The organism is Bacteroides sp. HPS0048, from assembly GCF_964240755.1.
Taxonomy (GTDB): domain Bacteria; phylum Bacteroidota; class Bacteroidia; order Bacteroidales; family Bacteroidaceae; genus Bacteroides; species Bacteroides nordii.
The window spans coordinates 173,014-230,684 of sequence record NZ_CAXSVC010000006.1 but is presented as its reverse complement, the minus strand read 5'-3'; the positions used below and the strand labels follow the sequence as shown (position 1 = coordinate 230,684).

Below are 57,671 nucleotides of genomic sequence, written 5' to 3'. Positions count from 1 at the left end.
GAGACAAGGTGCATACTTTTTAGTGGTTCTTTCTTTATATCCTGCTATCATTAACTTCTGAAGTTTACTATCAAAACACCCGGATGTTCTTGCTGAAAACATCCCCATGTTATTGTATAAAACATCCGGATGTTTTGCTTTCTTACTACAAGAGTTATGCCTCTAACAAATTGGTATATAGTTGCTGATAGAGTATGTTGTTGGGTGTAGTTTAAACCTGTACTTAATTGACCTCTTTATTGTTACTGAATTTGAATTAAATATTTCTATAAATTAATTTATTAAATAATTTGGTTTATAAAATAAACTACTTATATTTGCATCGGATTTAAATCTTTGATGCAATGTATTTAATTCGTTTATTAAATCAGAAAATACAATGGAAGACATTATTTTGAAAATATTGGGAGTTTGGTGTGCTATGGTTATCGTAGCCTTATATTATAGTTTTGAGTACAACAGGTAGTCGAATAATTTAAAGGACATAAGATATATGGAAAACGAGAAACTGAATGAGAAAGAAAGTTTAGAACTTATTTCTCAAATGATTCAAAACACGCGGACAAGAGTTGAAAAGGACGGTGGTACTCCTTTTTTGATATGGGGGTATGGAACAGTGATTATTTCATTACTGGTATGGTATATGGTTGCGTCGACCGGAAAGTATGAGTGGCAATATTTATGGTTTCTTTTGCCGGCTATCGGATTTCCTGGCACTCTTTGGGTGACCAGAAAGAATGAATCGCCTGTAAAGACTTATATAGATCGGGTTGTAAACTATATCTGGATTGTATTTGGGAGTGCTGGTTTTTTGGTATCATGTGTTTCTATTGCCTATCCTCTTCCTATTTTGTTTATTATTCTTTTGCTTATGGGAATGGGAGTGATATTGACTGGAATGGTGATACACTCTAAAATAGCACTGATAGGTGGTTTGCTGGGAGTGCTATCTTCTTTGGGATGTATTTGGGTAACCGGTGTAAATCAGATACTTGCTTTTGCTCCTGCTTTCATCTTTATGATGATTATTCCCGGACATATGATAAATTACAGTGCAAATATAAAGAAATAAGAAGGGGAAATGATTATGAAAGATACTTCGACACGTTTCGAGCGTTTTTGTACTTCTTGGAAATTCTTCCTGGTGCTGATAGTTTTACAGTTTGTATTAATGCCGGTGGCTACTAAAGGTTTTCGCTTTGAAGAGATGGGGCAGATTATCTTCACTACACTGGGACATGCTTTGATAAACCGCTTTTATCCTTATTCCTTTATATTTCAGTGGATGGCACTTGCATTGATTGTAGCCTTACTGTTTTTTAGAAATAGAATCGGGCGTTTTTTCTCGGCTTATGTGGGAGCCTGTTATTTGTTGTATGCAGTTATTCAGAGCATAGCCATTACTAATAAATATGGAGTCAGCGTGGTAACGGTCAATCTGGTAATGATGTCATTTGTTGCTTTTGTCTGGTTTCGGGATTGCTGGAAGGGAGAGAATGAGTATGACTTCTCCAATCTCAATTGGAGAACAGCATGGCTGATTCCTGTAGCTTTTTTCTGTTTATGGTTTCCTATGGATTTGTTGAATGTGAAACCGGATTTTAATCCGGCCTATCTCTTTTCGGGCTATGCATCGCTGGCTTTTTGTCCAATGACTCCTGTGTTTCTGACATTGCTTACGTTATGTCGTCCTCGAATTAATATGACTACTTACAGGGTGACAGCAATGGTAGGGCTTATTATCGGAGTTTATAATATGGGACAATTTGCTTCCCCTGCGGGTTTTTATTTAGGAATGTATCATTTACCTTTGTTGCTTGTTTCTTTATATGCATTGTTGAGTAGCAAACGGTTGAAATAAATAGTTAAGAAAAATGGAAGATAAGAAATTGAATGAACAAGAGAGCCTGGCGCTGATAGCACAGATGATTCAAAATAGTAAAAAAGGTTTGGTGGTAGGAAGTGGTAACTCCTTTTTGTTCTGGGGGTATTTAACGCTTGCCGTTTCTATTGCAATTTTTGTATTACTTTATTTCACAGGAAGTCAGAGTTGGTTCTGGCTTGGAAGTGTCATTCCGGTAATAGGATGTTTGTATATCTGGTGGATGTCCCGGAGAGATGGGAAAAGAACTATGAGTTATGTTGATAAAGTGATTTCTAATGTATGGCAAATAGTGGGGGGAACTTGTGCCATTATTGCTCTGTTGGCTTTGAATTATGGAAACAACATTGCTATATTACCTCTGCTGTTACTTGTGTTATCCGTTGGGGCAGGTATAACAGGCTCTGTTATTCAGGAAAAGTCATTCTATAACTGTGCCGCTTTTGGTATCGCTATTTCTTTAGGTATGCTTTTTAATATCAACACCATCGTAGAAGGGCCTTTACCTCAGGTTTTTGCTTTTGCCCTTGCTATTGTAGTGGTGATGATCATTCCGGGACATATTGTCAATCATAAAGCAAAGAGAAACAATGTTTAAAGAACTGAATCCGTTACTCCATTCCGAACTTCGCCTGGCGGTGATGTCGTTGCTTATTTCTGTAGAGGAAGCGGACTTTGTCTATATCCGTCAGCAGACAGGAGCTACGGCAGGGAATCTGAGTGTGCAGATTGATAAACTGAACAAAGCGGGTTATGTGGAAGTGACAAAGACTTTTAAGGGAAAGATGCCGTGTACTATCTGTAAAATTACGCCGCAAGGGGTCGATGCTTTTGAAGAGTATGTGGAGGCGTTGAAGAGCTATATTATAAAATAAGTTCAGATATAGTTGATTGAAATGCAGATTTGATCACCTTTGAATTTGTTTCACCACACAGAGTTTCATAGAGCTTTATATCTGGATAAAACGCAGATTAACGCGAATGGCGCAGATTAAAATCCTGTCATTCTTTATTTATACTTGTTTTTCTTTGCGAAAATCTGTGCTAATTTGTGTCTCAATCAGGTAATAAAAGTTCATGAAACTCAGTGTTACTCTGTGGTGAATTGATTTCTTTTTTATCTGTTCTTCATAAATAGACGAATACGTTCAAGTATTAGTTCCAGAAATTTTTCTGTAATATTATTTTTTGCATTTGTTAGAATAGATATTTTATTCCTATTATATTTGGGTCTGTCAGATTCTGCAAGCTTAGTAGCGAATTGTAACAGACAATATGCACATTCTAAATCTGCAAGGCCGAATCTGTCCCAGTCAAAAGTATCTAATCCTTCATAGAAATTTTCTAAAAAGATATAGACGTCCTCAGAAGTTTCCATGTCTTTTTTTACAGAGCAGGGGCATGGGTATTCATCATCAAAAATTCTTTTTTTCATGGCTTTGTTTGTTTCTGAGAGTTGTCTATTCTTTCGAATAATTCTTTCCAACACATGGTACGAACTGCGTCTTTGTCTGTTAATCTGGAACGTTCCATTTTTGATATTTTTATGTGTAGGTTTGAAATAATTTCCTTTTGTTGCTCTATGCGTATCCACATGAAGGCAATAATGGTGAGTAGTAGGGTGAACAATAGTGTAGCAATTGTACCAACAACGTAGAATCTTTCTTCGGATAAATAAAAAGTGTGCCCCATATATATTTCTTTTTAAATTTTAATTGGGGCATAAAAAACGCACCCAATCCAATATAGTCCACCTAGGGTGCTGCAAACAACCCGAATACACTTATACTGAACGGGTGCGCATATCGTTGTAAAACAACATACGTATCCCTGTTCAGTTCAGGTGTATTCATTTAAAAATTGCAGCTTTTAGGTGAACACTAAACTGAATAAAAATGATACTCTATTTAAGTATCACTGCAAATATAGCGAAAAGAAAATACATTGCAATAAGATGGAGTATTTATTCCGGGATTTCAATAAAAAGAATGATCATATCAGCTATCCGATGTACTCTAAATTATTTTTGCTTATAGTGTTTGTTTTGGGTTGATAAAATTATTATTATCAAAATAAGAAATTTATTTTCACTATCTTTGTGAAAATAACGAGCTGTTTTCTTTCATTGAATACGATAGTAAACGAGAACAAATATGAAACGTTGTAAGATAACAATTTTAAAAACAACTCTTAATGAAGAACTGGCTAAAGAATATGCCGGTCCGGATTTCACAAAATGCCCGATGATGAGAGAAGGGCAAGTGTTTTATGCGGATTATGCTAAGCTCGAAGGTTTTTGTGATGAGGCGTGGAAAGCTATTTATCAGTATGTATTTGCTTTAGCACATGGTTCCGGTATCTTTTATGTGACAAAATAGAGAAAATAAATATAGTATATGTTGAAAATATTAGTAACCTACGCCGTACAAGGCGAATTTGCAGAGATTAAATGGCCCGATGTGGAAGTGTATTATGTGCGTACCGGTATTGGTAAAGTAAAAGCAGCTTTTCATCTGGCCGAAGCAATTCGTCAGGTAGAGCCGGATATTGTGATAAATATGGGTACAGCAGGGACAATCAATCATCGGGTAGGAGATGTATTTGTTTGCCGTCATTTCATCGACAGGGATATGCATAAACTTGCAGGATTGGGATTAAGTTATGAGTTGGATACCTCTGCATTGCTTGAACAGAAAGGTTTCTGTCGTCATTGGACTGAATCGGCTACCTGTAATACCGGTGATAGTTTCCTTACCGAATTGACCGATATTGAAGGAGATGTGGTTGATATGGAAGCCTATGCGCAGGCGTTTGTTTGTACTTCCAAAGAGATTCCTTTTATTTCAGTGAAATTTGTATCGGACGTGATTGGGCAGAACTCTGTAAAACATTGGGAAGACAAACTGGCTGATGCCCGTACCGGATTATCTCATTTCTTCAATGTTTTGAAAGAAAGTATATGATAGGTAACTCCTGAAGCAATCAGAAATAGTAGTATCTTAACCCATACCAATGGGATGAGGAAAAAGATGCAATAAAGCATAGTGCCCCACATTAGTAGTAATGAGATGATTTTTGCCCGTAACGGTATTGCTTTGTTTTCGCGAAAATTACGAATATAAGGGCCGAGGTGTTTCTGATTCAGTAACCATTGATACAAGCGTGGCGACCCTTTGAAATAGAGTGCGGCAGTAAGTAACAGGAAAGGGGTTGTAGGGAGTAGTGGTAGAAAGATACCCAGAACGCCCAGTGCCAATGATACAGTTCCTAAAATGATACAGATAGTTTTCATTCTGCAAATGTAGAAAAAATAACGATGTTTGCAGAATGGAAATATGATTTTGTATTACCTTTGCCCTTGCATCGAGGTGACATTAGATGCAGGACTTTTTAAATATATATGACGATGTATACAGTAATTAAACGCCTGGAAGTGTCGGCTGCACATAGCCTGAACCTTTCATATAGTAGTAAATGTGAAAATCTTCATGGTCACAATTGGGTTATCACAGTCTACTGCCGCTCTGCGGAACTCAATGCCGATGGGATGGTAGTGGATTTTAGCCATATCAAGAAGGCTGTAAAAGAAAAGCTGGATCACCAGAATCTGAATGAAGTGCTTCCTTTTAATACTACTGCTGAGAATATAGCCCGTTGGGTTTGTGAACAAGTCCCGCATTGTTTCAAAGTAGAAGTACAGGAGTCTGAATCAAACACGGCTATCTATGAGAAAGATTAACGAAATTTTTTATAGTCTGCAAGGTGAGGGGTATCATACAGGTACCCCTGCTGTTTTTGTCCGTTTCTCGGGATGCAATTTGAAGTGTAGCTTTTGTGACACCCGTCATGAAGAAGGTACGATGATGACGGATGAAGAAATTATAGCTGAAGTGAAAAAATATCCAGCTGTTATGGTGATACTTACCGGAGGTGAACCCTCTCTGTGGATTGATGATAATTTTATTGATCTTTTACATCAGGCAGGGAAGTACGTTTGTATTGAAACGAATGGTACTCGTCCGTTGCCGGCTTCTATCGACTGGATAACCTGTTCGCCCAAGCAGGGTGTAAAATTAAGCTTAAACAAGATAGATGAAGTGAAAGTTGTCTATGAAGGACAAAATATTGACGTTTATGAGTTGCTTCCCGCCGAACATTTTTTCCTCCAACCTTGTTCTTGTAGTAACACCGCATTGACGGTGGACTGCGTGATGCGACATCCCAAATGGAGACTAAGCCTGCAAACGCACAAACTGATAGATATTCAGTAGCCATGAGTTACAAGTTACTGACTCGTAACTCATAGCTCATAACTAATAACTAACTAATTATGAAAGTAGGTTTATTTATTCCTTGCTACATCAATGCTATTTATCCTGATGTGGGGGTAGCATCGTATAAACTTCTGAAGAGTTTAGGGGTAGATGTTGATTATCCGTTAGATCAGACATGCTGTGGGCAACCGATGGCAAATGCGGGGTTTGAGGACGAAGCCTCTAAACTGGCGCTTCGTTTCGATGACTTGTTTAAACAGTACGATTACATTGTGGGCCCTTCCGGGAGTTGTGTGGCTTTTGTCAAATTGAATCATCCGGGTATCTTGGCTAAGGAAGGGCATCAATGCGAAAGTGCTGGCAAGATTTATGATCTTTGTGCTTTTATTCATGATGTGATTAAGCCCGAAAAACTGAAAGCCCGTTTTCCGCATAAAGTGAGTATCCATAATAGTTGTCACGGTGTGCGCGAACTCATGTTATCTGCTCCGAGCGAGCTGAATATTCCTTACTTTAATAAACTGCGCGACCTCCTTCAGCTGGTTGAAGGAATAGAAATCTTTGAGCCCAGTCATGTAGATGAATGCTGTGGTTTCGGTGGTATGTTTGCTGTCGAAGAACAGGCCGTATCTGTCTGTATGGGTCGTGATAAGATAAGGCACCATATGGAAACCGGAGCGGAATACATCACCGGAGCCGATAGTTCTTGTCTGATGCATATGCAAGGCGTTATCGAACGTGATAAACTGCCTGTCAAAATCATTCACATAGTAGAAATCTTAGCGTCGCAATTATGAGTACCAAACATGCAAAGGCTGCCGAGAAATTCTTAGAGAATCCTGTAATGGCAGCATGGCACAATGAAACCCTTTGGATGGTTCGTGCCAAACGAGATAAAATGAGCAAAGAGGTCCCTGAGTGGGAAGATTTGCGGGAAAAGGCATGTGAGCTGAAACTTTATTCTAACAGCCACCTTGACGAGCTTCTGGTAGAGTTTGAGAAGAATGCGACTGCCAATGGTGCTATCGTTCATTGGGCGAAAGATGCCGATGAATACTGTGCTATTGTTTATGAGATTCTTAATAGTCATGGGGTACACCGTTTTGTGAAAAGTAAATCCATGCTTGCCGAAGAGTGCGAACTCAACCCTTTCCTTATAGAGAGAGGTATTGATGTTGTGGAATCCGATCTTGGTGAACGTATTCTGCAATTGATGCATTTGCCACCGAGTCATATCGTGTTGCCTGCCATTCATATTAAACGTGAACAGGTAGGTGAGCTCTTTGAGAAGGAGATGGGGACGGAGAAAGGCAATTTTGACCCTACTTATCTGACACATGCTGCTCGTAAGAATCTGCGGAATATATTTCTGAATGCAGAGGCTGCCATGACAGGAGCCAACTTTGCCGTAGCTTCTACCGGAGACATTGTGGTGTGTACTAACGAGGGGAATGCCGATATGGGAACCTCTTGTCCTACACTGAATATTGCTGCATTCGGTCTTGAAAAGATAGTTCCTGATATGGAGTCATTGGGAGTATTTACCCGGTTATTGGCTCGTTCGGCTACCGGACAGCCTGTGACTACTTATACTTCGCATTATCGTAAACCACGTGAAGGGGGTGAATATCATATTATCATTGTGGATAATGGACGTAGTGAGATTCTTGCTCATCCCGATCATATCAAGACACTGAACTGTATTCGTTGTGGTGCTTGTATGAATACCTGTCCGGTATACCGTCGTAGCGGTGGTTATTCGTATACGTATTTTATTCCCGGTCCTATCGGTATCAATTTGGGGATGGCACACAATCCGGAGAAGTATTATGATAATCTTTCGGCCTGTTCACTCTGTATGTCTTGTTCTGATGTTTGTCCGGTAAAGGTAGACCTTGCCGAGCAAATTTACAAATGGCGTCAGATACTCGATAAAATTGGAAAGGCAGATACCGGAAAGAAGATCATGTCTGGCGGAATGAAGGCATTGATGGATCGGCCTGTGTTGTTTAATGCAGCTTTGTGGGCAGCTCCGATGGTCAATCATTTACCACGTTTCATCAAGTATAATGATCTCGATGCATGGGGGAAAGGGCGAGAACTTCCGAAATTTGCCGGTGAGTCATTCAATGAGATGTGGAAGAAGAATAAAGTACAAGGAAAGGAGGATACGAAATGAGTAGTAGAGAAGAAATATTAGCCAATATTCGCAAGAATACGCAAAAGCGTTTTGACTATCCGGAGTGGCAAATAAAGACAACGGTCTATCCTGATGTGATAACTGAATTTTGTGAAATGACTCGCGCAGTAGGTGGTGAGGCGATGCTTCTGGGAAAGGAAGAAGAGGTCAATGCTGTCATCCGCCGGACCTATCCTGAGGCTACACGTATTGCTTCGGATTTAGATGAAGTGACTTGTGCTACATTCAATCCTGATGAATTAGATCGTGCACAAGATCTGGATGGTACGGACGTAGCCGTAGTAGCAGGAGAATTGGGTGTTGCTGAAAATGCTGCTGTATGGATACCCCAGACAGTAAAGTATAAAGCTCTTTACTTCATAGCAGAGAAATTGGTGATAATTCTTGATCGTAACCGGATTGTCAGCAATATGCATGAAGCTTATGAAATAGTAAAAAATGAAAAATATGAATTCGGTACATTTATCTCCGGTCCTTCCAAGACAGCTGATATAGAGCAGGCTTTGGTGATGGGAGCACATGGGGCAAGAGATGTACTGGTTATTCTTAAATAATGTACCAGTACGCCATGCGGGATGATTTATCGTCTGTTGATAGCGCGGCCAATTGGCCAATTGGCATATTAGCACATTGAAAAATTAGTATATATGTATGCAAATAAAGTAAAGAAAGTAGTTGCTGTTCATGACCTTTCGGGAGTTGGAAGGGTATCTCTTACAATTGTTATTCCCATTCTTTCGTCTATGGGTTTTCAGGTATGTCCGTTGCCTACGGCTGTATTATCAAGTCATACGCAATATCCCAATTTCTCATTCCTTGATTTGACGGAAGAGATGCCTAAGATTATTTCTGAATGGAAAAAACTGGGTATGCAGTTTGATGCTTTTTATACAGGCTATCTCGGCTCTCCGCTTCAGATACAAATTGTGTCGGACTTCATTGACGATTTTCGTCAACCGGAAAGTCTTGTGGTAGTAGATCCTGTTTTGGGTGACAATGGTAAACTGTATGCAAACTTTCATGATTCTATGATAAAGGAGATGCGCCAGCTGATAACTAAAGCTGATGTCATCACTCCTAATCTTACTGAATTATTTTATTTGCTCGATTTACCATATAAAGAACAGAATACAGATGAAGAGCTGAAATCTTATCTCCGTCAACTTTCAGATCAGGGACCGGAGGTAGTTATTATTACGAGCGTCCCTGTGCTGAATGATATCCATAAGACGTCTGTATATGCCTATAATCGTTCCGGGAATCGTTTTTGGAAAATAACCTGTCCTTATCTACCAGCCCATTATCCGGGAACGGGAGATACTTTCACCAGTGTTATTACCGGAGCTTTATTACAAGGTGACAGCCTGCCTATTGCTCTTGATCGTGCTACGCAATTTATCCTTCAGGGTATCCGTGCTACATTTGGTTACGAGTACGATAATCGGGAAGGCATTCTTCTGGAAAAGGTATTACATAATCTTGATATGCCTATCCAGAGTAGTAGTTACGAGCTTATTTGACAAGGAAGTAGATGACTTAAAAGTCTCATAAAGTTATTAATATGTAACTTTAGAAACGCAGATTAACGCTAATTTACGCAAAGATTAAGTTTGCGAAAATTAGCGTTAATCTGCGTTCGCTCTTATTGATATTTTATTGCTTCAATCCATCTGCTGTTTCTACCAGCCTGAGGAATTCCCTTCGATACCCTCTTTCATCATTATCCAATGCTGTTTTTACCATTGCAATAACTTGTGTATATGTTGCATCTCCTTTAAAGTCGGAATCGCGAAGTAACTGCCCGAACATGGCTACTGCCGCAGCAAAACGGAAATCAGAGGATACATTGTTTCCTTTATTATCAACAAGTGGGAGTTCTAATTTCTTGCTGATATCTTCGTCCGGTGCTTTATAGCGCAATTTTACTGTAAGTAGTTCTTTTGAACCTGTGGTTGGTTGGAGAGCAGGTTTTACCTTCTTCTGATATTTTAAATCATCCACTTTGTTCACGAAATTACTTTCCACACCTGCGGGTACTACTTCATAAAAAGCAGTTACTGTATGTCCCGCTCCCATTTCACCGGCATCTTTTGCGTCATTATTAAAATCCTCATCTTTCAACAGGCGGCTTTCGTAACCGATGAGGCGGTATGCCTGCACTTGAGATGGATTAAATTCTATTTGTAATTTTACATCTTTGGCTACTGTGTGCATAGTAGCTCCAAACTCATTTACCAATACTCTGTTGGCTTCTTGCAGATTATCAATATAGGCATGATTCCCATTTCCTTTTTCAGCAAGTATCTGCATTTTGCTATCTTTATAATTACCCATGCCGTAACCTAAAACAGTAAGGTATACACCACTTTTTCTTTCCTGTTCAATCAGATTTTCCAGACCTTCATTAGACGATACCCCTACATTAAAATCGCCGTCCGTACAAAGTATAATACGATTGTTTCCTCCCTTCACAAAATTCTTTTTCGCAATTTTATACGCAAGTTTTATGCCTTCGCCTCCGGCTGTAGAACCTCCGGCAGTCAATTCGTCAATCGCTTCACGGATTTTTTGCTTATCACTTCCGCTGGTTGACGGCAAACGCTCTCCTGCTGAACCGGAATAAACAACGATAGCCACTCTATCTGCATCGCGCAAATTGTTTACTAATAGTTTGAGGGAAGACTGAACTAATCCCAGATGCTGTGGCCCGTACATGGATCCCGATACATCAATTAAGAAAACGAGATTGGATACCGGAAGCTTTTCGGTAGGAATTTCTTTAGCTTTTAACCCGATGCGTACTAAGCGGTGATTTTTATTCCATGGACAAGAACCTATCTCAGTAGTGATTTTTACCGGATCTTTGCCCGTAGGTTGGGGATAATTATACGAGAAATAGTTTATTAACTCTTCTGTGCGGATAGCATCAGCAGGCGGTAGTTCACCTCTGTTTAGATAACGGCGCATATTACTGTAAGAGGCGGCATCTACATCGATAGAAAAAGTTGATAATGGATTTTCGTTTACCTTCTTGAAACCGTTTTCTTCAATGTTTTTATATTCTTCCGTATTCATATCGTAGGCAGCATAGGCCCTTCTTGTCATTATTCCAGGCATAATGTTTGATACAGCACCACACATGCTTACCTGTTTCTGCATGCCATAACCTACCACTACACACTCTTCAAGTATTTGGCTATTTGCCTGCATGGTGATATTCAGCCGTTCAGAAGTCACTTTCACTGTTTGTGTTTCATAACCAATGTAGGAGAATATCAGCTTTTCACCTTTGTTGGCACGGATTGTATATTCACCGTCTACATTGGTTATTGTACTACGCGTAGTTCCTTTTACCAGTACTGTGCATCCTGTAATGCCAAAACCGTCTGCAGCATCGGTCACTTTACCTTTTACTATAAGTACCTGTGCATTTACTGTTCCCAAAGAAATGACTGCTATCAGCAATCCCAGCATCATTGCTTTTAATTGATTTGTTTTCATACATTTTATTGTTTTAATGTGATACATAAATCCGATGTTTTACTCTATAGATGCGATTAGTGGAAAGATTCCATAAATGTCTTCTTCTTTTTTTTAATTTATTTCTAAAAAAGATTTCTTGGATGGACGCGAATGATTGATGAGCCCATATATTACATCTATTTATAGAGTTGAGAATACTTATACTTTCTTTTTTTATTTATCGTAAGATTGTCCATGTTTATAGTATATTTCTCCATTGTGTACTCCTATGCGTTCGCCTAATTTTGCATATGTGAAATAGATTTTATGTTATCAATAGTTTATTGAAAAACAGCGAAGTATAAGACTACGATTTGATAACAGCCTGATCTAATTCTATATATTGGCTATGTATTTGTTTTGTAGCCGATGACAGGATATTAATATAAAATTCATTTAATTATTAATCTTAATGTATTATGAAAAGAAACAGATTAATTTGGTTTTTCTCCCTGTTATTTTGTTGTACTCTATTAGCTGCTCAAAAAGTGACAGTTGAAGGGACTGTTACAGGATTTCCTGATTCTGAAGTACTGATGGGAGCAAGTGTCTCTGTAAAAGGTACTACCCAAGGTACTATTACAGATTTGGATGGAAAGTATTCTCTTTCCGTAGCATCTGATGCTACATTGGTGTTCAGTTATCTTGGATATGAAACGAAAGAGGTTGCTGTAAAAAACAGATCATTGATAAATGTGTCTTTGAAAGCAGATGCTCAGGATTTGGAAGAAGTAGTAGTTGTTGGTACTATTCTGAAGAAGAGTGATTTGACAGGTGCTGTCTCAAGTGTAAGTGCCAAAGTACTGGAGGAGAAGCCGGTTACTAACATTAATCAGGCATTGCAAGGTCGTGTTGCTGGTGTGTTTATTTCCAATGCTGCTAAACCTGGTGATGACGCAACGATTAAAATCCGTGGTATTAATACTATTAACGGAAGTACTGACCCTATCTATGTAATAGATGGTCAGGTTATGGATAACTTCGGAGGTGGGTTTAATTCAGTCAACTTGAATGATGTTGCTTCTATCGAAGTATTGAAAGATGCATCTGCTACAGCCCTGTATGGTTCCCGTGCTTCCAATGGTGTGATTTTAGTTACAACTAAAAAAGGTAAAAACGGTATCGGAAAAGTTACTTATGATGGTTGGGTCGGTTTCCAGACGGATGCTAAACTTCCCAAGACAATGGGAACAAAAGACCTTTTTGAGTTGAGAAAAGATGCAGCGATGAACTCCTTTACCGCACGTCATCCGGGAGCAACTGAAGATGAAATCAATGCATTTCTGAATAACCGGGTTATGAAACCTTATTCAAAAGACGGATCAGGAGGATATGTTTTTGCTCAATATGAGTTTGATGCTTATAATAATAATGATAATTATAATTGGCTGGATGCAGTGACCCGTACTGGTGTAGAACAAAATCATGCATTGAGTTTTAGCGGAGCTTCCGAAAAAGGTGCTTATTATTTTAGTTTAGGCTATTCTAATAAAACCGGAATGGTTGAAAATCTTGGAGATAAAAGATATAGCGGACGTATAAATTCGGATTATGCGATAAAATCCTGGTTAAAAGTTGGTACCAATACAGCATTTACACATACTGATTCTGATATTTTCTCAGATGATGGTGTTTATGACAAAGCTCGTGGTGCGAATCCGATGTTACCTATTAATTCTGAGATTTATACATTGAACTATGGTGGAGTACAGGATGACAATTACTTCAATCCGATTCGTACCTTAAAAATAGAAAATAACCGTAGACGTAATCGGTTATCTTCTACTAATTTTTTGAATATCAATCCTATTAAAGGGCTGAATATTCGTACCTCATTCTCCATTGACTATTTCCAGGAGGATCGTTTCAAATACACTCCGAAGGATATTCAGGAATCTATTCGTTATTCACAAGATGGTCAGGCCGAACATACACGTGACCAAAGAATGACTTGGCAATGGGATAACTCTATCTCTTATGACCGTGCATTTGGCGAACATAAGATTAATGCTCTCTTTAGTACCAGTGCTACTCAAACGAATCGTGATTATACGTATGCAACCGGTAAAGGTTTTGGTACTGATAAGTTCTCTTATTATAATATAGGATCTTCCTATAAAACAGACGAACGTTCTATCGGATCTGACTTTGTTACATCTACCTTGATGTCATATGTAGTGCGTGCCAATTATAATTATGCAAGTAAGTATTATCTGACTGCAACAGCCCGTTATGACGGTTCTTCTAAGTTTGCCGAAGGTAAACGCTGGGGGCTGTTCCCTTCTTTCTCTGCAGCATGGAATATAGCAGAGGAGAACTTTATGAAAGAACAAGATGTGCTTAGCCAGTTGAAACTACGTTTAGGATACGGTTTGGTAGGTAATCAGAATATTGATGATTTTGCATTTTATACACTTTATGATGCCAAATTAGAAGATGGAAAAGTAACTTATGTACCTAAAGGGCGCCGGGGAACAAAAGATATTACCTGGGAATCTCAGAGGCAGTTTAATGTGGGAGTGGATATGGGATTCCTGAACGGACGTATTACTGCATCATTGGATGCATTCCTTATAAAGAATAAGGATTTGCTGATGACACGTTCCTTGCCATTAACTTCCGGCTTTAGCTCAGCAGTAGAAAATATCGGAGCTATTGAAAATAAAGGTATTGAGTTTTCTATGAATGCCAAATTGATTGAAACCAGAGATTTCTTGTGGAATTTTTCAGCAAATATTTCTGCTGATAAGAACAAGGTTACACAGCTTTACGGAAATAATGATGCTATTTACAAAATTGATGATAATCGTAACATGCAGAAAGAGGGCAATCTGTTCCTGGGTGAATCCCGTAATACAATCTACATCTGGAGAACCGGTGGTATTGCTCAAGTAATAGACATGGATCGTTTGAAGAATATTGATTTCTCAGGACGCCAGGTTAATCCCGGAGATCTCTATCCGCTGGATGTGAATGATGATAAAGTGATTGATGATAAAGACCGTGTGATTGTAGGTTCTCCTGATCCTAAGTTTTATGGCGGTTTCTCTACAGACTTATCTTATAAAGGAATTACGCTAAATGCTGTCTTCAACTACTCTTACGGAGCCAAGAAACTAAGTCCTTATTATGAATCATTAATCACAAGCCGGGGTACAGGAGTTGCTTCTGTTGATTTGGTTGATCGTTGGAGTCCGGAAAACACAGATGCAAAATTCCCCCGTCCTATCTATAATGATCCTACGGATACCGAAACAATGTACTATAACACATTCTCCGCCAGTCAGATGGATTTCTCCGTACAGAATGCTTCATACTTACGTTTGTCTACATTGAGTTTAGCATATACATTCCCTAAGCCAATCGTGGAAAAGATGAAGATTGGAAATTTACGGGTTTATTCAACCATTTCCAATGTGTTCTGCTGGACCTCTTATAAAGGCTATGATCCGGAAACCGGAGATTGGTATCCTCCTACAAGAATGTTTGTTTTTGGCTTGAGTGTTTCATTGTAAATAGTCTTCACACAGGTATTTAAAATATAGTTTAGTTATGAAAAACGTAATAAAAATAAATAAATTGGCAACGGCCTGTATATTGGCAGGTTCTTTAACAATATTTTCTTGTTCCGATTTCCTGAATCAGGAGCCTAAAACATCCTTGACAGAACAGGAGGCTTTTTCTAATCTGGAAAATATAGCACCAACTGTAGATGGTTTGTATACTGCATTTCGTGACTCGAAATCCGGGCGCGAAGGACTGACTTTCTCACTTTTAGGCTTGGATGAGAGCAAGCAGGGTATCGTGCAGATGGATGATGCTGCACAGGCAAGTCTGGATCTTTACAACGGTTTGCTCAATTCGATGTCTACACAGGTAGATAAAATGTGGTCAAGAAGATGGCCGATTGTTATTTCTGCCGCTAATGCGATTTATGCGCTTGATGTATTGTCCGAAACAACTCAGGATGAAGATACTTTAGACAGAATTAAACGTCTGAAGGGTGAGGCTTGTTTCATACGGGCTATGGTGATGATGGAACTTACTATGTATTGGGGAGAAATTCCGGTAGTTGATATTGCAAAGATGGAAAATTCAGCCCGCCAACCATTGGAAAAGGTCTGGAAGCAAATCTTTGATGATTTTACGTTTGCTTCAACATCTTTGAAAGAAAAGTATACAGAATCCGGTGATAAAACACGTGCGACTTCCGGTGCAGCCTATGCCATGTTGGGTAAAGCGTACATGTCAGTTCCCCAAGAGACAGGAATGAGAGATTTCAAACTGGCGAAAGAGAGTTTTGAAGCAATGATGAACCGTTATCAGTTAGATCCTGATTTTGCAAATCTTTTCGATGAGAAATTAGAGTTCAATTCACCTGAATCGATCTTTGAGTTAGATTATGACAATGTGAACCGTATTAATCATTGGCAGTTTGATATGGGGTCTCGTACAGTAGTTGCTACATTTGGTGAGGGTTGTTATTTTGCCGGCTATGATGTGGCATTACCTACAGAATATGCTTATAAATCAAAATCCGAAGGAGGTATTTGGGAAGAAGGTGATTTGCGCAGAGATGAAAGTATACGCTATGATTTTACCTATCTGGGCATTACACCTACTGAGGTTTCGTGGGGAGCTGACGAATTAGATCCACATATCAAGAAGTATGAAGACGAACGTACGGACCAGTTCAACGGGAATTTGGCTAACGAATGGTATTCCGGCAAGAATTTTATTGTGTTGCGTTATGCTGATGTTCTGTTGTGTTATGCCGAATGTCTAAATGAACTTGGAGAAACCGGACAGGCAAATACGATTGTAAATCAGGTACGAGCCCGTGCCTGGGGTGGGACCCTGCCTAATGAAATGGCCTGGAATTATGGTCAGGATGAATTCCGTACACAAATTATGAATGAACGCATCCGTGAACTTTGCTTTGAAGGTTGGAGACGTATGGATTTGATTCGTACCGGTAAATTTGTAGAGTTGATAAAAGAACGTAATTCCTGGGCTAAGAAGTCGGGAACGATCAAAGATTTCCACATGCGCTATCCTATACCGGATACAGAGATTAAAAACAATGATGATATCAGTGAAGAAGATCAGAATCCGGGATATTAAATCTATAATTAATGACCATTTAATGCACAAAATAGTATGAATAGAAAATCAATTTTATCTTTATTGTTTTTGTTCTTTTGCACCTTCGGTGTGCAGGCAGAAGAATATGAAACGACCTCGCCTAACGGCACGTTGAAAATAAAGCTACGGGTAGATAATGGTACGACCTATGAGGTATGGCATGGCGATAAGCAGTTGATCGCTCCCTCATCCATAGGATTGAATCTTTCTAACGGGACAATTGTGGGAGGAGGAACGGTAAAAAGTACAACGACCAATCATGTGGATCAAACAATTGATGTTGTAGCCGGAAAAAATAAAACTCTGAGAGAGGCTTATAATGAGCTGTTAATATCATTTAATGAAAACTATGACCTTTTGGTGAGAGCTTACGATGAGGGAATAGCGTATCGCTTTATCACCCGTCTGGACGGAGAGATTATTATCAATAGTGAAGATGCTGTGTTCAATTTTACTTCAACCCCGACAATCTATTTCCCGGAGTGTGATACTAATTATTCCGGAGAAAAAGACCAGCAGGGGAAAGTACACCAGATTCATCAGGGATATAGAAATTTTGAACGGCTCTATAAAACTTATAATGAACCGACTGATATCACTAACAATCGCTTTTCTGTTTCTCCCGTACTGTTTTCGTATCCTGATACTCCTTACAAGATTGTTGTAACGGAATCTGATACATATGATTATCCAGGATTGTATATGGAGCAAAACGGCGTGAATTCTATGCGTGGAAAGTGGGCTCAATACCCTAAAGAAGTTATGGATTCTGATCCTTCAAATTCCAGCTACTGGTATTCTAATCATCTGGTTATTTCAAGAGAAAACTATATTGCAAAAACAGAAGGAAGCCGCACATTCCCCTGGAGAGTTATTATTGTTTCTGATGATGACAAATCTCTGCTTAACAATGAATTGGTGTATATGTTGGCAGAACCTTGCCGTTTGACGGATACTTCTTGGATACAGCCGGGTAAAAGTGCTTGGGAATGGTGGCACAAAGCCGTTTTAGAAGGAGTCGATTTTCCATCAGGAAATAAGAATCTGTCTTTTCAATTATATAAATATTATGTTGATTGGGCTTCTCAGCATTGTATTGAATATATGACACTTGATGCCGGTTGGTCTGAAGATTATATACGTACATTATGCCTTTATGCAAAACAGAAGAATGTGAAAATTTTGGTTTGGACATGGGCAAGTTGTGTTAGAGAGAATCCGCAGGACTGGATTAAGAAGATGAAAGACTATGGTGTTTCCGGAGCAAAGATCGATTTCTTTGAACGCAGTGATCAGATTGCTATGCGTTGGGGACGGGAGTTTGCACAACGCCTGGCAGACAATCAAATGGTTGCCCTGTTCCATGGTTGTTCGGTTCCAACCGGGATCAATCGTACTTATCCCAACATCCTGAATTTTGAGGCTGTCCGTGGTGCTGAGTGTAATTTCTGGGAAAGCACTCTGACGCCTGAATATCATACACAATTTCCTTTTATACGTTCATTGGCTGGTCCCGAAGATTATACTCCGGGGTCTATGAGAAATGTAACTCAGGAGGAGTTCAAACCCATTGACAAGGACAACACTCCACCTATGAGTATGGGTACCAGGGCTCACGAACTGTCAATGTATGTCATCTATGACCAGTGGGTGGGATACTTATGTGACTCTCCAACAGAATACAATAAATATCCGGATATACTTAGTTTCTTGTCAACAGTTCCTACAATCTGGGATAAAACAGTACCATTGGATGCCAAATTGGGAGATTATATTCTGATGGCTAAACAAAAGGGAAAAGACTGGTATGTAGGTGGTATGACCGATTGGACTCCAAGAACGGTAGAAATTGATTTCAGTTTTCTGGAAGCTGGTGCCTCTTATCAGGCTGACATCTTTAAGGATGCTCCTGCATCGGGTGAACAGCCCAAAGAGTATGTTTGTGAAAAGATGGAAATCACTAAAGATACTAAACTTTCTATCAACATGGCCAAAGGAGGCGGTTTTGCCATTCGCTTGCTCCATTCCTCCGGTTCGGGTATTGCAAAGGTCAATCAGGAGAATCCTCTCACTGTGTATGTAGAGAAAGAATCCGATACGCTTCATGTAAAGACAAAGAAAATAATTGAGGCAGTGAAAATAAACAATATCTCCGGACAGGTTTTATTTGCGAAGAATTTTAAGGATGGTTCTTATTCTGAGCAGATAGATCTTTCGGGCTTCAATAGAGGAGTATATGTAGTTTCTGTGAAGACAGAAGCTGCATTGGCCTCGACAACTTTTATCTATTAATGAAAAACAAATGTATTATGAAAAACGTAGAAATTTTTAGATGCACATGTGCGTTGGTCGGACTTGCCTGTACCTCTGCTTTTGCTCAGGTGAAACATGCTTCATTTTCTGAGATCATTAATCCTGTTGTAGTAGACGGTGGAACAGAGAGTATTCCTATGGCGTATGAAGCTGCTGCTGCCTGGGGAGATTATAACAACGATGGTTTTCTGGATGTGATTATAGCCGGTGTTACTTCACAAGGAGAGCAAACATTACTTTATAAAAATAAAGACGGAAAGCAATTTGAGCAAGTTGCGCATAATTTTCCGGGTTTGAGGACATCCAGTGCCACCTGGTTCGACTATAATAATGATGGAAATCTGGATTTGTTTCTGGCCGGAAAGAAAAGTAATGGAGAATACTATGCTGGTTTATGGAAAAATAAAGGAGGAGATGCCGGTTTTGAAGAGGTATTTACAGGGCTATTCCCTTTGATTAATAACGGAAAGGAAAATCGTTCTAACCGATATGTAGTAGCTGCTGATTATGACGGTGACGGCTGGACGGATCTTTATATTCAGGGGCGTACAAACGAAGGTGACAAGAATACCGGAATCTCATACTTATACAGAAATGTAAATGGGGAGAATTTTGAACGTATTGACAAGCCGGTAAAAAACAAAATGGGTAGCAGTACGGCTAAGCCCTTTGTTCAGTTATCTGGTGGTGGGGCTGCCTGGGCTGACTATGATGGTGACGGATTCTTGGATCTGATTGTTTCGGGTGAAGGAATTGACGTTGACAAGTATGATGCCGACTATGGTTATCATGGCAGTTATAATGGTGCAGTCTACAAAAACAATGGTGATGGAACTTTTGCCGAACCCATTGAATTTGAAGGTATAGAAGAAGGCAATCCTGTCTGGATTGATTATAACAATGATGGAAAACAGGATTTTATGGTTCCCGGAGTTAGATGGGACGAAGCGGTGAGTTGGAACTGGCGCGGTGACGTGTATATCAATTCAGTAGGAGGATTTACCAAATATGGTGCTGCTACAACGGGGTTGCCAAATAGCAGACAGGCGCTTTCAGTCGATGCAGGCGATGTTAACAATGACGGTTTTAGCGATATCTTGTATATGAATGCTACAGAGGAGACTGATATGGTTTATTTGAACAATGGAGGCAAACTGGATGCTCCTATGTTTACTGCTTCTCCGTTAGTGTATGCTGGTGCAAAAGCACAAAGGGGTGGAACAGCCAATCTGGTAGATTTTGACAATGATGGTAATTTGGATGCATTTCTTGTGGGTTATGGCGATGCGGGAGGATCACATACCCGCCTGATGAAGAATAATTTAGGCGAAGGAATTACTGCAAATAAGGCTCCCGGTGCACCTACCAATTTGAAAGCAGTGTCGGGTTCCAGTGGCATTGTAATGTTCTCATGGGATGCCCCGGCTGATGATGTAACTCCGGCCAGTGCTCTGAAATATAATTTGTATATCAAGCAGGGAGATGTTATCAGAATGACAATACCGGCTGATATTACTACCGGACGGTTGAAAGTAGCCGAAGTTTCCGGATTAATCAGCAAGAGAGTGTTATATAAGGTAACAGGACTGACTGGCGAGTATACATGGGGAGTACAAGCGGTTGATAATGCTAAAGTAGGTGGCCCATTTGCTATTTTTGGTGCAGGAACCGGAATAACAAACGAACCGGAGAAGGCCTCTGTAAAAGTTATGAGCGAGGGAGACGCCATCCGTATTACTGCTGCCAGTGATTTGAACGGTATAATCAATGTTTATTCCATGGATGGAGGTAATGTATATTCAGAATCAGTATCATTGAATAATACAACTGTAAATCTGCCGAAGGGGATTTATCTTGTAAAGATTACATTAGCTAATGAAACAATAACAGAAAAGGTGATTGTTTGGTAAAAGGATAACGAACAGGGTAAGAAGGCTATCGGATATTTCGGTAGCCTTTTTTGTATTTCACTGCAGAGTATGCAGGGGCTTAATTATTTAAAATGAACTATGCAATTACTCAGTGTGCTCTGTGGTGGATTGATTACTTAATCCTTCCATATATCCCTACGTTTACTTATTTTTTTTAACTTTGCCCAAAAAGAAGTCCTGTTTTTTGAAAAGAACATATTAAAGCTGACCGACGAAGAGCTATTACATCAGTACGCCACGTCTGGTAAAACAGAATATTTTGGTGAACTTTACAACCGATATATTCCGTTATTATATGGTCTTTGTCTCAAGTATCTGACCGACGAAGCACGTGCACAGGATGCAGTAATGCAACTTTTTGAAGATCTGCTTCCCAAAGTACCCCATTATGAAATAAAGGTTTTCAAACCCTGGCTATATCGGGTAGCAAAGAACCACTGTCTACAGATACTGAGAAAAGAAAATAAAGAAATTCCTCTCGATTATACGATTAACCTTGTGGAATCTGATGAATTTCTGCATCTTTTATCTGAAGAAGATACTTCGGAAGAACAACTAAATGCCCTGAAGCATTGTCTTGAAAAGCTTCCCGAATTTCAGCGTATCAGCATCATGCATTTTTTTATGGAAGAAATGTCTTATGCCGATATTGTAGAGCAAACAGGCTTTACACTGAATAACGTGAAAAGCTATATCCAGAATGGAAAACGTAATTTAAAGATTTGTATAAAGAACCAGACCCAATGAAGCTATTAGACTACATACGAGGAATCCGCAAAGGAAAAGAAGCTCATCGCCTGCAAAAGGAAGCGATGCGAGATCCTTTTCTTGCCGACGCTATGGATGGTTACGACGGCGCAGGGGAAAGTCAGGAGCAACAGATAGAGTTACTTCGCCGCCGGATTACAATGAGGGTGAAAAGGAAGCAGAATCATGTTTTTGCCTGGAGTGTGGCTGCCAGTCTCCTGTTAGGTGTTTGTTTGGGTGGTTATTTCCTGTTCCAAAAAGATAAATTACCGGAAGAAACTCTCATGGCTCTGGAACAATTGCAACGGGATACTATTTTGCAAACGCCTTCACAGATACCTGCTGAGGCAGAAGTGAAGTTGGCGAAGACACTGAAAAAGGATTCGATGAGACCACTCATCAGTCAGGAACGAAAAGTGAAACCAGCTGTTACTGCCAAAACCATTGCTCCCGAAGTGAAAGAGCAATCTGCGGCAGAAGTAGAGATGAGTGTGGCCCTTTCAGAAGAATTAAAACTGGCTGATACTACAATCGCTGCAGGCGATAATAATCTTGCCCGGAAGTTGCAGGATAGGGTAGAAGGCCTAAAGGTCGGTGGGATAAAAGGACGTGTGACTGATGAAAACGGAGAACCTCTTATGGGAGCTAATATTCTTGTAAAAGGAACCGGTAAGGGTACGGTTTCGGATGTAAATGGAAACTTTACATTAGATGCAGACGGAAACAAAGAGATTGCGGCCAACTATATCGGCTATGAACCGATAACTCTTCCTGCAGATACCGGCAAAGAAATGTTGATTGCCATGAATGAGAGCAAAGAGGCATTAAACGAAGTAGTGGTAGTGGGCTATGGTACTGAAAGGAAAAAGGATTTTACAGGTTCGGTAGTACGCGTTGAGCCATTGACCATACCGGAGCCTGTTCCTGTGATAGGGTTCAAAGCATATAAGAAGTACCTGAAAAAGAATAGGATTCGTCCAACAGATGAAGAATGCGCAAAGGTAAAAGGGGAAGTGGTACTGACTTTCCGTGTGGATAAAAGGGGCCGTCCGGTGAATATAAAAATAAAGAATAGTCTATGTGCTTCTGCTGATAAAGAAGCAATACGTCTTGTAGAAGACGGGCCTGACTGGTTAGTGGGAAATAAAGAAGTAACACTGAATATTAAATTCTAAAGAAAAAATCCACTTAAATACATTATTTAAGTGGATTTTTCATCTGCACGGGAGGAGAGGCTCGAACTCCCGACACCCGGTTTTGGAGACCGGTGCTCTACCAACTGAGCTACTCCCGTGTTTGCGGGTGCAAAGGTAGAATAATCTTCCGAATCTGCAAGTATTTCTGCAAAGAAGTTTTCAACTATTTTAGTTTTTCCCATTCGTCGGGTTTGAATCCTACTAATACAAAATGATCAGTCACCACCAATGGGCGTTTCACCAGTTTACCATTGGTAGCCAGCAGGGCTATCTGTTCTTCTTCGCTCATCGTGGTAAGCTTTTCTTTGAGGTTCAGCTCTTTATAGACCAGGCCACTGGTGTTGAAAAACTTTTTTACCGGTAGCCCACTAAGTGGAATCCATGCTTTCAGTTCTTCTACGGTGGGGTTATTTTCTACGATGAGACGGTTGGTATACTCAATATTATTTTCAGTCAGCCACTTTTTTGCCTTTTGGCAAGTGCTACACGCTGGGTATTGCAAAAAGATTGGTTTCATATTTCTATTATTTTAAAGCATTTGTAAATCTTGGTACATGATACGGTAAGCAGCTGCTTTCTTATCCAATGCTAATGGGTAAGCACGGGAAGAAGAGGGCATCCGGTAGAGCCGTATCGGGCGGTTTTCAAACACAAACTCAGAAAAGTCGCCTACTTTGGGTTCCTCTACATTGAATTGCATGCGGAGGGTATCTGTAGCCTTTTGCCCGGTGGTTACGATGGCTTTGCATTCCGGTAATTGTCGGAGCATAGCAGCTATGTCAGTAGACTGAATCACCTCTAAGAATTTGTCGGAAGCATTATCCTGCAAACGTCGTATGGCAGAAGCTGTATCGAATAAGGCAATCCCCTTTTTATTGAGAAAATCAATGATTTGTTCACGACAAAAAGCTTTCTTTGACTCATTCAGAAAATGATCTTTGTTGTCAAAGAACAGGAGTCCCACAATTCTCCACATATCATTGTTTAAATTTGGATAATAAAAATCCATAGACCATCTTTTCTTTTGTGGCGGAAAACTGCCCAGCATTAACAATTTTGCATGCGGAGGTAAAAACGGTTTCAGGGGATGATTTTCTATCTCTATTTCCATATTTACAGTTTATTTGCAACAAAAATAGTGATAATACCTATTTCTGAGAACTCTTTTATTTAAACGTTACCTAAAAAATATTTTTTTAGAATTTATTGTGTACTTTTGTATAAGCACAATCTATTTGAAATGAACATGTTACTTACTAAAAGGACTCTTTTATACCTATTTTTAATGCTCTTACCTCCTTTGGGAATAGAAGAGTGTAATGCTATTAATATAGAATATGATAAACACACAGACCAGTTTTCTTCAAGAAAAAAGATAAAAGGACACGTCGTCGATTCCAAAGGAGAAATTTTGATTGGAGCTACTGTAAAAGTGAAAGGGGAGCCCGATGGAGCCATTACTAATGCAGAGGGTAAATTTTCTTTAGTAGTAGAACAGGATGCTGTTCTGCAAATTTCCTTTGTGGGATGTGAGACTAAGGAAGTGCCTGTACGGGGACAAACTGAATTTGAGATACTACTCAAAGAAGATGCCGTGATGCTTGATCCTGTTATTGTCACCGCACTTGGCATTGAAAAGAAGGAATCTTCTCTCTCATATTCGGCTATGCAGCTCAAAAGTGATGAACTGAACCGGGTGAAAGACCCTAATATGATTACTGCACTGGCAGGAAAAGCAGCAGGTGTACAAATTAGTAAGAATTCCTCAGGACCGGGTGCATCAGCTAAGGTCAGTATTCGTGGTATACGTTCTGTAGTCAGTGATAATCAGCCTTTATATGTAATAGATGGTGTTCCGATGCTCAACTCTACTTCCGAACAAGCCTATTCGGCTATTGGAGGTACAGCCAATGCCGGCAATCGTGACGGAGGCGACGGCATTTCTAATCTGAATCCTGAGGATGTGGAGAGTATAACGATTCTGAAAGGTGCTCCGGCTGCAGCTTTGTATGGTAGCCAGGCTGCTAATGGGGTAATATTGATAACCACTAAAAAAGGGAGCGAGTCCGGAGTGCATAAAGTATCTTTCTCTACCAGCCTGACCGTTGATAATGCTTTTAGTCTTCCTGAAATGCAAAACCGCTATGGGGTGAGTGATGATGTAGATAGCTGGGGAGCAAGGGCTGAACTGCCGGAACGGGACAACCTGAAGAATTTCTTTCGTACCGGTTTTACTTCCATTACTTCTATATCTGTGAGCCATGGAAACGAGAAGTTACAAAATTATTTCTCTTATGCCAATACCAGCGGAAGGGGCATTATAGATAAAAATCAGCTTTCCAAACACAATCTGAATTTCCGCGAAACCTCCTCTTTGTTCAATGGCCGGTTGAAACTGGATGGCAGTGTGAATGTGATGCGCCAGGTGGTAAAGAACAAACCTGTTACCGGAGGTTTTTATATGAATCCCCTGGTGGGATTGTATCGCTTTCCTCGTGGCGAAGATCTGTCTTATTATAAAGATCATTTTGAAGTATATGATGAAGATCGTAAGCTCAATGTACAGAATTGGCATACGTCTTTTGAAGATTTTGAGCAAAACCCTTATTGGATTGTCAATCGTATCCAGAGTAAAGACACCCGTTCCAGAATCATTACGTCTTTGTCGGCTCGTGTGAAGGTGAATGACTGGCTCGATATCCAGGCACGTGGTACTATGGATTACGCAAATGACAAATTGCGGCAGAAGTTTTATGCTTCTACAGCTCCGGCATTGGCGGGAGTGAATGGTCGCTATATTGAAATGGATTATCAGGAGGTACTGCTTTATGGAGATGTGATGGCAACGGCAAAGAAGAAGTGGGGTGACATCTCACTGGATGCCGCTATGGGTGCCAGCATTAATGACAAGATCGTAAATTCTGTCCGTTACGACTCTAAGACGGCTTCCTTGAAATTTCCCAATGTCTTTAATCTGGCCAATATTATTATGAACGGTTCGGCCAGCCTCGATCAGAAGATTGATGCTCACAGGCAGTTGCAGTCGGTATTTGCTACAGCACAGGTGGGATACAGAGAGAGCCTTTTTGTAGATGTGACCGCCCGTAATGACTGGGCTTCTACTTTAGCTTACACCCGGCATGAGCGGACGGGGTTTTTCTATCCCTCTGTTGGTGCTTCTCTTATTCTGAATAAACTGATAGCTTTGCCGGAATGGGTTTCTTTTGGTAAAGTGCGCGGTACATACAGTAAAGTGGGTAATGATATCCCACTGTTTATCACCAATCCGGTTTCACACGTTACTGCCGGCGGTGAAGTGCAGGCCAGTGATGCGGCTCCTTTTAAAGAGATGGAGCCTGAAATGACATACTCTGTGGAAGTAGGTACCGAGTGGCGTTTCCTTAGTAATCGTCTGGGCATTAATGCCACTTATTACCGTACCAATACTCGCAATCAATTCTTCAAGCTACCGGCTTTATCCGGAGATAAATATGCCTATCGGTATGTCAATGCCGGTAATATACAGAATGAGGGCTGGGAGCTGACACTGGATGCCGCACCTGTGATGAAGCGGGATTTCATCTGGAAAACAACACTCAATTTTTCTTCCAATAAGAACCGGATTATCGAACTGCATGAACAGTTAAAAGAGTTTGTTTACGGTCCTACCAGTTTTTCGTCGAGTTATGCCATGAAGTTAGTGAAAGGTGGTTCTATCGGCGATATTTACGGAAAAGCTTTTGTTCGTGATGGCAGTGGAAATATCGTTTACGAGGCCGGGGGCGAAAATAAAGGATTGCCTCAGGTTGAGGGAGACGGAAATACGGTGAAGGTAGGCAATGCCAATCCTCTCTTTTCGATGGGATGGAGCCATACTCTTTCTTACAAAGGGGTCAGCCTTTATTTTTTGATAGACTGTCGGTATGGTGGAGATATTCTTTCACAAACCCAGGCCGATATGGATATGTATGGAGTTTCCAAAACTACGGCCGACGCCAGGGACGATGGATATATCATGTTGGAGGGACATCGTGTAGAGAATGTAAAGGGTTTCTATAAGAACGTAGTTGGCGGACGTGCGGGTGTGACGGAATACTATATGTATGATGCCACAAACGTGCGTCTGCGAGAACTTTCTCTAAACTATCAGTTGCCTGCCGACTGGATAGCTAAAACGAAGGTTTTCAAAGATATACAGCTCTCTTTTGTAGGACGCAATCTGTTTTTCATTTACAAGAAAGCGCCTTTTGATCCCGATCTGGTACTTTCTACCGGAAATGATAACCAGGGAATCGAAGTCTATGGAATGCCCACGACACGTAGTTGGGGATTCAGTATTAAATGTGAATTTTAAAGCGGGGGAGGGGTGAAATGATGAAAAAGAATATGATTCTTCTGTCTTTGTTTATAGGGTCGATACTGATATCCTGTACTTCCCAATTCAGAGAGTACAATACCGATTTGGCAGGCATTACCGATGAAGATTTGAAAGCGGACAACAATGACCATGGTATTCGTCTGGGCATTATTCAGCAGGGTATTTATTTTAATTATGATTATGGCAAAGGCAAGAACTGGCCCTTTCAATTGACGCAGAATCTTAATGCTGATATGTTCTGTGGATATATGCACGATGCCAAGCCACTGAATGGAGGTAGCCATAATTCCGATTATAATATGCAGGACGGTTGGAATAGTGCGATGTGGGGACATACGTATGCTTATATCTTTCCTCAGATTTATCAGTCGGAAATCCATACCCGTACAGGGCAGCCGGCATTCTTTGGCATTACAAAGATTCTGAAAGTAGAGGTGATGCATCGTGTGACAGATTATTATGGCCCTGTAGTATATACCAATTTTGCGAATTCGGAAAACAATTATCAGCCCGATACGCAGGAGGAAGTATATGATGAGTTCTTCCATGAACTGGATACGGCGGTTACCGTTCTTTCTGATTACATAGAACGAATGCCGGAAGCTGCAGAGTTTGCCCGTTTTGATATTCTGCTTGATGGGAAATATAGCTCCTGGATTAAGTTTGCCAACTCTTTGCGGATGAGGCTTGCCATGCGTTTAGCTGTGGTGAGTCCGTTGAAAGCCCGCTCGGAGTTCTTGAAAGCTTTAGATAATGCGTATGGTGTTTTCGAGTATGCTACTGAATTGGCGTCTGTCTCTACCGGTAGTGGATACTCCAATCCACTTGGTGAACTCAATCGTGTGTGGAATGAAACTTATATGAATGCCTCTATAGAATCTATAATGAATGGTTACGGTGACCCCCGGCGGGAATTTTATTTTGAACATTGTACGGCTCCGGATTTAAAGGGAGAGTATCGCGGCATTCGTCAGGGGACTTGTTTTGCCCACAATCGTTACAACACTTTGTCGAAGCTGACGGTAGATCAGTCTACAGATGCGGTTTTGATGACTGCCGCCGAGGTGTGGTTTCTTCGTGCGGAGGCGGCATTGCGGAGTTGGACATCAGAGGATGCGGGAGAATGCTATAAGCAAGGAGTGGCTTCCTCTTTTCGCCAGTACAATCTGACAGCGACAGACGATTATCTGAGCAGCGATAATCGGGCTGCTGATTTTGTTGATACGTATGATCCCGATAATAATATAAAGGCTCGTTGTCAGGTGTCTCCACGCTGGATAGAAAGTGCAGATCGGGAGGTTAAACTGGAAAAGATTATTACTCAGAAATGGTTGGCTATGTTTCCCGAAGGTTGTGAGGCATGGGCAGAACAGCGTCGGACAGGTTATCCGCGTCTTTTCCCTGTAAGATTTAATAATAGCCGGAATCATTGTATTGATACGGAAACAATGGTTCGTCGTCTGAACTTTCCCGGTTCATTAGAGACGGAGGACGGAGAACAATACCGTAAGTTAGTGGATGCGTTGGGCGGAGAAGACAATGGAGGTACGCGTCTTTGGTGGGATACCGGACGTAATTGGTAAGTTGGTTTTTATGACTATGAAAGGATATTGCCATTTATAGGATAGCCTTCGGAGCCCATTGCTCCGGAGGTTTTTTGTTAGTTGGATAGCTTATCCTTCTACTTCCAGATTACTCATTTTGTCAGTGGTTTGAAACTCAAACTCCGGATATTCGTATAAACTAAACCGGGGCTCTGTTTCACCTTCTGTGTAGCTCCATATGCTGGCGTAGTCTTCGGGATCTTCTCCCATCTTACCCAATTGTCTCAGATAAGCGGCAAGCGATTTATTTTCTACAATATAAATTTCTCCCATTTTATCGATGATCGGACTATGGTGGCGTGTGCGGTCATGGTCGAAGCGGAGAATACGTTTTCCGTCTTCAGTAAGACCTACCATGTTGAACGTCATACTCTTGCCTATGGCAGGGAGGTTGAGTACACTTCGGTCGGTAGCCAGGAAAGGCAGGTGGTGTTTCCTCATGAAGCGACGGATACGAGTTGCTGTATCTTCTCCTTTTTCGAGTAGGGTGTAGAGTTCTGTAGCTTGCTCCGGTGTCAGCTGACCATATATCTTTTCTTCATGCTGTTCCTGCAAGGAGCGGCTGTTGGGGGTAAATACAGCGTAGTTTTCATTGAAGCCTTTCACTGAGAAGGTATAATAACAAACGACTCCAAGGGAGTTGAGTATCTGACGCAGCTTTGTTGTATGTCCTCGCCGGGAAGCTGCTACGGTATAAACTAACTGGTTGGTGATAAGCCACCCGGCAGAAAGTATCTTGCTGATGGCTTCCCGTGCTTCCGGAGTGACCTCCAATGGTGTCTGGAAGTGGGTTTGGATGATGAATTGCTTCACGTCAATAGCTGAAGCCTTTTCTTTAAACTCACGAAGAATCTCAACGAGCTCGTCATTGATACGCATCGGAAGATAGGCTGGCAAACGCGAACCGAGACGTACACGTTGTAGTTCGGCATACTTTTCTCCCTCCGGACGTTCCTGATTAGCTTTCCGTTTACGGGCGGCCATCCGGTATACAGCTTCCAGAATGTTTCGTAATGTTTTGTTTTGGCTCATTAGTGCATCTCCACCTGTGATAAGGATATCACGCAGTTGTGTGTCTTCTTCGAAATAACTCATCAGGCGGCGTAGCTTTTTATCCCAGGATTCTTTGGGGCGCAGGCTGTCGAATTCAAAATTCAGACGCTCGCTTTGGAAATCGTACATACGCTGGCAAGAAGCACACAATCCGCCACAAGCCCGTCCCATGGTATCCGGTATCAGGATAGCAACTTCCGGATAACGGCGATGAATATTGTGCCCGTCTGGAAGTAACCATCCGGCTGCATTGGGCTTTCCGGCTTCTACTATGTCTTCTTTTTCCCAGGCACGGATATTGCCATATGTCTCTACCAGACGGGGGGAATAAAGAATATAACTGCGGATTGCTTCGTCATTGTATCCGTCTCCGGTAATATCAAGTAGTGACAGGTAATAAGGAGTAGCAAAGAAGGGCATCCCTTTTTTACGTGCACGAGAAAGCAGATACATCGTTTCGCTGGAAAGTGAATTTCCCAGTAGACGGTTTAATTCGGAAGGGCTTTTTATGGCCATTGACAAGTGAAAACGGAAGTCGTTCCACCATTGGCTGACGAGTTGATACTTCTCGTCATAGCTCAGTCCTTCGTCAAATTTGAAACGGGTGGAACCGGATTTACGGTTTTCAATCTTCTGTATCAGTACGTGCAGCATTCGTTCTTTGTTTTGTGCACGGAGTTCCATGACTTCTTCATCCAGTCCGGTGGCCCAGCGTTCGGTACGGCTTTTTATCCGTTGTGGAGAGGGGAGGGGCATTTCGGGGGTATCCAGGCTTTTGAAGAGATAGAATAAGTCTATGAATAAGTCTGTTGCCAGATCTGTATTTTCCAGTTGCCCGATGAGAAACTGGTGGAGTACTGAAAGAGTCTGTACAGGCATGTCCTGTCCTGTGGAGAGTTCGTGGATATTTGTTCCGTCGTAATTGATAAGGAGTCGAATTTGCTTACCCGGGTTGCTTTCAGCTTGCGGATGGAGTGACAGGAATCTTTCGAGGCTGTTTCTAAAGTCTTTATCGTTAATACTTTGACCGGCCAGTTGGCAGAGTTCCGGTAACTCCTGTTGGTATAGTTGTTTCAGTTGTGAAAGAGTGAGGGTTAGCATTTTCTTTTGTTTCATAAGCGATTTTTCTTTTATTGGTGGGCAATATGTCAATGTACATGCACCAAACATCTACGCTAAATATTCCCGGATAAATCGGTATATTTAACGAAACGAGTCATTTATTGGCACATTATTAGGCATAAATATACAAAAAAAAGCGGAAGTACGTGACTTCCGCTTTTCTATAGCTGCATTCTTTTACGATTATTTTTTGTTTCGTAACATTTATGCTTTGACATCTTCGTTCTTACGTTTAGGCTCTTTCTTGGCCAGTAAGATAATGTTATAGACATATTCTGTCATCCATTGTTCGGAGTAACCGAGACGTTCTTTGTACTGTCGTACGGAAGTTGCTGTTTTGTGTACGTCATCTGCTTTCCACACTGTTTTGGTACACACATCGTGTACAGTTTTTGCTGTCATGTTACGAAGCGTCTTTTTAAATACAGACGGCATACGGAATTTCCACTGCATGAGGTTACCCATTAGCATCATCAGGTCGTTAGAGAAACCCTGATACATAAATAAATAGGCCTGTATGTCGTTTTGTGTACGGCAGTTCTTTTTTATTGAAGAATCGATTTCTTTGAAAAATGATTCGCTGATTCCATAATCTTCCATTAACATTTTACGGGCTGCTGCTTTTTCGCCTAATCCCAGTTTTCCTCCCTGAGTGGGTATTTTGAACAGGCGTTTGAATTGCGCTACATCCGGGAGAAAACGAATATTGGTGATACCAAGACTTACAGCAATTACCGATTGGAAATATACGCGTGTCAATGACACGAAATCTTCTACATTGCCTACAGCCTTTCCGTCGGCTTCGGCTTTTTTCTTGAATAAGTTAGCAAATATGCTCATATATATTAATTATAAATTTTGAATTATGAATTCGGGTTTGCGATTGCAAAAGTACTAAATAAGTTGATTTACACCAACTATTACATCATTCATCACTTAAAATTCGTAATTAAACCGTCTACCAACATTCAATATCCTTTTCTATATCTTTCATCTTATCTTTGGTAAATACGGGGTTCTTTATTCCGCTTCTCTTCTGTGATCGGTAATCGTTTAGTAGTCTGAAAGCATATTTACCTAAAAAACTTATGGCGATAAGGTTGCATATTGCCATAAGGCCCATAGTGATATCCGCCATACTCCACACAAAGTCGAGGCTTGCCAATGAACCGAACAATACCATTCCGCCTACCAATAACCTGTATGTATATACCACCCATTTCTGGCGGGTGATGTAACGGATGTTTGCTTCACCATAATAATAATTGCCTATGATACTGCTGAAGGCAAAGAAGAACAAGGCTACTGCTACAAAAATACCTCCCGAAGCACCTATCTCGTTGGTTAGTGCCTGTTGGGTAAGTTGCACCCCATTTGCCGAACCATCGAGTGGAGCACCACTAAACAAAATAATAAATGCAGTGCAGGTACATATAATTAATGTATCTGTAAACACTCCTAATGTTTGGATAAGCCCTTGCTTTACCGGATGTGAAACGAATGCAGTTGCTGCTACATTGGGTGCTGAACCCATGCCGGCTTCATTGCTGAACAATCCCCGCTTGATACCCTGCATGAGCGCCATGCCTACACCTCCTCCTAATGCTTGTTGCCATCCGAAAGCATGGCTAACAATCATTTCGATAACAGCAGGCAGGTGAGTAATATTGAGTATTACAATGACAAGAGCCAACCCGATATACCCCAATGCCATGACAGGCACAATAACACTACTGACTTTGGCAATGCGCTGGATACCACCGAATATGATAATAAGAGTCAGTGCGGTAATGATAAATCCCATAGGTACATGATTGAAGCCAAAAGCATGTTCGATAGCTGCACAAATAGTATTACTCTGTACTGAGTTAAAGGCAAATCCGAAAGTAATGGTAATAAGTACGGCAAACAGCATTCCCATCCAGGGCTGTTTCAATCCTTTTTTCATGTAATAAGCAGGACCTCCTATAAAGGAGTCTTTTCCTTTAACCTTATATAATTGTGCCAGGGTAGACTCTACAAAAGCACTCGAAGCACCCAATAGCGAGATGATCCACATCCAGAATATGGCTCCGGGACCTCCCACGGCAATAGCTGTTGCTACTCCCGCCAGATTGCCTGTCCCTACGCGGCTGGCCAATGATATGGCAAATGCCTGAAATGAAGAGATGTGTTTCTCGCCTTTGTCACCTCTTCCTGCCGAATCACCTAACAGGCGAATCATTTCACGGATCATACGGAATTGTATAAAACGGGTTTTCAGCGTGAACCAGACAGCACATCCCATCAACATAGCGATAAGGATATAAGTCCACAACGCATCATTAACCAACGTCATCCATTTGTATATCAATTCCATTCTTCTATTTCAGTCTGAAGTAAAATTTATGATTCTCAAATACCGGTTCTATTATATCAAACCGGATAAATTTAGCCAGCAAATGTTCGGCAGCACGACGCGGGATATTTGCCAGGCGGCAGTATCGATTTAATGAAAGTGAGGCGTTTGCTTCGAGCAAATCAAGCAACAGTTGTTCCCGTTCGGTGTATTGTATCAATTCTCCTACCGGGCTATCGCTTTGTTCCCATACACGCAAGTGTACCGGGGTAGCCAGGATATTCTCATCTTTTATACGAATATAAGCCAGTGGTTTGCCGGTTTCATCTTTTGCATATACCGGCTTTTGGGCACTTTCATCTATTTGTACCACTAATATAGAACGTCCTTCGGCATGAAATGTTTGCATGGAGTAGTGAACTTCGGGCAGACAATAGAGTTGAGCCGCTGCTTCTATCATATATTTCTCTTCGTCTGAACGTACACCGGCTATTTTTCCATTGTCCTTAACACCGATGAGTAAACGCCCGCCATCGGTATTGGAAAAGGCCGACAATGTTCTGGCTATTTTGCGGGCATCCGAAATTTCAAATTTAAAATCCTGTTGCTGGTGCTCTCCCTCAGCTATTAAAATATGTATGTATTCGGTATCTGTAAGTGGTTTCATGGCTGCAAAAGTAAAGAAAAAAGCCGAAACCGCCTTTTTTAGATGATTTTTCGCGGATTATTTCAAAAAAAATATTGTTTTTATGTGTTTATTTCGGGAAAGAATGTATTTTTGCCAATCATTATTAACGAAGAAAATATAAAAAGGATCATGAAAGAATTAGTAGAAAAAATCGCAGCTCTTGTAGCTGATTTCAACAAGGATGCAAATGCACAGATCGAAAACGGTAATAAAGCTGCTGGAACACGTGCACGTAAGGCTTCATTGGAAATTGAAAAAGCAATGAAAGAATTCCGTAAAGTATCTTTGGAAGAATCAAAAAAGTAATTTTTTGAATAAAGAGAAATGCGAAGCCAGACCTTATGAGGACTGGCTTTTTTATTTTATAGCTGTTGAGAGAGGGCGTTTATGACTGAAATTCACCACAGAGTCGCACAGAGTTCCACTGAGTGTTATTTATCTGATTTAAAAAAATAATTAAAACTCCGTGTCACTCTGTGAGACTCTGTGGTGAACTATATTCAGAGTTCTGTTTCAATTAACCACCGCCTGCCGTACCTCCCCCTGCGGGAAGCAGGTTCAGATATTCGCCATATCCTTCTTCTTTCATCTTTTCTTTGGGGATGAAACGAAGGGAAGCACTGTTGATACAATAACGTAGCCCTCCTTTATCTGCAGGACCGTCTGTGAAAACATGTCCTAAATGTGCATCTCCGGTCTTGCTGCGTACCTCTATACGCCTCATGCCGTGAGAGGTATCCATGTTTTCCTTCACCAATGTTTTATCTATTGGTTTTGTGAAACTGGGCCAACCACATCCTGAATCAAATTTATCAGTAGATATAAACAATGGTTCTCCGGTAGTGATATCTACATAGATACCGGGTCGTTTCTCATCCCAATATTCATTATGAAAGGCTGGCTCGGTAGCACTTTTTTGTGTTACGGCATATTGCTCGTTGGTGAGCTTGGCACGAAGTGTGGCATCATCCGGTTTCTTGTAAACAGGTTTTGCTGTTGTTTTGGGAGCATTCGCTTTTTTGGCCAGTCCAAACAATGCCGGGTCGATATGGCAATACCCTCCCGGATTTTTATCCAGATAATCCTGGTGATAATCTTCTGCCTGATAAAAGTTGGACAATGGTTTAATTTCAATGGCGAGTGGCTTTGAATAGTTCTTTGCCAATGCTTCTACGGCAGTTTGTATAGTTGGCAGATCAGATTTATCTGTGTAATAAATACCTGTACGGTACTGTGATCCGCGGTCATTCCCTTGGCGGTTGACACTGGTGGGATCTATTGTTTTAAAGTATAAATCTATTAGTAAAGGAAGCTCTACTTCCTGTGGATTATAGATAACCTTTACCGTTTCGGCGAAATTGGTATTTCCGCTACACACCTGTTGGTATGTGGGGTTGGCAATATTTCCGTTTGCATAACCTGCCTGAGTGCTTTCTACACCCCTGATTTGTTTCAGAAAATGTTCTGTACCCCAGAAACAACCACCAGCGAAGTATATTTCCTTTTGATCTTTCATATTGTTATTCTCCTGTTTTTTGAGTTTAGTACCCTGTACACCCTGTGCATAACCTGTCAGCGAACAGCCCATGAAGAGCAGTATAGTTATAACGATTGTTTTCATACTTTTCATATAGTATATAACAAAATAGTGGTACGTTTCACTTGTATCATTCAACTCTTTTTTAGTTATTTCACTATATCTTCTCTTTATTATGCTTATTTTTGGCACAAACTATCTTCAATTTTGCAGCAGATATAAATAAAAGAGATATGGCTAAGCAACAATTCAATAAACTCATCTGGCTGGTAGATACCATCTATCGGAACGGACGCATTACGTTTGCTGAGATCAATCGTCGCTGGCGGGCAGGAGATAGTACTCGTACGGATATTCCTTTGCGTACTTTTCATAATCATCGGCAGGCTATCGAAGAGATGTTCGACATTAATATAGAATGTGATAAGTGCACAAATACTTATTATATAGCTGATACCGAGGGAATGTTGGGAGATAAGCTCAAAATGTGGTTGCTCAACAGCTTTTCATTAAACAACATTCTGCAGGAAAATGTGGATATGAAGAACCGGATTGTTTTTGAGGAGGCTCCTTTGGGACTGCAATATATGGATATCATTATAGATGCTATGAGGACAGGGTCTGTGCTTCACATGGAGTATCAGGCTTATAATTGGGAACAACCGAAAGAGGTTTGTCTGGAACCTTACTTTCTGAAACTGTTTCGTCATCGCTGGTATCTGATAGGAGTCAACCGGAAGTATGAAGCTTTCCGTTCTTATTCTTTAGATAGAATTAAGTCGGTAAGGACAGGGAATGATACGTTCCGCTTTCCCCGGAAATTCACTCCACAGGATTATTTTCAGAATTGTTTCGGCATCATTCGTGATGAGGCACAGCAACCGCAACGAACCGTTTTGCGGGTTGTTGCCGAGCAAGCTCCATATCTGCGTAACTTACCTTTGCATCCCAGTCAGCAAGAGATAGTAACGACAGATACTTATACTGATTTTGAAATGTATATATCGCATACTTATGATTTTATTCAGGAGTTGTTGTCTAAAGGTTCGACGGTAGAGGTTCTGGAACCTCAAAGTTTGCGTGATTTGATGAAAGCTGAAATAGAAAAGATGCAAAAACTGTACTGATTATGAATGCAAATGTTCTTGAAAAACTAAAGATATTGGCAGAGTCCGCCAAATATGATGTGTCTTGTGCTTCCAGTGGAACAGTGCGTGCCAACAAACCGGGAATGCTTGGCAATACTGTAGGAGGCTGGGGGATATGTCATAGTTTTGCCGAGGATGGGCGATGCATCTCTCTCTTGAAGATAATGCTTACCAATTATTGTATTTATGATTGTGCCTATTGCATCAACCGGCGTAGTAATGACTTGCCACGTGCTACTCTTTCTGTTTCTGAGTTGGTTGACTTGACCATTGAGTTTTATCGCCGTAATTATATAGAGGGTTTATTTCTTAGTTCGGGGGTTGTACGCAATCCCGATTATACGATGGAACGTCTGGTACGGGTAGCCAAAGACCTGCGTGAAGTGCATCGATTCAATGGATATATTCATTTGAAGAGCATCCCCGGAGCCAGCCGTGAACTGGTGACTGAAGCCGGACGTTATGCCGATCGTTTGAGTGTGAATGTTGAGATACCTAAAGAAGAGAATTTGAAGTTGCTCGCTCCGGAGAAAGACCATAAAAGCGTATTCGCTCCTATGTTGTATATTCAGCAGGGGGTATTGGAGAGTAGCGAAGAGCGGAAGAAATTCAGGTATGCTCCTCGTTTTGCCCCGGCAGGCCAGAGTACGCAGATGATAGTTGGGGCTACTGCCGAAACAGATAAAGACATTCTTTTTCTTTCTTCTGCTTTGTATCAGCGTCCCACCATGAAGCGGGTTTATTATTCCGGTTATGTTTCCGTCAATACCTATGATACCCGTTTGCCGGCTTTGAAGCAACCGCCTCTTGTCCGTGAAAACCGGTTGTATCAGGCAGACTGGCTAATGCGATTCTATCAGTTTAAAGTCGATGAAATCGTAGATGATGCTTATCCTGATCTTGATCTTGAAATAGATCCGAAGCTTTCGTGGGCATTGCGTCATCCCGAACAGTTTCCGATAGATATAAACAGGGCAGATTATGAAGTGATACTTCGTGTACCGGGCATTGGAGTAAAGTCTGCAAAGTTGATTATTGCTTCGCGGCGTTATTCAAAGTTAGGATTCTATCAGCTTAAAAAGATAGGTGTAGTGATGAAGAAGGCGCAATATTTTATTACTTGTAGTGAGCTTCCGATGAAGACTGTCAATGAAATGACCCCACATACTGTGCGTAGCCTGTTGCTTCCCAAACCTAAGAAGATAGATGAGAATCAACTGAAATTTACTTTTTCTGATTAACTCTGATTGTAAGTCGATCCATGAATTTATTTATATATGATAAAACTTTTGAAGGTTTACTGACAGCTGTTTTTGATGCTTATTTTCGTAAAACTTTTCCGGATATGTTACTGTCTGAGGGAGATGTTTTGCCTCTGTTTTATGATGAAGCTTTTACAGTACATACTGATGAAGAGAAGTCCGGACGTGTGTGGCGCGGATTACAAAAGAAACTCTCGGTTTCAGCTCTTTCATCTATTACCTGGTGCTGGCTTTCTGAACTTCCGGAGGTAGATATACTGCTTTTCCGCTATATTCGTAAAGCAATTGATGCACCCCGCTCTATTGAAACTAATTTTGGAGATCCGGATGTACTGGAGCTTGCGAAAATATGGAAAAAGGTAGATTGGGAACGGCTACGTATGCTTCAGTTCGTTCGTTTTCAGAAGGCTGCGGACGGTACTTTTTTTGCTGCTTTTGAACCTCGGCATAACGCACTACCACTTACCATAGAGCACTTCAGAGATCGTTTTGCCGATCAGAAGTGGTTGATCTATGATATGAAGCGACGTTATGGTTTTTACTATGACCTGAAAACCGTAGAAGAGGTTACTTTTGATGATGATAGCAGTGCTTCCCATCTCATTACCGGCATGCTGGACGAGAGCTTGATGGATAAGGACGAAAAGCTTTTTCAGCAACTTTGGAAAACTTACTTTAAATCTACCACGATAAAAGAGCGCCTCAATCCGAGGAAGCACAAACAAGATATGCCGGTACGCTATTGGAAGTACCTGACAGAAAAGCAAAAGTAGCTTTACTCTATTCTTTCTACTGTCACTTCCGGAAATTCCTGTATAAGTGACAACAGATGTCCTTCGTCATAGTTACGTTTCGATTTTATTACCATTGTCACCTGGTAGAGAGATACTTCTCCGTGTCCTATGGTATCCATCTGATAGGATACAATCCGGTAGTCTTTGGAGTTGAACTTATCTGCAATTAACTTTAGTATGTTTTTATTTTCTGTAGAGAAAGTGATCATGGAGCTTTTCATACCTACACTTTTGAATATATAACTCAGTGCTTCGAGCCCGACGAGGGTTAGCAGCATTGCAGCAATTCCTATCACATACATGCCTGCACCTACAGCCAGACCTATTCCTGCTGTGGCCCATAATCCGGCAGCAGTGGTCAGCCCCCGCACTATTTGCTTCTGAAAAATAATGGTACCGGCACCGATAAAACCAATTCCACTGACTACCTGTGCTGCTACACGGCTTGGGTCCAGAGTAACACTGCTCTCTTTTATAATGTCCTGAAAGCCATATTGAGAAACAATCATTATCAAGGCACTGCCCAATGATACAAGAAAATGGGTACGATAGCCGGCCTCTTTGGCGCGATACTCTCTGTCCAGTCCGATGATGGCACCCAATATACCAGCTACTAACAATCTTAATACAAAATCAAGGTTTAATATCATACTCTTACTCTCCTTTCTGTTTTTAAATACGTTCTCTGAGGTTTATGTATAACCATCTTTACAGACTCTTAAAGATACAACTGTTTTCTTTTTCGTTGTTATTTCTTTAGTGTTATTTTAGAGTTCAGGATGAGTTTTTGTGATAAAGAGGTCATTTACCGTAGATTTTATAGTATTTGATTATCTGTTATACTTAAAATCAGTATCTTCGCAAAGAGAATATATGTATTCTATGCTGAACCGGGCTTTAAGGCATATAAATCTATAATTAAGGCATATGGACAAACAAGAACAAGACATCTTAGAACCCATGACACAGAAGGTTGGATATGGAGATGCTGAAGAAAGTAGAAATACCGGCACTTTGGTCGGTTTTGTTTTATTGAATACCAAAGAGTGTGATTTTGAAAGAATAAAAAAGAACCTGAAAGCCGACTGGAAAGATGTAGATTGGAGAAAAGTTACTAAGGAAGGATCTGCATTGGTGTTTGAGATTGATGATATGATGCTTTGTTTCAGCTATTTTGATGCTCCGGTTCCCGATAAAGAAGCTGAGTATAATGCTGAAAATAACTATCTGTGGCCGGAAGCTGTTGAAGTAACGAAAACACATGTGGCCCAACTGTGTGTAGCTGTACTGAGTCGAAATGTGTCTATTGTTGAAGCAGGTGAGCTATTTGTTAAGGGAGCCTCTTCTTGTTTGAAGCTGGCGAATGCGATTGGTTTTTACGCTTCGGGTACTGTGTTTGAACCGAAGTTTTATATAGAAACGTCAACTGTAATGAAGGAAGATACGTTGCCCATTCTGAACTGGATTTATTTCGGTTTTACAAGAGGAAAACAGGGGCCGGGTATTTATACGTATGGGATGACTGCCTTTGGTAAAGACGAATTGGAAATATTAGATAGTAGAATGAGTCCGGAAGAGTTAAGTGAATTTTTGTATGATGTAGTATATTATATTTTAGAAAGTGATGTAACTCTGAGAGATGGTGAAACGATTGGAATGTCTGAAGAACAAAAGCTGGCTATAACTCGTTCGGAAGGAGTGTCGGTAGATGGTTTCAGTCTGAAAATTGCTCTTGAGTAAAATTTAAACGGGCTATTGGGATAGCTGGGTTTATACGATTGATTATGAAGAAAAGAATTATTTATGCCCTCTGTTTTCTTGCGATACTGATAATAGAAATTATTATTGGCGTATATGTTCACGATACCTTTGTTCGTCCTTATGTGGGTGATATTTTGGTAGTCGTACTGATTTATTGTTTTATTCGGATCTTTGTTCCCCGGTCTTTACGCTGGTTGCCAGTATATGTTTTTGCATTTGCATGTTTTATAGAGATACTTCAGTACTTTCAACTTGCCGATGTGATGGGGCTATCTGAAAACGGATTGGCTCGAATTGTGCTTGGATCAACTTTCGACTGGAAAGATATCCTTTGCTATGCAATAGGTTGTGGGATGCTTTTGCTGATAGAATATATTGAGCGTAAGATAGTGCGGCACAGAAGAGAGACCCAATCACTCATTGGTTATAAGAACCGGACTCACTGGTATCTTTAGTTTTAACTTTGTCTTTGTAAAGTGGATATCCACAATATTTGCAGTATTCTGCATTTTCATCATGTCCTGTCTTATGACAGTTGGGGCATTGTATATCTTTCAGCTTCTTATATTCTTTCATCATTGAAACGGACACAATGCCGGTTGGTACGGCAATGATGGTGTAACCAATCAGCATAACGCAGGCAGAGAGAAACTTACCCAAAGGTGTTATCGGAGTAATATCTCCATATCCTACTGTGGTCATAGTGACAATGGCCCAGTAGATGCTATTGGGGATATTGTTGAACTGCGTATCATGTTGCGTACCTTCAATCATATACATCAGTGTGCCGATGGAGATCACAAGTATTACTACAAAAAGAAAGAACACTGCTATTTTCTTACTGCTCTCTTTGAGTGAAGTGAGCAATCGTTCTCCTTCCATCCAGAAGGTGAAAAGCTTGAATATACGAAACACCCGAATAATACGGAATGCCCGGATAACCAATAGATAACGTGCTCCCGGCAGGAAAAAGGCAAGATATAGCGGTAGGGTTGCCAATAGGTCGATAATGCCGAAGAAGCTGAAAATGTACTTTTTGGGTTGTGGTGAACAGTAAATACGCGTAACGTATTCGAAAGTAAAGAAAGCCGTAAACAGATATTCGAATATAATAAACGGAGTTGAAAGCCAGGAAGGAATTCCTTGCAGACTTTCGAGAATAGCCAGCAGAATACTGAGTGCAATACATACAATAAGCGCCACATCGAACATTTTTCCTGCTGGAGTATCCGACTCAAAGATGATAACATACAACTTATGTTTCAGTGGTTTATTGTTTAAAAAACGTGTAAATCGCTCTTTTACTGTCATAATTTAACAATATAAACTTTCTATTGTTTACCGCATTTCCCCGTACGGAAAGCACAGCGTTAATCAATTACCCATTTGGGATTGTGTGGAATTGTTTTTTTAGGATTGTAGTTCATTCCCTCTTGCGTAGGTAGATGTAGAACGTATGTACGGCCTGTTTTGTTTTTCAGTGAATGCTCACGCAACCAGGGATTTGCATCACGCAATTGTGCATAGGTGAGCCCGTTCTTTTGGGCATACTCGTCCAGGTTGTCTATGGCACTGGTGATGGTTACTTTCTTGTATGGAATAGGGGGATACAAATGTTCCCGTTTTAGCAGGAAACCAAAGCGTTGCGGATTGCTGAATATCTCTTTGGCTGCCAGCAGACGGAACATATACCGGGAAGTTTCTTCCACCAGCCAAAGGTCCATGGCATGATCTGCAAGTTGCTTGTCCAACTGCGACGAAATACGTCCCTGCCCTGCATTATAGGCCGCGGAAACAGCCATCCAGTCACCGTATTTGGCATAAGCCTGTTTGAAATACTTGCAGGCGGCAATAGTTGCCTTTTCGATGTTGTAACGTTCGTCGATATTATCATTTACTTCCAGTCCGAATTCACGTCCGGTGGCAGGCATGAATTGCCATAACCCGGCTGCTCCTGCCGGAGAACGGGCAATGGGGTTGAGGCTGCTTTCAATTACCATGAGGTATTTGAAGTCATCGGGGATGCCATTGGCTTTTAAGATAGGCTCGACGATCGGGAAATAGCGGTTGGCACGTTTCAACATTAACATGGTTGTAGAGTGCATATAGGTGAAAGACATCATTTCACGATCCATACGCTCGCGGCGGTCATAGCGGCGAAGGTCAATTGTTTCACCGTCAAAGGTAGCCTGTTCAGGAACACTGGGAGGGCTGACACAATAAGGAACTTCAGACTTTACAGAGTGTGGTTCTGTCAGTTGTGTACTGCCAATGAGAATAGGCAAGGTTGCTCCGGTACAAAGTGCCAGCATGATACTTAATATTTGAGTAATACGAGTTGACTTCATATGAGTTAAAAATTGAAAGTTGAAAATTGAAAATTGAAAGTTGAAAATTGTGCTGTCACACTGCATAGTAATTTTCAACTTTCAATTTTCAACTAATATTGTTCACTTGGCAGCCACTACAGTAGTAGATACTGCCGCCCAGGTAGTTTTCTTTCTTTATAGTTTCTCCGCAACGAGGACAGGTAGTACCTGCTGTGTTTTTAGACAGATGTGGTATATATCCTCCGTTTTTTCCGAAAATATCTGTTTCCGTACTACGTCCTCCTTGTTCATAAATCTCGTGGAGCGTAGACTTTACCTTATCGTAAAGGTTTTCTCTTTTCTCCGTAGAGAGAGCATTGATCTTAGTTTTAGGGTGGATACGGGCATTGTACAGGATGTCCTGTAATACTCCGTTGCCTAATCCGGGTATGGTTTGTTCGGTAGCCAGAAAAGCTTTTGCCGTCTTTTTCTGTGCATCTTCGGCGTTTATCAGCTCCATGAAATATTCTTTGCTGAACTCTTCTGACATCACCTGCGGTTTATTTTTCGCCGCTTCGTAATAGGCAGATATAGGAGCATCGAATCCTTCGTTGGGAAAACACCACAAACCACCATACATTCGTACGGAAGCTACCAGGCAACTCTCATCTTCGAAACCAATGAGTAACTGGTGTTTGGCGGGAAGCCTTTCTCCGGGGGCGAAGTAACGCAGGTTGACACCATCCGTAAGAATCAGTAACATCTCTCTGGCTTTTATCTCAATCATTCCGCCTCGGGGATTGATTTCATCAATTGTTTTTCCGGCAAGTCGTTCGGGATACTCTTCCGGGTTGCCATAAAACCACGCGAATTTATGGGGTGTGTATTGCGCAAACACATCGGTAATCTTCTTTCCTCTTACAGTCCGGTTCAGTTGCTCGGACAGATAACGGGCTTCGGGAGCTTCGATCATGGGATTTATGAATTATGATTTATGAATTACTGCAAAGATACTCTCATTTTACGAGCTTCAAAGAACTTTTCCCGCTTTTAATACGTTTTTGTACTATACATTAAAAACAGTTTACGTCACATGAATATAGCAATCAGCGGAGCCAGTGGCTTTATTGGCAGGCATCTTACAGCATTTCTCACGGAGCAGGGACACCGGGTGGTTCCTTTGGGGCGGCCTATGTTCCGGGAGGGTACATTAGGGTATCTGGTGCAGGCATTGTCTCATTGTGACGTAGTCATTAACCTGGCCGGTGCACCTATCAGCAGGCGGTGGACACCAGAGTATAAACGGGAGCTGTATGATAGCAGGATCAACGTGACACATCGCATCATTCGTGCTTTGGGGGCAGTGCGCCGGAAGCCTCAGCTTATGATTTCGGCTTCTGCCGTAGGGTATTATCCGTTGGAGGGAACTTTTGATGAATATACCAATACGAGGGGGAGTGGATTTCTTGCTGATCTTTGTTATGCTTGGGAAAAGGAGGCCAAACGCTGTCCCCCGGAAATGCGGCTTGTGATAGCCCGTTTTGGAGTTGTCCTCTCTCCGGACGGAGGAGCTATGGAGCAAATGTTACGTCCTTTAAAGATGAAATTGGCTGCTGCTATAGGTCCGGGCACACAACCTTTTCCGTGGATTAGTATTAATGATCTTTGCCGCGCCATGGCTTTCATTATCGAGAGTGGGACCTTACGGGGAACTTTCAATTTTGTATCTCCGCAAGAGATTACACAATATGCTTTTGCCCGTACACTGGGCAAAGCCTATCATGCCTGGGGGACGATCATTGTACCTCGTATGTGTGTGCAACTGATGTATGGCGAAGGCGCAACTTCACTTACAACCGGACAATATGTACGTCCCGGAAAACTGCTGGAATCTGGATTTAAATTCCATGATGCGGTGGTGGAACAACTTTTTCAGGGGATAGACCATACTACCGTCAATGAACTTGATTTGCCTCGTTATATGGGGCGTTGGTATGAAATAGCCCGTTACGATCATCGTTTTGAACGAGGGTTGTCTGAGGTAACAGCTACTTATACGTTGCTTCCCGATGGGAGTATCCGGGTAGAAAATGCCGGATACAAACAAGATGCTCATGGCAGAGGGAGGTATAAGCGTGCTATAGGCCGTGCAAAGATACCTGATATTACCCGGCCCGGAAAACTGAAAGTTTCATTCTTTCTGTGGTTTTATTCTGATTATTATATATTAGAGTTGGATAAGGAAGGATATAACTATGCACTCATCGGTAGCAGTTCCGATAAGTATTTGTGGATATTAAGCCGGACACCTCAACTGCCCGAGGAGGTAAAGAAACGCTTGTTGACTGTTGCGTTACAGCGGGGATATGATATAAACTTATTAGTATGGATTAACCAAAGTACACTTAAAATAGATTAGATTATGGAATATAAAATTGAACATCAACCCGAACAGAAGCTGTTTAAAACTGAAGTAGAAGGTCGTACAGCTTTTGTACAATACCGTCTGCTAAACGGAGGTCTGGATATTATTCATACAATCGTTCCACGTCCGCTGGAAGGACAAGGAATAGCTGCCGCACTGGTGAAGGCTGCATATGATTATGCCGTTGCTAACGGATTGAAGCCAAAGGCTACCTGTTCGTATGCTGTTGCGTGGCTACAACGCCATCCGGAGGTGACAAAAGAAGCAGTGTAAAGATAACATTTATTTAACTCTCTAATGACAAGGTGGGGTTTCGGCTTCACCTTTTTATTTTATACTCATATTGCTCAATTTCAACTTGCAGGTTTTTATCTGTAAATAATGCGCAGTTCAAGGCTATACAGGTATGAGTTAAACGACCAAAGAATTATTTTTAGACAGAAGAACAAAAGAACATATTCACAGTATGATGTAGCTCATGTTTTCTTAATTGTTCTTATGTTCTTCTGTCTTGAACAGGAAACTGTTGTTTCAACCAGTTTCAAGAGTATGAGAATTTTGTTTCTTACTGATGAAACACTTGTTTCAACCCATTGAGAAAAGTTTCTCAACGTATTGAGAATTTTTTCTCAAAGCATTGAAACAACAAAAAAAGAGAAGAAGCGTATACCTGTTCGGAGGTTTTGTCGACTAACTTGGTATAAAACCTTTTAGGTAAGATGAAGATAGAGCGAGAGTTTGCCGGCAAACGGTTGCAATATGGATACATTTTATGTGTGCTGCCGGTAAGTGATAAATAGTATTCCGGTAGTTAACGATGGTCTCTCGAAAGAGAACAACCTAACTACCGGAAAAAATGTTTCACGGAAAATTGTGAAATAAATGACGGTTATTTATTAGCTTTCCAACGTTTCAGTTGTGGGAAGAATTGCTTCATATTTGCAATTGCTTCCTCTTTCGTCATCTTTATTTCAGAGTCTTTGTTGAATTCATCTACAAACTGGGCACAATGATTAATCATCTCGTCCATGGTGCAATCTGCAGTGAAGTGTCCGTTGGCATAGCAATAACAGCAATATTCTTCATTCTTACTACCATCTGCTTCTGTTCCCAATACAGCAATGTCATTTAGTGGCATGCCACAGCTTTGGCAAAATTTCTGTTCCATAATTAGTTTTTGTATTTAAGTTATTTGGTTTTAATCGATAGCCGTTTCCATATCCAGCGTGGTATCATTCGCCAGAAGAATACAATAAGGGCATACCGCCAGTCAACGACTACCACCCGTTGCTTACGATTCAGTGCCCGTATAATGTGAGTTGCTACTTTTCTGGGATTCATTAGCAGTGGATACCTCTTACCATCATTTAATAAGTCGGTGGATACAAAACCCGGGCGGATATCCGTGAAGCGAATATTTAGCTTTTGCATGTGTGCAAGCTGTTCAAGGGCGTCAATGTATGTGTTTTGAAATCGCTTTGTAGCAGAGTAGGCAGGTGCAACTCCCAACCCTTTTGTTCCGGCTATGGAACTGATAACTGCCAGATGTCCCCCACTATGTAAGTGGAAATATTGGAAGGCAGCAGTAACCATTCGCGTGAATCCTTCTACATTAGTACCAACTGTTTGTAGCTCGATGTCCGGATTTAACTCCATATTTTGATGTCCTATACCGGAACTAAGCAAAAATAAATCCATACCTCCCAATTTCTCAATTAGTTTGTGCAGCTTTTCGGTGGCGTCATCTTTGGTTACATCCAGTACTTCGGTTTCTATGTTATCTGGCGCAATCGTTCGAAATGCTTCCAAGGCAGATTGGCGTCTCCCTGCCACGCCTACTTTCCATCCTTGTAGCAGTAACCCTTTGGCTACTTCTTGTCCGATGCCGGAGGTGGCTCCAATGATAATTGCTTTTTTCATTCCTTTGTTTGTAAGATTAGTTTTTTGATTGGCAGAAGCAAAGGTAGATAAATCTTTTGAAAAATAGTCTGATATATTAAAAGTCTGACTTTTTTAATCCACCCTTGGGCTGAATAATGCAAATATAGAGATTTATTTTTGATGTAACCTATCAATATCTTTCCATAAAATGAATATAATACCATAATGGAATAACCTTTTTCCCATTTTGGGAATCATCTTTTTCATTTTGGCAGGATGGTGGATGAACTGTTTTTCATTATGAAGAAAATATATCATTGATACTGATATGTTTATCTGTTTATGGTAGAGTATTATCAGGGAATATACGTATTGAGAACAAAAGCAGTCAATGTACTGTTGCTGTTCTATCCGGAATTCTGGAAAAAACAGACAATCTTTCCAAGGAGCAAGAGGTTATCCTTTTACTCCTTGCAGTTCTACTTCAAAAATCAATGTAGAGTAAGCAGGGATATTTCCACAGGCCCGTGTGCCATATCCCAACTCGTAAGGGATATAAATGATCCAGCGCGAACCGGTGGGCATTGCTTTCAGTGCTTCCTGCCAACCCTCAATGACATCTCTCACCCGGAAGGTTTCAGGGCGTTTGCGGGCAAAGGAGTCATCAAATACTTTTCCATCAATGAGGGTCCCCCGGTAGTGTACTTTTACGGTACTTTTGGCTGTTGGCACGGGGCCATTTCCCCTCAACAGAATTTTATACTGCACTCCGCAGGGAAGTTCCATTACTTCTTCTTCGGTGAGATTCTCTTTCAGAAAACGTTCGTTTGCTTCTTTGTACTCTTTATGTTTAAGACTCATAATTTATATCTGGTTAATCTGTCATTAAAAACAAAACTCTTTAATAATTCTCTTTTAGCCATATTCCTAAAAACTGATCATAAATCTGGTAGGTTCCTTGTTCCTGTGTCACAAAATCTTTCTCCAATAGTCCTTTTAGTGCAGACTGTACGGAGCTTGACGAAGATAATTTGTATTTTTTTATAAATGCTCCCGATGTGATTGCCTGGGCTTTTCCTTCTTTAGTGATGGCAATGAGTAACTCCTTTTGCTTTTCCGGCAAACGGAAGAGTATCTCGGAATAAGTATATTTGAATGAATCTATAATTTGACGTATCGCTTCACTTACCATTTTTACTTCACAGATCGTGTCTTGGGCAGTCATATCATAGAGGGTATGAAGCACTTTTTGCATATACCAGGTGATACCGTCAAACTGATGGTAGATGGTTTCGATGGTTTCATTGGTGATACTCTTGCCGGCTTCATTGAAATGCCGTTGGGCGAATAATGTGTAGTCTGTCAAAGGGATACTTTCCAGGTGCATTATCGAAACACTTTGATAAAACGGTCGCGAAGCAGTAAGAAACATGTTACCCATCACGTGCCGTTGGCTTCCGGCAAAGATAAAGTGTGCATTATTACAGCGTTGAACATAGGTGCGTAGCGTTGCTTCTACATTGTCTTCTGCATATCCGGCTATTTGCTGAAACTCGTCAATGGCAACAAGACAGGGTTTGTCGGCACGATTCAGGTACTGAAATATTTCGTCGAGCGTAGTTGGAGGAGCTTGTATATCTCCTAATCCGAGGTTTAGAGAAGGAGTACCGTTAATATCAAAGGTCAGGCTTGTCTGTAGAGACTTGACACTCTCCCAAAAAGCCTGTAACGCTTTTTTTCCGGCAGGTTTTAATCCTTCCAGAATCTCTTTGCTGAGGGCGAATACAAAGTCGCGCAGTGATTTGCTGGCGTAGATATCTATGAAGAATGTATAATAGTGTTTTTGAATCTCTTTATTTTGAAAGCAATGTTGGATTAATCCGGTTTTTCCCATTCTACGGGTGGAGATTATAGCTATATTGTTTCCGTTAGTTACTTCCCGGATGAGGATTTCACTCTCTTTCTTCCGGTCACAAAAGTAAGCAGGGGATATGTATCCACTTGTAATAAAAGGATTTCTGATGATTGGCATATCTTTGTTTCTTTATTATGCAAAGATAATTATTATAAAGTAATAATGCAAAGATAATAATAATCTTATTGAAATAGATGTTTTATGGCCTCCCACGGTGCATAAAGGAGCATTCTTGGTCCGGAGAAACGCATCACTTGCCGCATCCGTTCACGCATGACAGGCTTATAGCAGTGTACGGTACACTGTTTGCACGAACTTTTATTCCCTCCGAACGGACAATGGTCCAGTCTTGCATGGGCATAACGTAGCAACTCTTCGCACTGAAGGCAAAGGCATTTATTCTTTTCTTTTTTCCGGCAATAGAGTCGGATCATTAACTCTACGATTCTTTTCTCCCGGTCAATACGGTTCTTACTCAATTTTATTATTTGTTAGATGGCTACAAATGTAACCAACATATCTAAAAGATACGTATCTTTGCACCCCGAAAATAAGAGGATAGCTATGAATATTAACAGCAAAGCGAAAGGATTTGTTTGTGGAGCCGTGGCGGCAGCTACATACGGCATGAATCCGTTGTTTACTCTCCCGTTATATAAAGAAGGGATGAGTGTAGACTCGGTATTGTTTTATCGTTATGGTTTTGCCGTCCTTATTCTTGGTATCCTGATGAAGATACAAGGGCAATCATTTACTTTGAAGAAAAACGAAATATTTCCGTTGGTGGTGGGAGGTTTACTCTTTTCCGCCTCTTCTTTGCTTCTGTTTATGAGTTACAAGCATATGGATGCAGGCATTGCTTCCACTATTCTGTTTGTTTATCCGTTGATGGTGGCAGTTATTATGTTTCTGTTTTTTCGTGAAAGGATATCTCTGTTGACTGTCTTTTGTATCTTGATGGCACTTTCGGGTATTGGTATGCTTTACAAAGGGGATGGTGGCGAAACTCTTAGTTTGATAGGTATGTTGCTGGTTATTCTCTCTTCGTTGTCATATGCTATTTATATTGTAGGAGTCAATCACTCTACCCTTAAACTGATGTCTACGGCTAAGCTGACTTTTTATGCCTTACTTTTCGGGCTTTCTATCTATATTGTTCGTTCCAACTTTTGTACAGAGTTACAGGCTATTCCTTCTCTTCCGGCCTGGGGGAGTATTCTTGCAATGGCTTTTTTGCCTACGGTTATCTCCTTGATTTGTACTGCTATATCAATACATAGTATTGGTTCTACCTCTACAGCTATTATGGGGGCACTCGAACCGGTAACTGCTCTTTTTTTCGGTGTTATGATATTCGGTGAGCGACTCACACCTCGTCTGATGCTGGGGATTCTGATGATTCTTGTTGCCGTAACTTTTATTGTTGTAGGTAAATCTGTTATGGAGAGGATAAATCATCTGTTTATGCAGTTGATGCATCGCCGATAATCAATGGCTGATTTTAGAGCGTTCTTTCATAGTTGATAAAACAGGAAGTTTGTTTTGTCAGAATGTATGAGGGAGGATAAATCCTTGTATAATAATTATTTTGTAAATAGTTGAGAATCAATAGGAGAGAGGCATACATATCTCCATTGCAAAAGTGTACAATAAAGGATGTGTTAATTGTACACTTTTATCATATAATATTGTACACTCTTATGCTACCAAACTGTACACTCTTGTCAATAGAAAACAGTATGTTAATTTTCTTGTTAACAACGTTAATGAAAATCAGTTTCTTTATATCGTTACTTCCCTGTTAAAATCTCCACGCCAATATCCTGCTGCTTTTTGTTCCTTGCTGCATCCGGATCGTTTTATATTCAGCTACATCTTCCAACTTTAGCCGGGTATATAGTTTGTCCAGGTTCTTCTCTTTGGAAACTAAACTGGTGAACCAACCACAGTTCTTCTGGTATTTCCGGCTTTCGGTAATCATATCCAAAAGAAAGCGAAGTTCTCCACCTTCGCACCAAAGTTCATTTGCATTGCCGCCAAAATTGAGTTGGGCTTTGGATACTTTTTTTCCTTTCAAACTGCTGAGCTTGCGTAGCGTTCCTTCTTCCGCTTCTTCTTTAGAACTGTGAAACGGGGGATTACATATGGTCACATCAAAGTATTCATCCGGTTGTATTATTCCTTTGAAAATACTCCGGTTGTCCTTTTGTAATCGTAATTCTATCTTATGGACTAATACCGGATTACAGGTAACAATCTTTCTGGCATTCTCTATTGAGACAGGATCAATATCCGAACCGACAAATGTCCATCCGTATTCAGTACAACCAATGATCGGATAAATACAATTGGCGCCTACGCCAATATCCAGACATCTGTACTTGGGCGTTTCCTCTAACGAATTCCCGGAATTAAGTAAATCGGCAATGTAATGGATATAGTCTGCTCTGCCGGGAATGGGAGGGCATAAATATCCTTTGGGAATATCCCAGTACCGGATTCCGTAATAACTTATTAGTAATGCTTTATTCAGAGCCTTTACTGCCTGCGGATTGAAAAAGTTGATACTTAATGTTCCATATGGATTGGGTGAAACAAACTTCTTGAGCGGTGGATGATTTTCTGTCAGTTTCGAAAAATCGTACTGTCCGTTGTGCCTGTTTCTTTTATGTAATTCGTTTCTTTCTGTCATGGTGGCAAAGATACGGAGAATCTGTTTTATTATTATGGAATAATTTATTAAATTGTAGAAATCGGATGATGCTATGTTATTATGAATTGCGTATTTTTGCATATACCAATAAAATAGAATAAATATGGAAACGAAATATCTTACTCTGACAAAGGAAAACATAGAGACTGAGCATATTTGTTGTGCCTTCTCTGATAAGAAATGTAAAGAAAGTTATGAGTTGAAAAAAGAGTGGTTGAAAAGAGAGTTTGATAATGGATTTGTTTTCAGACGCCTCGATGAGCGTGCTAAAGTATTTATAGAATATGTTTCTGCCGAAAAAGCATGGATACCTGTTGATGCTCCCGGTTATTTAATGATAAACTGTTTCTGGGTGTCAGGACAATACAAGGGAAAAGGGTATGGCAAGGCTTTGCTGCAATCGGCCATTGACGATGCAAAAGAACAGGGAAAACATGGTTTGGTTACCGTAGCCGGTACATCTAAATTTCATTTTATGAGTGATACAAAATGGCTTTTGAAACAAGGGTTTGAGACTGTAGATAAACTTCCTTACGGATTTAGTCTTTTAGTCCTGAAGATAAATCCGGATGCATTGAATCCTTCGTTTAAAGAGTGTGTGTCAACCGGAGAATGTGAGGATAAAGATGGGGTAGTCGTTTATTATACCAATCGTTGTCCGTTTGCGGAGTATCATGTTCGTAACTCCTTGGTAAGCGTAGCTGAAAGTAAGGGAATCCCATTGAAAATAGTGAAGTTGCAAACTCTGGAACAAGCACAGACAGCCCCTACACCCGCCACTATATTTTCTCTTTTTTATAATGGGAAGTTTGTCACGACCGATCTAAGTGCGTGTATTGATAAGCGGTTTGATAAAGTAATAAAGATAGAGACACAATCTGAATGATTGTGTCCCTTTATCAGAGATAGACAAATTCCTTCTCAGAAGTTTCTTAAAACTTCCATCATACTTGGGCGTCGTTTATAGGTAACTCTGAATTCTTCAACAATCTCCTGTACCAGCGCTTTACCACCTTTCAGTTTTTTCGTTTCTTTCAGAATTCGGGCAATGTATTCATAATGGTTTCTGCCTACATTCTCTTCTGCATATTTGCAGATACTTTTATGGAGAAGCAGCAAAATTTCATCGGAGTAGATTTCTGTCAGATGGTGGGCATAATGGAGCAATGCCTCTATTGATCTGTGGGATGTGTCGGACAACAAATTTAGCAGACTTTCATAATCTTCTTCTTCTGCGTAGATATCTGCTTCATTACATTGTCCACCCAAATAATATTTGATGAATTTCGTTTGCTTCATCATTGCATTTAAAAATGTTTTCCATTTTTCTTTTGCCACGTACTTTTTCAGTTTGCGATAATAGGTAAGATCGCCGTTTTCTAATATAAACAGCTCTTTACATGCATCTATAAGGTCTGGAATATTTTCTGTCTGCTCGTAAATCGACAGTTTATATTCCAGCCATTCTTTTATCGTTCCCAGTTCTCCTTTCTTTTGCGCTATTTGTATTCCCTCATTCAGTGTTTTTATCGCTTCATCATATTGTTGGTTTTCAATGTAGCGTTCTACTTCCTGTTTCCTGATTTCCGGTAGGTAGAGATAAAACTTTATGATGGCTTGTGCTTCTTCTTCACGATGCAGTGCACGTAAAATATCGACTTTACGCTCAATTAGTTTATAAAGTTCCCAACTGTCTTTTCTTTCTTCAATTAATTGATTCACATATGATAAAGCCTCCTCTTTCGTTTGTGTCTCTAATGTTATCAGTTCCAGTAATTGTTCTATATCATAAATGTCATACTCCCTGTAAGCTGATAATTTTTCTATTAGTCTGACTTCCTTCAGAATTTCTTTTTTTAATGTAGCGGATACATCAGAGTGTTTGATTATATTCATTAGTATTTTTCCTGAACTGTCACAGAAATTAATAATAGCCATTCCGTCATGATACAGTAATTCTTGTTCTATATAGTTTTCACCAATAGATTGTAAAATCTGTAAAGCAATTGAAGCAGCATCCGCAAAATTATGTCGTTCACATAGCAATTCTGCTTTTTTCAGATAACCGTCCAGGTAACAGGACACTTTGTTCCAATCAGTCTCTGGTCCGTGATATCTTCCGTATCTGTCTTCGGTTTCTCTATAAGGTGCGTTGAAACATTGTTGTATTTCTATCCGGTAATCCAGACTTGTTTTATTCGTTGTGTTCCGTGCAGGGAGAAATTTTTCTATTAACGCCTGTTTGCATTCAGGATGTCCGGAAGCATATTCCAATATGAAGTTAGATAATTGCTTCGGTGAAACGAAAGATAATATGTCTTTTACGTTAGTGTCTTTCGACATTTTCTTTTGTTTCTCCATGATCTTTACTTCTTTAGCAGACAGGAAACGTTTTTCTTTGGATTTGTTTTCACGAATTGCTAATATTACGGCTACTACATGCTTGCAAATATCACCATCATATGGACAATCACAATCCCAATATACAATTTCTTTGCCTTCTATAGAAACCTCTACTTCATAATCCTTCGTTCCTTCTACTTGCGCAATCCATTCACCCGGTTCTGTCTCTTCCAGTTCGGTAACTGCACCACTTTCAAAATATTCCTCTCCTCGCATCCATATATGTGGAGGTACAAAGTTCTCAAAATTGGATAGTGTCATCATAATAATTCTGTTTTTTTAAGTTGAGAGCGTACCGCTCTGTTATTATGTTCAAAAATATCAGATAGAAGAAAGCCTGTATTGACTGTGAAATATCAGTATTCATATTATTTCCGAATATACACTTTTACCATTACAGATTAAAAATGATTGAATTTGTTCTTAATTTCGTTATATATACTTTTTTGCCATTCTTGTATATCGTTTTTTATAGAAAGGGTGAATATATGGCATTTACGAGTTGTTTCCATACCATTATTACTGGTATGCATATAAGCACCTTCTATCGGTTCGGTTTCATCTCCGGGATATACAAGAGCCACGTGTTGGGCATTGAAATATTCGTGGTAAACATACATTTGTCTGAGATCATCGGTTGATGGATTATTTCCATTGATATTTTTCCATTTCGTATCCAATACCACGCAAAAATCTTCTCCGATGTTTACCACAATATCCGGTCTTATGGAAGTTATGTGTCCTAATGCATGTTTCCAAAAATTCTTTCGTACTTGTTTTTTTACTGTTTCACCTGGCTGACAATGTTTTCGGAGACTAATATATACGAATTCTTCCCAAAGCAGATTCATATCAAACATCAATGCTAATACATCATTGTGTCCTCCTCGGATGTCCGGATGATAACACAGCAAGAGCAGGCGGGCTATGTTAATTGCATTTCTATAAGAAAAAGTTTTTCGGTCATAATTTATTCTTGCGAATATTTCATCTGTAACCTGTATGTCGGGCATTTCCGGAAAGTTCAGCAGTAGAGTTCCAATACGACTTTGTAGAGCCGGATCAGTATTAATGATTTTCAGTAGACGAATTGTTTTATAAAGTATACAGTGTAACTTATGCTCGGTATCGTAAGATACGTAGCGGACATAAAAACGCTCTTGATGAGTTAGGTTTTCTCGGATGTGTTGACTGAACTTCAGGCTTCCTTTTAATGTGGTAACATTCCCTTCTTTCGGATGATACTTTTTTGCCAATCCATTACGCAATAGATATTCTACTTCATTTATAAAGAGTTCAAAGTAGAGACTGAGTAGGCTATTGGGCTTTATTTGCAGCAGACTGTTTCCAGGAGTTTGTACATCAAAAGGACCTATCGTTAACAACATGCTGATCAGCATATCACGCCATTGTTTTTTTTCTTCTCTTCCGAAATTTATATGGTCAGCCTTAGGTAGTACTTCAACTACAGTATCACCTACTTGTATTACTCCTACATATTCATTAAACCGGATACCATTATGTACAAGTGAAAAATAAGGGACTCCTTGGTCGCCATAATGTTGTTGGAAGGACTGTAGCTTATATTTATCAAAAATGATAGTCTTATTCCCATAGGTAAATTCTTCACCTAATCGAATGACTTGGTGTTCGAATACACTGATATGTCCGTTAGCCCCTAACATAGTTTATTTATTCAGAAGTTGCAGGATTGCTTTCTTGAACTCATCTTTACCCATCTTTGTTGCAGAACAGTCTTTTATTTTGCAAATAGCCCTGTTGGTAAAACTTGAAACGTCGTTGTCGTAATCAAAATCGGCGAATATTTTGCTGATGTTACTCGGACTTTTTATTGATTCTATAAAGCCTTTACCTACTATAAGGCCAATTTTTCCATGGTCTCCGAAGAAATATTCTTGTAATAAAGGTAATATATTCTGATGGAATACAGCTTGTAATTTCTCAAGACTATCTACTTTCATAAAATAACTGTGGCCTATCAAATGATCTTTGTCAAGTAGAAGTTCAATACGTTCGTTTATTTTCTTCAATATATCCTTTAGCGAGAATTCTTCTTCGTCTATTTGAATTGTATTTTCCAGTAATTCCGGTTTGGGGGGTATTTCCTGAAAGCAAAATCGACGGCGTAGTGCTGTGTCGAGAGCTTCTACACTACGGTCGGCAGTATTCATTGTACCAATGATATAAAGATTAGGTGGTACGCCGAATCTATCTTTACTATACGGTAAGATGGTTTCCAGAACCTCTTCTTTTCCCAGACGCTTATCCTCTTCAATGAGTGTGATCAATTCACCAAAGATTTGAGATACATTACCACGGTTTATCTCGTCAATAATAAGAATGTAAGGCTTTACCTTTTTATTTGCACCCTTTGTCGGTTGATCCGATGATTCGTCTAATTGATAGCTTTTAAGTTTATTAAGTAAAGACTGATAATATTTGCCTAAGCCTTCAGATTGAATGGGACGAGTTCCATAAAAATAATCCTTGAGAGTAGATATATTTAAAGTATGGCTTGTGCCTCCACTTGCTTTTTTAAAGTGAATAGAATTTGAAGTAAAATTTAAAATGGTGTAATCCTTTCCTTTTTGTTTTAAAGGAAAAAGTAATTGATGATTATTTTCCCATTCCTCTTGTAACATCTCAAATGCGTCATTAAAAGAGATAGTATCATTTACGGGAGTGTGGGCTTCTGACCAATTGTTACGTGCTACTTCTGCTAATTTTTTAAAGATTCCTGCTTCGACATCATAAGCTACTTGTTTTTCATTGTTTGTATACGGCTTTATCCCTTCGATAAAATCTTCATAACACATACTTTGATGGAAAGTGACAAAAGCGATTTGCCCCTGTGGATTCGTCCAATCATCGATAAGCAGTTCGTTAAAGCGTTCCTTTAATTTATCTCTTTTGGAAAATCTGCTTTCAAGTTCCTCCTCTGTAAGTCCATCTATGATTGAAATGGCTTTGTTAATCGTATGATATGTCTTTCCTGTGCCAGGAGGGCCATATAAGATTTGATTAAGAGGATTTGATAGATTGTTTATTTTCATGTTAGTATCTATATTTTGAGTTAACTCAATTTCAGGACCATTCTTACCAAGTGATA

General features: G+C 40.3%; 53 protein-coding genes, 1 tRNA gene and 1 pseudogene (1 of these 55 running past the window's edge). 30 read left to right on the top strand and 25 right to left on the bottom strand.

The window, feature by feature from the left end; translation table 11 throughout:
• Positions 1 to 493 precede the first annotated feature (493 nt).
• Genes ACESQI_RS07545 through ACESQI_RS07530 form a run of 4 tightly spaced genes read left to right on the top strand, consistent with a single transcriptional unit; the run spans position 494 to position 2,757 of the window.
• A complete protein-coding gene (locus tag ACESQI_RS07545; protein WP_373125649.1) occupies positions 494 to 1,072 on the top strand; it encodes a hypothetical protein in 579 nt (192 codons plus the stop codon).
• 9 nt (positions 1,073 to 1,081) lie between these two features.
• Positions 1,082 to 1,861, top strand: a complete 780-nt coding sequence (locus ACESQI_RS07540) for a hypothetical protein (RefSeq protein ID WP_007484495.1) — start codon at positions 1,082 to 1,084, stop codon at positions 1,859 to 1,861.
• 13 nt (positions 1,862 to 1,874) lie between these two features.
• Positions 1,875 to 2,480, top strand: a complete 606-nt coding sequence (locus ACESQI_RS07535) for a hypothetical protein (RefSeq protein WP_002559716.1) — start codon at positions 1,875 to 1,877, stop codon at positions 2,478 to 2,480.
• Positions 2,473 to 2,757 (top strand): transcriptional regulator, encoded by a 285-nt coding sequence (locus tag ACESQI_RS07530; protein ID WP_002559717.1) that lies wholly within the window; start codon positions 2,473 to 2,475, stop codon positions 2,755 to 2,757. Before ACESQI_RS07535 ends, ACESQI_RS07530 begins: the two co-directional genes overlap by 8 nt.
• Positions 2,758 to 2,999: 242 nt before the next feature.
• Here the strand turns inward: ACESQI_RS07530 and ACESQI_RS07525 are convergent, their stop codons facing one another.
• Both ACESQI_RS07525 and ACESQI_RS07520 read right to left on the bottom strand, forming a co-directional pair.
• Entirely contained in the window at positions 3,000 to 3,317 is a 318-nt protein-coding gene (locus ACESQI_RS07525) for a hypothetical protein (RefSeq protein WP_002559718.1), read from the bottom strand.
• Positions 3,314 to 3,574, bottom strand: coding sequence for a hypothetical protein (locus ACESQI_RS07520; protein ID WP_025867418.1), 261 nt, complete (start codon positions 3,572 to 3,574; stop codon positions 3,314 to 3,316). The genes ACESQI_RS07525 and ACESQI_RS07520 overlap by 4 nt, the downstream gene beginning before the upstream one ends.
• 461 nt (positions 3,575 to 4,035) lie before the next feature.
• Here ACESQI_RS07520 and ACESQI_RS07515 point away from each other — a divergent pair.
• A pseudogene (locus tag ACESQI_RS07515) lies at positions 4,036 to 4,248 on the top strand (TIGR04076 family protein); the annotation flags it as partial.
• 30 nt (positions 4,249 to 4,278) lie between these two features.
• Complete coding sequence (locus tag ACESQI_RS07510) at positions 4,279 to 4,845, top strand: MTA/SAH nucleosidase (protein WP_007484500.1); 567 nt, start codon at positions 4,279 to 4,281, stop codon at positions 4,843 to 4,845.
• Here ACESQI_RS07510 and ACESQI_RS07505 read toward each other — a convergent pair.
• Positions 4,812 to 5,174: a YbaN family protein gene (locus ACESQI_RS07505; RefSeq protein WP_081504723.1), complete on the bottom strand. Its 363-nt coding sequence runs from the start codon at positions 5,172 to 5,174 to the stop codon at positions 4,812 to 4,814. The two genes, ACESQI_RS07510 and ACESQI_RS07505, sit on opposite strands and share 34 nt — an antisense overlap.
• Positions 5,175 to 5,288: 114 nt before the next feature.
• Between ACESQI_RS07505 and ACESQI_RS07500 the strand changes: the two genes are divergently transcribed.
• From ACESQI_RS07500 to ACESQI_RS07475, 6 genes are all read left to right on the top strand, one after another.
• Positions 5,289 to 5,621: a 6-carboxytetrahydropterin synthase gene (locus ACESQI_RS07500; protein ID WP_002559722.1), complete on the top strand. Its 333-nt coding sequence runs from the start codon at positions 5,289 to 5,291 to the stop codon at positions 5,619 to 5,621.
• Entirely contained in the window at positions 5,608 to 6,153 is a 546-nt protein-coding gene (locus tag ACESQI_RS07495) for a radical SAM protein (protein ID WP_007484501.1), read from the top strand. Before ACESQI_RS07500 ends, ACESQI_RS07495 begins: the two co-directional genes overlap by 14 nt.
• A 59-nt stretch (positions 6,154 to 6,212) precedes the next feature.
• The gene (locus ACESQI_RS07490) at positions 6,213 to 6,953 is read left to right on the top strand and encodes a (Fe-S)-binding protein (protein ID WP_007484502.1); all 741 of its coding nucleotides are present in this window, start codon (positions 6,213 to 6,215) and stop codon (positions 6,951 to 6,953) included.
• Positions 6,950 to 8,335 (top strand): lactate utilization protein B, encoded by a 1,386-nt coding sequence (locus ACESQI_RS07485; RefSeq protein WP_007484503.1) that lies wholly within the window; start codon positions 6,950 to 6,952, stop codon positions 8,333 to 8,335. Before ACESQI_RS07490 ends, ACESQI_RS07485 begins: the two co-directional genes overlap by 4 nt.
• Positions 8,332 to 8,910: an LUD domain-containing protein gene (locus ACESQI_RS07480; RefSeq protein ID WP_002559726.1), complete on the top strand. Its 579-nt coding sequence runs from the start codon at positions 8,332 to 8,334 to the stop codon at positions 8,908 to 8,910. Before ACESQI_RS07485 ends, ACESQI_RS07480 begins: the two co-directional genes overlap by 4 nt.
• 93 nt (positions 8,911 to 9,003) lie before the next feature.
• Positions 9,004 to 9,876, top strand: a complete 873-nt coding sequence (locus tag ACESQI_RS07475; RefSeq protein ID WP_195350416.1) for a pyridoxamine kinase — start codon at positions 9,004 to 9,006, stop codon at positions 9,874 to 9,876.
• Positions 9,877 to 10,009: 133 nt separating this feature from the next.
• Here the strand turns inward: ACESQI_RS07475 and ACESQI_RS07470 are convergent, their stop codons facing one another.
• Positions 10,010 to 11,857, bottom strand: coding sequence for a VWA domain-containing protein (locus ACESQI_RS07470; RefSeq protein ID WP_025867420.1), 1,848 nt, complete (start codon positions 11,855 to 11,857; stop codon positions 10,010 to 10,012).
• A gap of 440 nt (positions 11,858 to 12,297) precedes the next feature.
• On the opposite strand from ACESQI_RS07470, the gene ACESQI_RS07465 reads away from it, so the two are divergent.
• From ACESQI_RS07465 to ACESQI_RS07440, 6 genes are all read left to right on the top strand, one after another.
• Positions 12,298 to 15,393 carry a SusC/RagA family TonB-linked outer membrane protein gene (locus ACESQI_RS07465; protein ID WP_373125645.1) on the top strand — a complete coding sequence of 1,032 codons (3,096 nt, stop codon included), beginning with the start codon at positions 12,298 to 12,300 and terminating at the stop codon, positions 15,391 to 15,393.
• Between the two features lie 37 nt (positions 15,394 to 15,430).
• Positions 15,431 to 17,002: a RagB/SusD family nutrient uptake outer membrane protein gene (locus ACESQI_RS07460; RefSeq protein ID WP_373125643.1), complete on the top strand. Its 1,572-nt coding sequence runs from the start codon at positions 15,431 to 15,433 to the stop codon at positions 17,000 to 17,002.
• Positions 17,003 to 17,038: 36 nt separating this feature from the next.
• Complete coding sequence (locus ACESQI_RS07455) at positions 17,039 to 19,315, top strand: glycoside hydrolase family 97 protein (protein WP_373125641.1); 2,277 nt, start codon at positions 17,039 to 17,041, stop codon at positions 19,313 to 19,315.
• A 17-nt stretch (positions 19,316 to 19,332) separates the two neighbouring features.
• Positions 19,333 to 21,246, top strand: a complete 1,914-nt coding sequence (locus ACESQI_RS07450; protein ID WP_320908207.1) for an FG-GAP-like repeat-containing protein — start codon at positions 19,333 to 19,335, stop codon at positions 21,244 to 21,246.
• A 198-nt stretch (positions 21,247 to 21,444) separates the two neighbouring features.
• Entirely contained in the window at positions 21,445 to 22,014 is a 570-nt protein-coding gene (locus ACESQI_RS07445) for a sigma-70 family RNA polymerase sigma factor (protein WP_320935636.1), read from the top strand.
• Entirely contained in the window at positions 22,011 to 23,189 is a 1,179-nt protein-coding gene (locus tag ACESQI_RS07440; protein WP_373125640.1) for a carboxypeptidase-like regulatory domain-containing protein, read from the top strand. The genes ACESQI_RS07445 and ACESQI_RS07440 overlap by 4 nt, the downstream gene beginning before the upstream one ends.
• A gap of 46 nt (positions 23,190 to 23,235) precedes the next feature.
• On the opposite strand, the gene ACESQI_RS07435 is transcribed toward ACESQI_RS07440, so the two are convergent.
• From ACESQI_RS07435 to ACESQI_RS07425, 3 genes are all read right to left on the bottom strand, one after another.
• Positions 23,236 to 23,308: transfer RNA gene (locus tag ACESQI_RS07435), tRNA-Trp, on the bottom strand.
• Between the two features lie 65 nt (positions 23,309 to 23,373).
• A complete protein-coding gene (locus ACESQI_RS07430) occupies positions 23,374 to 23,727 on the bottom strand; it encodes an arsenate reductase family protein (protein WP_007484517.1) in 354 nt (117 codons plus the stop codon).
• A 12-nt stretch (positions 23,728 to 23,739) separates the two neighbouring features.
• Positions 23,740 to 24,321 (bottom strand): uracil-DNA glycosylase family protein, encoded by a 582-nt coding sequence (locus ACESQI_RS07425; protein ID WP_002562157.1) that lies wholly within the window; start codon positions 24,319 to 24,321, stop codon positions 23,740 to 23,742.
• 135 nt (positions 24,322 to 24,456) lie between these two features.
• On the opposite strand from ACESQI_RS07425, the gene ACESQI_RS07420 reads away from it, so the two are divergent.
• Both ACESQI_RS07420 and ACESQI_RS07415 read left to right on the top strand, forming a co-directional pair.
• Positions 24,457 to 27,564, top strand: coding sequence for a SusC/RagA family TonB-linked outer membrane protein (locus ACESQI_RS07420; RefSeq protein WP_373125638.1), 3,108 nt, complete (start codon positions 24,457 to 24,459; stop codon positions 27,562 to 27,564).
• 20 nt (positions 27,565 to 27,584) lie between these two features.
• Positions 27,585 to 29,171 (top strand): SusD/RagB family nutrient-binding outer membrane lipoprotein, encoded by a 1,587-nt coding sequence (locus ACESQI_RS07415; protein WP_278511198.1) that lies wholly within the window; start codon positions 27,585 to 27,587, stop codon positions 29,169 to 29,171.
• A 90-nt stretch (positions 29,172 to 29,261) separates the two neighbouring features.
• On the opposite strand, the gene ACESQI_RS07410 is transcribed toward ACESQI_RS07415, so the two are convergent.
• The 4 genes from ACESQI_RS07410 to ACESQI_RS07395 form a co-directional block, all read right to left on the bottom strand.
• Positions 29,262 to 31,361: a KamA family radical SAM protein gene (locus ACESQI_RS07410; RefSeq protein WP_373125637.1), complete on the bottom strand. Its 2,100-nt coding sequence runs from the start codon at positions 31,359 to 31,361 to the stop codon at positions 29,262 to 29,264.
• Positions 31,362 to 31,571: 210 nt separating this feature from the next.
• Complete coding sequence (locus tag ACESQI_RS07405) at positions 31,572 to 32,207, bottom strand: hypothetical protein (RefSeq protein WP_002562153.1); 636 nt, start codon at positions 32,205 to 32,207, stop codon at positions 31,572 to 31,574.
• A 118-nt stretch (positions 32,208 to 32,325) separates the two neighbouring features.
• Positions 32,326 to 33,705, bottom strand: a complete 1,380-nt coding sequence (locus tag ACESQI_RS07400; protein WP_373125662.1) for an alanine/glycine:cation symporter family protein — start codon at positions 33,703 to 33,705, stop codon at positions 32,326 to 32,328.
• 25 nt (positions 33,706 to 33,730) lie between these two features.
• A complete protein-coding gene (locus ACESQI_RS07395; protein WP_007484525.1) occupies positions 33,731 to 34,372 on the bottom strand; it encodes a helix-turn-helix domain-containing protein in 642 nt (213 codons plus the stop codon).
• A 150-nt stretch (positions 34,373 to 34,522) separates the two neighbouring features.
• On the opposite strand from ACESQI_RS07395, the gene ACESQI_RS07390 reads away from it, so the two are divergent.
• The gene (locus tag ACESQI_RS07390; protein WP_002562150.1) at positions 34,523 to 34,699 is read left to right on the top strand and encodes a histone H1; all 177 of its coding nucleotides are present in this window, start codon (positions 34,523 to 34,525) and stop codon (positions 34,697 to 34,699) included.
• A gap of 211 nt (positions 34,700 to 34,910) precedes the next feature.
• On the opposite strand, the gene msrB is transcribed toward ACESQI_RS07390, so the two are convergent.
• Entirely contained in the window at positions 34,911 to 36,014 is a 1,104-nt protein-coding gene (msrB, locus tag ACESQI_RS07385) for a peptide-methionine (R)-S-oxide reductase MsrB (protein WP_025867885.1), read from the bottom strand.
• Between the two features lie 149 nt (positions 36,015 to 36,163).
• Between msrB and ACESQI_RS07380 the strand changes: the two genes are divergently transcribed.
• The 3 genes from ACESQI_RS07380 to ACESQI_RS07370 are packed head-to-tail and all read left to right on the top strand — an operon-like array spanning position 36,164 to position 39,113.
• Complete coding sequence (locus ACESQI_RS07380) at positions 36,164 to 37,057, top strand: helix-turn-helix transcriptional regulator (RefSeq protein WP_373125634.1); 894 nt, start codon at positions 36,164 to 36,166, stop codon at positions 37,055 to 37,057.
• A gap of 2 nt (positions 37,058 to 37,059) precedes the next feature.
• Positions 37,060 to 38,319, top strand: a complete 1,260-nt coding sequence (locus tag ACESQI_RS07375; protein ID WP_196039555.1) for a putative DNA modification/repair radical SAM protein — start codon at positions 37,060 to 37,062, stop codon at positions 38,317 to 38,319.
• A 20-nt stretch (positions 38,320 to 38,339) separates the two neighbouring features.
• Entirely contained in the window at positions 38,340 to 39,113 is a 774-nt protein-coding gene (locus ACESQI_RS07370) for a TIGR03915 family putative DNA repair protein (protein WP_007484529.1), read from the top strand.
• A 2-nt stretch (positions 39,114 to 39,115) separates the two neighbouring features.
• Here ACESQI_RS07370 and ACESQI_RS07365 read toward each other — a convergent pair whose 3' ends face one another.
• Complete coding sequence (locus ACESQI_RS07365) at positions 39,116 to 39,784, bottom strand: MgtC/SapB family protein (RefSeq protein WP_007484531.1); 669 nt, start codon at positions 39,782 to 39,784, stop codon at positions 39,116 to 39,118.
• Between the two features lie 277 nt (positions 39,785 to 40,061).
• On the opposite strand from ACESQI_RS07365, the gene ACESQI_RS07360 reads away from it, so the two are divergent.
• Together ACESQI_RS07360 and ACESQI_RS07355 are read left to right on the top strand one after the other, a co-directional pair.
• Positions 40,062 to 40,874 (top strand): DUF4261 domain-containing protein, encoded by an 813-nt coding sequence (locus tag ACESQI_RS07360; RefSeq protein ID WP_320969963.1) that lies wholly within the window; start codon positions 40,062 to 40,064, stop codon positions 40,872 to 40,874.
• Between the two features lie 44 nt (positions 40,875 to 40,918).
• Entirely contained in the window at positions 40,919 to 41,350 is a 432-nt protein-coding gene (locus ACESQI_RS07355) for a DUF2809 domain-containing protein (RefSeq protein WP_007484535.1), read from the top strand.
• Here ACESQI_RS07355 and ACESQI_RS07350 read toward each other — a convergent pair.
• The 3 genes from ACESQI_RS07350 to ACESQI_RS07340 form a co-directional block, all read right to left on the bottom strand.
• The gene (locus ACESQI_RS07350; protein WP_007484536.1) at positions 41,313 to 42,206 is read right to left on the bottom strand and encodes an ion transporter; all 894 of its coding nucleotides are present in this window, start codon (positions 42,204 to 42,206) and stop codon (positions 41,313 to 41,315) included. The two genes, ACESQI_RS07355 and ACESQI_RS07350, sit on opposite strands and share 38 nt — an antisense overlap.
• Before the next feature lie 59 nt (positions 42,207 to 42,265).
• Positions 42,266 to 43,243, bottom strand: coding sequence for a lytic transglycosylase domain-containing protein (locus tag ACESQI_RS07345; RefSeq protein WP_278511157.1), 978 nt, complete (start codon positions 43,241 to 43,243; stop codon positions 42,266 to 42,268).
• An 88-nt stretch (positions 43,244 to 43,331) separates the two neighbouring features.
• The gene (locus ACESQI_RS07340; protein ID WP_278511159.1) at positions 43,332 to 44,177 is read right to left on the bottom strand and encodes an endonuclease VIII; all 846 of its coding nucleotides are present in this window, start codon (positions 44,175 to 44,177) and stop codon (positions 43,332 to 43,334) included.
• Positions 44,178 to 44,297: 120 nt separating this feature from the next.
• On the opposite strand from ACESQI_RS07340, the gene ACESQI_RS07335 reads away from it, so the two are divergent.
• Both ACESQI_RS07335 and ACESQI_RS07330 read left to right on the top strand, forming a co-directional pair.
• Positions 44,298 to 45,623 carry a TIGR01777 family oxidoreductase gene (locus ACESQI_RS07335; protein ID WP_278511161.1) on the top strand — a complete coding sequence of 442 codons (1,326 nt, stop codon included), beginning with the start codon at positions 44,298 to 44,300 and terminating at the stop codon, positions 45,621 to 45,623.
• A 3-nt stretch (positions 45,624 to 45,626) separates the two neighbouring features.
• The gene (locus ACESQI_RS07330) at positions 45,627 to 45,902 is read left to right on the top strand and encodes a GNAT family N-acetyltransferase (RefSeq protein WP_002562138.1); all 276 of its coding nucleotides are present in this window, start codon (positions 45,627 to 45,629) and stop codon (positions 45,900 to 45,902) included.
• Between the two features lie 616 nt (positions 45,903 to 46,518).
• Here the strand turns inward: ACESQI_RS07330 and ACESQI_RS07325 are convergent.
• From ACESQI_RS07325 to ACESQI_RS07305, 5 genes are all read right to left on the bottom strand, one after another.
• On the bottom strand, positions 46,519 to 46,797 hold the full coding sequence (locus tag ACESQI_RS07325; RefSeq protein ID WP_002562135.1) for a zinc ribbon domain-containing protein: 279 nt from the start codon (positions 46,795 to 46,797) through the stop codon (positions 46,519 to 46,521).
• Positions 46,798 to 46,817: 20 nt separating this feature from the next.
• Positions 46,818 to 47,549, bottom strand: coding sequence for an SDR family oxidoreductase (locus ACESQI_RS07320; protein WP_234130333.1), 732 nt, complete (start codon positions 47,547 to 47,549; stop codon positions 46,818 to 46,820).
• Positions 47,550 to 47,966: 417 nt separating this feature from the next.
• Positions 47,967 to 48,371: an FKBP-type peptidyl-prolyl cis-trans isomerase gene (locus ACESQI_RS07315; RefSeq protein WP_002562133.1), complete on the bottom strand. Its 405-nt coding sequence runs from the start codon at positions 48,369 to 48,371 to the stop codon at positions 47,967 to 47,969.
• A gap of 40 nt (positions 48,372 to 48,411) precedes the next feature.
• Positions 48,412 to 49,542 (bottom strand): ATP-binding protein, encoded by a 1,131-nt coding sequence (locus ACESQI_RS07310; RefSeq protein WP_195571237.1) that lies wholly within the window; start codon positions 49,540 to 49,542, stop codon positions 48,412 to 48,414.
• A gap of 65 nt (positions 49,543 to 49,607) precedes the next feature.
• Positions 49,608 to 49,904, bottom strand: a complete 297-nt coding sequence (locus ACESQI_RS07305) for a nitrous oxide-stimulated promoter family protein (protein ID WP_373125629.1) — start codon at positions 49,902 to 49,904, stop codon at positions 49,608 to 49,610.
• Positions 49,905 to 49,989: 85 nt separating this feature from the next.
• Between ACESQI_RS07305 and ACESQI_RS07300 the strand changes: the two genes are divergently transcribed.
• Positions 49,990 to 50,913 (top strand): DMT family transporter, encoded by a 924-nt coding sequence (locus ACESQI_RS07300; protein WP_373125628.1) that lies wholly within the window; start codon positions 49,990 to 49,992, stop codon positions 50,911 to 50,913.
• Between the two features lie 313 nt (positions 50,914 to 51,226).
• Here ACESQI_RS07300 and rlmF read toward each other — a convergent pair whose 3' ends face one another.
• Entirely contained in the window at positions 51,227 to 52,117 is an 891-nt protein-coding gene (gene rlmF, locus ACESQI_RS07295) for a 23S rRNA (adenine(1618)-N(6))-methyltransferase RlmF (protein ID WP_281962141.1), read from the bottom strand.
• A 124-nt stretch (positions 52,118 to 52,241) separates the two neighbouring features.
• On the opposite strand from rlmF, the gene ACESQI_RS07290 reads away from it, so the two are divergent.
• Positions 52,242 to 53,024, top strand: a complete 783-nt coding sequence (locus ACESQI_RS07290) for a GNAT family N-acetyltransferase (protein WP_281962142.1) — start codon at positions 52,242 to 52,244, stop codon at positions 53,022 to 53,024.
• 35 nt (positions 53,025 to 53,059) lie between these two features.
• On the opposite strand, the gene ACESQI_RS07285 is transcribed toward ACESQI_RS07290, so the two are convergent.
• The 3 genes from ACESQI_RS07285 to ACESQI_RS07275 all read right to left on the bottom strand — a co-directional run.
• Positions 53,060 to 54,805 (bottom strand): SWIM zinc finger domain-containing protein, encoded by a 1,746-nt coding sequence (locus ACESQI_RS07285; RefSeq protein ID WP_373125626.1) that lies wholly within the window; start codon positions 54,803 to 54,805, stop codon positions 53,060 to 53,062.
• Positions 54,806 to 54,942: 137 nt separating this feature from the next.
• Positions 54,943 to 56,226, bottom strand: a complete 1,284-nt coding sequence (locus tag ACESQI_RS07280; protein ID WP_025867888.1) for an McrC family protein — start codon at positions 56,224 to 56,226, stop codon at positions 54,943 to 54,945.
• A gap of 3 nt (positions 56,227 to 56,229) precedes the next feature.
• Positions 56,230 to 57,671: the 3' portion of an McrB family protein gene (locus ACESQI_RS07275; RefSeq protein WP_025867889.1), read on the bottom strand. The gene runs 1,138 nt beyond the window's last position; 1,442 of the gene's 2,580 nt are visible here — the last part of the coding sequence; its start codon lies beyond the right edge, outside the window; its stop codon occupies positions 56,230 to 56,232.

Coding starts and splice junctions, on each gene's coding strand:
- ACESQI_RS07470 (WP_025867420.1), bottom strand. CDS start 11,857: ATGAAAACAAATCAATTAAAAGCAATGATGCTGGGATTGCTGATAGCA.
- ACESQI_RS07280 (WP_025867888.1), bottom strand. CDS start 56,226: ATGTTAGGGGCTAACGGACATATCAGTGTATTCGAACACCAAGTCATT.
- ACESQI_RS07300 (WP_373125628.1), top strand. CDS start 49,990: ATGAATATTAACAGCAAAGCGAAAGGATTTGTTTGTGGAGCCGTGGCG.
- ACESQI_RS07345 (WP_278511157.1), bottom strand. CDS start 43,243: ATGAAGTCAACTCGTATTACTCAAATATTAAGTATCATGCTGGCACTT.
- ACESQI_RS07450 (WP_320908207.1), top strand. CDS start 19,333: ATGAAAAACGTAGAAATTTTTAGATGCACATGTGCGTTGGTCGGACTT.
- ACESQI_RS07290 (WP_281962142.1), top strand. CDS start 52,242: ATGGAAACGAAATATCTTACTCTGACAAAGGAAAACATAGAGACTGAG.
- ACESQI_RS07395 (WP_007484525.1), bottom strand. CDS start 34,372: ATGAAACCACTTACAGATACCGAATACATACATATTTTAATAGCTGAG.
- ACESQI_RS07390 (WP_002562150.1), top strand. CDS start 34,523: ATGAAAGAATTAGTAGAAAAAATCGCAGCTCTTGTAGCTGATTTCAAC.
- ACESQI_RS07440 (WP_373125640.1), top strand. CDS start 22,011: ATGAAGCTATTAGACTACATACGAGGAATCCGCAAAGGAAAAGAAGCT.
- ACESQI_RS07405 (WP_002562153.1), bottom strand. CDS start 32,207: ATGAGCATATTTGCTAACTTATTCAAGAAAAAAGCCGAAGCCGACGGA.
- rlmF (WP_281962141.1), bottom strand. CDS start 52,117: ATGACAGAAAGAAACGAATTACATAAAAGAAACAGGCACAACGGACAG.
- ACESQI_RS07420 (WP_373125638.1), top strand. CDS start 24,457: ATGTTACTTACTAAAAGGACTCTTTTATACCTATTTTTAATGCTCTTA.
- ACESQI_RS07535 (WP_002559716.1), top strand. CDS start 1,875: ATGGAAGATAAGAAATTGAATGAACAAGAGAGCCTGGCGCTGATAGCA.
- ACESQI_RS07320 (WP_234130333.1), bottom strand. CDS start 47,549: ATGAAAAAAGCAATTATCATTGGAGCCACCTCCGGCATCGGACAAGAA.
- ACESQI_RS07460 (WP_373125643.1), top strand. CDS start 15,431: ATGAAAAACGTAATAAAAATAAATAAATTGGCAACGGCCTGTATATTG.
- ACESQI_RS07410 (WP_373125637.1), bottom strand. CDS start 31,361: ATGAAACAAAAGAAAATGCTAACCCTCACTCTTTCACAACTGAAACAA.
- ACESQI_RS07485 (WP_007484503.1), top strand. CDS start 6,950: ATGAGTACCAAACATGCAAAGGCTGCCGAGAAATTCTTAGAGAATCCT.
- ACESQI_RS07335 (WP_278511161.1), top strand. CDS start 44,298: ATGAATATAGCAATCAGCGGAGCCAGTGGCTTTATTGGCAGGCATCTT.
- ACESQI_RS07310 (WP_195571237.1), bottom strand. CDS start 49,542: ATGCCAATCATCAGAAATCCTTTTATTACAAGTGGATACATATCCCCT.
- ACESQI_RS07315 (WP_002562133.1), bottom strand. CDS start 48,371: ATGAGTCTTAAACATAAAGAGTACAAAGAAGCAAACGAACGTTTTCTG.
- ACESQI_RS07490 (WP_007484502.1), top strand. CDS start 6,213: ATGAAAGTAGGTTTATTTATTCCTTGCTACATCAATGCTATTTATCCT.
- ACESQI_RS07475 (WP_195350416.1), top strand. CDS start 9,004: ATGTATGCAAATAAAGTAAAGAAAGTAGTTGCTGTTCATGACCTTTCG.
- msrB (WP_025867885.1), bottom strand. CDS start 36,014: ATGAAAACAATCGTTATAACTATACTGCTCTTCATGGGCTGTTCGCTG.
- ACESQI_RS07380 (WP_373125634.1), top strand. CDS start 36,164: ATGGCTAAGCAACAATTCAATAAACTCATCTGGCTGGTAGATACCATC.
- ACESQI_RS07540 (WP_007484495.1), top strand. CDS start 1,082: ATGATTATGAAAGATACTTCGACACGTTTCGAGCGTTTTTGTACTTCT.
- ACESQI_RS07375 (WP_196039555.1), top strand. CDS start 37,060: ATGAATGCAAATGTTCTTGAAAAACTAAAGATATTGGCAGAGTCCGCC.
- ACESQI_RS07505 (WP_081504723.1), bottom strand. CDS start 5,174: ATGAAAACTATCTGTATCATTTTAGGAACTGTATCATTGGCACTGGGC.
- ACESQI_RS07545 (WP_373125649.1), top strand. CDS start 494: ATGGAAAACGAGAAACTGAATGAGAAAGAAAGTTTAGAACTTATTTCT.
- ACESQI_RS07325 (WP_002562135.1), bottom strand. CDS start 46,797: ATGGAACAGAAATTTTGCCAAAGCTGTGGCATGCCACTAAATGACATT.
- ACESQI_RS07520 (WP_025867418.1), bottom strand. CDS start 3,574: ATGGGGCACACTTTTTATTTATCCGAAGAAAGATTCTACGTTGTTGGT.
- ACESQI_RS07285 (WP_373125626.1), bottom strand. CDS start 54,805: ATGATGACACTATCCAATTTTGAGAACTTTGTACCTCCACATATATGG.
- ACESQI_RS07340 (WP_278511159.1), bottom strand. CDS start 44,177: ATGATCGAAGCTCCCGAAGCCCGTTATCTGTCCGAGCAACTGAACCGG.
- ACESQI_RS07530 (WP_002559717.1), top strand. CDS start 2,473: ATGTTTAAAGAACTGAATCCGTTACTCCATTCCGAACTTCGCCTGGCG.
- ACESQI_RS07500 (WP_002559722.1), top strand. CDS start 5,289: ATGTATACAGTAATTAAACGCCTGGAAGTGTCGGCTGCACATAGCCTG.
- ACESQI_RS07370 (WP_007484529.1), top strand. CDS start 38,340: ATGAATTTATTTATATATGATAAAACTTTTGAAGGTTTACTGACAGCT.
- ACESQI_RS07525 (WP_002559718.1), bottom strand. CDS start 3,317: ATGAAAAAAAGAATTTTTGATGATGAATACCCATGCCCCTGCTCTGTA.
- ACESQI_RS07465 (WP_373125645.1), top strand. CDS start 12,298: ATGAAAAGAAACAGATTAATTTGGTTTTTCTCCCTGTTATTTTGTTGT.
- ACESQI_RS07360 (WP_320969963.1), top strand. CDS start 40,062: ATGGACAAACAAGAACAAGACATCTTAGAACCCATGACACAGAAGGTT.
- ACESQI_RS07350 (WP_007484536.1), bottom strand. CDS start 42,206: ATGACAGTAAAAGAGCGATTTACACGTTTTTTAAACAATAAACCACTG.
- ACESQI_RS07480 (WP_002559726.1), top strand. CDS start 8,332: ATGAGTAGTAGAGAAGAAATATTAGCCAATATTCGCAAGAATACGCAA.
- ACESQI_RS07430 (WP_007484517.1), bottom strand. CDS start 23,727: ATGAAACCAATCTTTTTGCAATACCCAGCGTGTAGCACTTGCCAAAAG.
- ACESQI_RS07415 (WP_278511198.1), top strand. CDS start 27,585: ATGAAAAAGAATATGATTCTTCTGTCTTTGTTTATAGGGTCGATACTG.
- ACESQI_RS07510 (WP_007484500.1), top strand. CDS start 4,279: ATGTTGAAAATATTAGTAACCTACGCCGTACAAGGCGAATTTGCAGAG.
- ACESQI_RS07365 (WP_007484531.1), bottom strand. CDS start 39,784: ATGATATTAAACCTTGATTTTGTATTAAGATTGTTAGTAGCTGGTATA.
- ACESQI_RS07425 (WP_002562157.1), bottom strand. CDS start 24,321: ATGGAAATAGAGATAGAAAATCATCCCCTGAAACCGTTTTTACCTCCG.
- ACESQI_RS07355 (WP_007484535.1), top strand. CDS start 40,919: ATGAAGAAAAGAATTATTTATGCCCTCTGTTTTCTTGCGATACTGATA.
- ACESQI_RS07330 (WP_002562138.1), top strand. CDS start 45,627: ATGGAATATAAAATTGAACATCAACCCGAACAGAAGCTGTTTAAAACT.
- ACESQI_RS07455 (WP_373125641.1), top strand. CDS start 17,039: ATGAATAGAAAATCAATTTTATCTTTATTGTTTTTGTTCTTTTGCACC.
- ACESQI_RS07400 (WP_373125662.1), bottom strand. CDS start 33,705: ATGACGTTGGTTAATGATGCGTTGTGGACTTATATCCTTATCGCTATG.
- ACESQI_RS07495 (WP_007484501.1), top strand. CDS start 5,608: ATGAGAAAGATTAACGAAATTTTTTATAGTCTGCAAGGTGAGGGGTAT.